Origin of the sequence: Nonomuraea sp. NPDC049152, from assembly GCF_040648355.1 — a bacterium.
In the GTDB taxonomy this organism is placed as follows: domain Bacteria; phylum Actinomycetota; class Actinomycetes; order Streptosporangiales; family Streptosporangiaceae; genus Nonomuraea.
In genome coordinates, this window is the sequence record NZ_JBEZDO010000009.1 from 1 (window position 1) to 56,149 (window position 56,149).

The window sequence follows — 56,149 nt, forward strand, 5'->3', positions numbered from 1 at the left end:
GCGCCGATGGTACTGCACTCGGGAGGGTGTGGGAGAGTAGGTCGCCGCCGCGCAATCTTTGTTGGAAGGCCCTGCCGGGTTTCGCCTGGCGGGGCTTTTCGGCATTTCCGGGGGCTTTTTGGGTATGCGCTTTCCCGGTGTTTTCCGGGGTGTTTTGGGGAGGGCTTCACCGGTAGGTCAGGCCCTCGTCGCGCTCTGTGAGTCCCTGCCGCGGTGTCCGCGGGCAGGGGGCCTAGGCTGACCGTATGAAGATCGGATTCGCTGCCCCCGTGTCAGGGCCGTGGGCCACCCGGGACAATCTGCGCCGGATCGCCACCCGCGCCGAGCAACTCGGCTACGAGGAACTGTGGACGTTCCAGCGTCTGCTCTACCCCGAGGGGCACGGCATGGGTCCGACGTACCGTAGCGTGCACGACCCCGTCGTCACCCTCTCCTATCTTGCCGGCGTCACCGAGTCGATCAGGCTGGGGGTGGCCGTGGTCAACGCGTTCGAGCCGCCCGCTCTGGTGGCCAAGCAGCTCGCCACGCTGCAGGAGGTCTCGGGTGGGCGGGTGTCGTTCGGGCTGGGGCTCGGCTGGCTGCGCGAGGAGTTCGAGACCATGGGGGTCGACTTCGCGAGGCGCGGCCGCAGGGGCGAGGAGTTCGTCGAGGTCCTGCGGAAGTGCTGGACCGACGACGTGATCCGGCACGAGGGCGAGTTCTACCGGATCCCGGCCTCGCACATGGACCCGAAGCCGTCGCCGATCCCGCCGATCCTGCTGGGTGGCGGGGCCGAGACGGCGCTGCGAAGGGCAGGGCGGCTCGCCGACGGGTGGGTGAGTGCCAGCAGGGAGGACCTGGCCGGCATCGCCGACAAAATCTACGTTGTAAAGGCGGCGGCAAGGGAGGCCGGACGCGATCCCGAGGCGCTGCGGTTCATCTGCCGAGGCGTCACCAAGGTGAGCACGGCCGTCGACGGGCCCCCGCTGAGCGGGCCGTACGAGAAGATCAGGCGGGATGTGGCCGACCTGGAGGCGCGAGGGGTGACGGAGGTGTTCCACGACCTGAACTTCGACCCGGAGATCGTGACCGCCTCGCCAGGGGAGGCCATGCGTAGAGCGGAAGAGGCGTTGGAGGCGCTGGCACCATGATGGACGGCGGCACCACCGGGAGAACCTGGTGCGCGGGGAGCGCATCCCCGGCACCAGGTCAGGTTCTAGGCGCTCAGGTGGCGCTCCCACCAGTCGAGGATGGCCTCGAAGCGGGCGATCCGGTGCGACGGCAGCCCCGAGCGTGACATCTCGTGTCCCTCGCCGGGGAACAGCAGCATCTCCGTCTCCACCCCGCGCAGCTTCAGCGCGACGAACAGCCGCTGCGCCTGCTCGACGGGACACCGCCAGTCCTGCTCGGAGTGGATGATCAGAAACGGCATGTCGATCCTGGACGCGTGGGTCAGCGGGCTGAGCTCCGCCCACCCTGCGGGATCGTTCCCGTAGAGATCGCGGGCGAACGACCAGCCGATGTCGCTGGAGCCGTGGAAGCTGTCGATCGCGTTGACCGCCCGCTCGCTGATCGCCGCCTTGAACCGTTCGCCGTGGTGGGCGGCCAGCCAGGTGGTCATGTACCCGCCGTGGGAGCCGCCGAGCACGCCGACGCGGCCGTTGTCGAGGCCGCCGCCTGCGAGGGCGGCGTCGAGGAGGGCGAGTAGGTCCATGGCCGAGACGTTGCCGACGTCGCCGATGACGGCGGCGCCGTGGGCCTGGCCGTAGCCGGAGGAGCCGCGCGGGTTGCCCATGACGACCGCGTATCCGGCGGCGGCGTAGACCTGGGCCTCGTCGAAGACGTGCCAGCCGTACTGCGTGAAGGGGCCGCCGTGGATCATCAGCAGCACCGGGTGCGGGCCGTCGCCGGTGGGGCGGACGAGCCAGCCGTGGACGGGGTAGCCGTCGGCCGCGGTGGTGGTGATCTCTTCGAGGGGCAGCGGGGTGAGGGCGGCGAAGGCGGTGAGCGTGTTCTCCTTGCCGTCGCGGAGGGCGACGAGCTCGCCTGAGCTGGCCTGGTCGGCGACGGTGGCGACGATGGTGCCCGCGGCGTGCGCGGACGTGTAGACCTCGCGCGGGCCGGAGACGAGGACCTCGGGCGCTGATCCGTCGTACGGCACGAGCAGGAGGTCGGAGGCGCCGCGGTTCTCGAACGGGAACAGCACGCCGTCGTCGGTGGTGACGATGACGCCGTTGTTGGCCAGGTGGTACGGCTCGGCGTCGGTGAGGCGGCGCGGCGGGGTGGAGCCGTCGGCCGACACGGACCAGACGCCGTAGTGCTCGGCGACGAGCGTGCGGCCGGTCGGGCCGGGGGCGGCGGCGACGAAGCAGACGGTGGCGCCGTCGGGGGTGAAGTGCGGCTGGCCGACGGAGAGGGTGGTGTCGGTGATCTGCCGGAGGCCGGTGCCGTCGGGCGCGGCGAGCCAGAGGTCGGAGTAGTGGGTGGCGCCACGGGTGTCGTGGCGGGCCGCGGTGAAGGCCAGCAGGGTGCCGTCGGGGCTCCAGCTGGGGTCGCCGTGGTCGAAGTCGCCTTCGGTCACCTGGACGGCGGGCGGCACGGAGGTGCGGGAGGCGAAGGGGTCGGCGACGAAGATGTGGGATCGGCGGTCGCCGTAGAAGCCGACATTGTCCAAACGGTACTTCAAGGTGGTGATGCGGCGGGGCCGTTCCTTGTCGGGCGAGGCGTCGCCGTACCTGCCCTCCTCGGGGACGCGGGAGACGAACGCCAGCCGACGCGAGTCGGGGCTCCACGCGGGTTTGCCCGCGCCGAGCGGCTGGTCGGTGATCTTCCATGGTTCGCCGCACGTGGTGGGCATGACGTGCAGTTGGGGGCGGCCGCCGGACTCCGCGCGGGTGAAGGCGAGCCAGCGTCCGTCGGGGGAGTAGACAGGTTCGCCGTCCTTGCGCCCGGCGGTCAGCTGCCGTGGTTCGGCGGTGCCGTCGGTGGGGACCAGCCAGAGTTCGCCGCGGTACTCGTCGGCGTCGAGGTCGGGCCGGGTCACGGCGACGACCGCGTGGGCGCCGTCTGGGGACACGGTCGGGGTGCCGAGCGTGTGCAAAAGGGAGATATCTGCGGGTTTCATGGTCGAGACACTATCCGTAGTGCCTCGGCGGAGACCGCATTGCGGAGTTCTCTGATGCCGGGGCGGCCGCGGACGGGGTGGACGGCGTTGGTGAGCAGGACGACGGTCAGCTTGTGGGCCTGGTCGACGATCAGGGAGGTGCCGGTGAAGCCGGAGTGCCCGTAGGCATCGGTGAGGGGGCCGACGACGGCGGGGTCGCCGATGCGCACGCCGAGGCCGTGGCGGAAGGCGGCGCCCTGGACGGGGTGCTCGCGGGTCATCTCGTCGGTGAGGGGGAGCCTGCCGAGGCGCAGGGCCTCGCCGAAGCGGACCAGGTCGTGGGCGGTGGAGAAGACGCCTGCGTGGCCCGCGACGCCGCCGAGGGAGTGGGCGGTCTCGTCGTGCACCTCGCCGATGGCGCGGTGGCATTCGGTCTTGGCGATGCGGGCGAGGTCGTGCCGCGTGGCGCCGATGGGGCGGTAGCCGGTGTCGGAGAGGCCGAGCGGGGTGGTGACGAGGTCGCGGACGAGAGTGTCGAGCGGGGCGCCGCCCGCGACCTCGGCGATCCGGCCGACGGTGATCATGCCGACGTCGGTGTAGAGGTAGGGGCCGCCGACCGGTGAGGTGATGGGCGTGGCGAGGATGGCGCCGAGGCGGTCGGCGGGCGGCACGTCGTCGACGCGGTGGGTCGGCTGGAGTCCCGCGGTGTGCGTGAGCAGGTGGCGCAGGGTGACGTGGGCGCGGTCGCCGTAGTGGTCGGGCAGCCAGGTGGCGACGGGAGTGTCCAGGTCGAGGCGGCCCTGGGACACCAGGGAGAGGATCACCGCGGTGGTGAACAGCTTGCTGACGGAGGCGAGGTCGAAAATGGAGTCCCTGCGGGCGGGCGGTCTGCCGGGGGCGAGCGTTCCGTCGGGGTCGGTGTAGCGGACGAGTTCGCCCGCGGCCGCCGCGTCGGCGATCTCGCCGTCCACGGCGATCACCGCGACGGCGGCGGGGACGGTGGAGGGCGTGACCGTGGCCAGGAGGTCAGCGAGCATGCCGTACCTCCCCGAGACGGGAGCCGTGCGACTCCAGCAGCGCTCGCGCCTCGTCGGCGTCGACGCCGCGCTCGATCATCACCACGGCGATCTTGGCCTGGCCGCCCGCGGCCTCCAGTGTTTCCCTGGCGGTCTCGAGGCTGGTGCCGGCGATGTCGCTGACCATGCGGGCGGCGCGGTCGGCGAGCTTGGCGTTCATCGCGGACATCTCGATCATGTTGTTTCCGTAGGTGCGGCCAAGCTTGATCATCGAGATGGTGGAGATCATGTTGAGCACCAGCTTCTGCGCGGTGCCCGCTTTGAGCCTGGTGGAGCCGGTCACCACCTCGGGTCCCACGACGACCTCGATGGCGTGCTCGGCGGCGGCCGACAGCGGCGTCCCGTGGTTGCACGACAACGCCACGGTCAGAGCTTCGCGCCGTCCGGCCTCGGACAGCGCGCCGAGCACGAACGGCGCGGTGCCGCTGGCCGAGATGCCCACGACGGAATCCAGCTCGCCGACCTCGAGTTCGGCGAGGGCCTGCTCGCCGGCAGGGAAGTCGTCCTCCGCGCCTTCCACCGACCTGGTCAGCGCGGGCCGGCCGCCCGCGATGACGCCCTGGACGAGGGAGGGGTCGGTGCCGAAGGTGGGCGGGCACTCCGAGGCGTCGAGGACGGCAAGACGGCCGGAGGTGCCCGCGCCGACGTACAGCAGCCTGCCTCCGGCCTGCATGCGGGTGGCGATCGCGTCGATGGCGGTGCTGATGGCGGGCAGGGCGGCGCCGACCGCGGCGGGCACGGTGGTGTCCGCCTGGTTCATCAGCTGGGCGATCTCCGAGGTCGGCAGCCGGTCGATCTGGCTGTAGCGCGGATCGCTCTGCTCCGTGGACAGCTCGGGGAGTGGATCAATCATGACGCTAATTTCCACCTTTGGCATCTCGTATGCAAATAAGCTTCAGATATGTCTTACGTACGCACCGGAGCCGAACGGCTGGCCGCCGATCCAGGCCTCGTGACCGGCGACCGGCTTGGCCTGATCACCAACCAGACCGGAGTGCTCCGCGATCTGACTCCCACACCCACGGTTCTGCGGAACCTGACCGCGTTGTTCAGCCCCGAGCACGGCATCAGGGGCACGGCCCAGGCCGGGTTCAGCGAGGGTTCCGGGGAGGAGTACGGCCTGCCCGTCTTCGACACCTACGCCAAGACGGGGGCCGACCTGGACGAGCTGGTGGCGGGCTCCGGCGTGGACACCCTGGTGTTCGACCTGTTCGACGTGGGCACCCGCTTCTACACCTACGTCTGGACGATGAAGGACCTGATGGAGTCGGCCAGGCGGCTGGGCGTCGGCTTCGTGGTGCTGGACCGGCCCAACCCGATCGGCGGGACCGTGGCGGAGGGCCCGCCGCTGGACCTCGCCTTCGCCAGCCCCGTGGGCGGCGCGCCGATCCCCGCCAGGCACGGGCTGACGGTGGGAGAGCTGGCGCTCCTCCTCGACCCTGAGGTGCGGGTGATCACGATGGAGGGCTGGCACAGGGACCTGCCGTTCGCCGGGACGGGACTGCCGTGGGTGATGCCTTCGGTGAACATGCCCACCCTGGACACCGCGCTGGTCTATCCGGGCACCGGGCTCATCGAGGGCACGAACCTCTCCGAGGGGCGCGGCACCACCAGGCCCTTCGAGCTGATCGGCGCGCCGTACCTGGACGACAGGTTCGCGCCCGCGCTCAACGGGCTCGGCCTGCCGGGGGTGCGCTTCCGTGACCTGTGGTTCACCCCGACGTTCAGCAAGCACGCGGGCACCGCCGTACGCGGGGTGCAGCTGCACGTCACCGACCCGCACGCGTTCCGGCCCGTTTTCACCGCGGTGTCGATGATCCATGTGGCCCGCTCGCAGCACCCCGAGGAGTTCGCGACCAACCAGTTCGCCGACCACCTGTGGGGGTCGGACACGCTGGCCCGCTGCCTGGAGGCGGGGGAGGACCCGCGCGGGCTGTGCCCGGAGCCCACCCGCCCTCGGGGTGAGCTGCTCTACCGGTGACCTCAACGCAGATCGCGCTGGTAGAGCCAGAAGACCCGCTCGGCTCGCGCGCCCACGGCGCGCGAGTAGAAGCGGAGCGGGCCCACCCAGCCGATCTGCGCCTCGGTCAGCCCCGCGGCGTGCTGGTCGGCCAGGCAGCGGCGCAGCAGCACGCCGCCCAGGCCGAGACCGCGCGCCGCGGGCGCCGTGCCCATCGGGCCGAACCATGTGGGCCTGGCGCCCCATGCGGCGAAGGCGACGACCTCGCCGTCCAGCGTGGCGTAGTGCAGACCGGTGGCGTTGGCCACCTCCCACGCCCAGTTCTTGTTCCACTCCCGCTCGACGAACGCGACGACGTGCGAGCGGTCCTCATCGGGGCCGCAGGCGTGGAGTCGCACGCCTGGCCGTCGCGGCGCCTCCTCGGCGGAGGGGACGGGGAGCGTGGCGGTCATGTTCCACGCGATGCTGTAGCGCTCGTAGCCCGCGCTCTCGGCCAGGCACGCGGCGGCGGTGTACCGCACGTCGATGCCGGGCCAGGCGTAGGCCGGCGGGTTGCCGGCGAAGCGGGCCTGCGTCGCCCCCTCGGCACGCAGCCACTCCTCCGCGGCGGCGACCAGCTCGCGCCCGCGCCCCTTGCCCTGGGCGTCAGGGTGTACGGCGAGCAGGTCGAGGTGCCCGATCGTCGGGTCGCGCTCCGACAGCGAGGCCACGGCGAAGCCGCCGTCGGTGGCCAGCGTCGTCCACCTGCGGGTGGCGGGCGGCGACATGAGCCTGTCGACCAGCGCGGGAGCCTCGGCGGCGTCGAAGGTGAGCGCCGCGCGAGCGATCTCGTGCGGGCCCATCAGCCGCGCTCCACGTGGGTGGCGACGACGCTGCGGCGCTGCGGGTGGAAGCAGGCGTGCCGCTGCGGCGCACCGTCGGTGACGCCGAGGACGGGACGGCTCGTCTCGCACTCGTCGGTCCTGAACGGGCAGCGCCTGGCGAACAGGCAGCCCCCGTCCTGGTGGCTCTCGTCCAGCGACTCCGTCGGCACGACCGGCTCGGCGCCGGGCCGCTCCAGGCCGTGCAGCACGGGGATGGCCGACAGCAGCGACTGGGTGTAGGGGTGCACGGGGTCGGCGATGATCGTGTCTACCGAGCCGCGCTCGATGACCTGGCCGCGGTAGATGACGTAAAGCTCGCCGTCGTCGCCGATGTAGCGGGCGGTTGCCACGTCGTGGGTGATGAACAGCACGCTCACGCCGAGGCTCTCGCGCAGGTCCTTCAGCAGCGCCAGGATGCCGAGCCTGAGCGACACGTCGATCATGGAGGTGGCCTCGTCGGCGACGAGCATCTCGGGGTCGACGGTGAGCGCGCGGGCGATGACCACGCGCTGGCGCATGCCGCCCGACAGCTGGTGCGGATAGCGGCCGAGGACGGAGGCGGGGTCGAGGCCGACCATGGCCAGGACCTCTTCGGCCCGCGACTCGATCCATGACTTCGGTCTGCCGGTCTGCTTGGCGCGCAGCTCGAGCGGGGCCTGGAGCGTCTGGTGGATGGTCCTGGTCGGGTTCAGCGCCGAATAGGGGTCCTGGTGGATCATCTGGATCTTGCGGAAGTGTGGCTGCCTGGCCTTCGGCTTGAGCGTCGACAGCTCGACGCCGCCGACGCTGATCTCGCCGTCGTCGTAGCTCTCCAGGCCCGCGATGATCCTGCCGAGCGTCGTCTTGCCGCAGCCGGACTCGCCGATGAAGGAGGCGGCGCCGCCCTTGGGGATCTCGAAGTCGACTCCGCGCAGGGCCTGCACGGTCCGCCCCGCCAGGACGCTTCCCCGCTGTTTGAAGGTCTTGGTGATGCCCTTGCCGCTGATCATGCGTGCTCCTTGACCTTGACCGCGTGGCAGGCGATGATCCGGTCCCCGTGCGCCAGGGCCTCGGGGTCGACGGTGTCGCAGACGTCCATGCGCAGCGGGCAGCGCTCCCTGAACACGCACCCCTCCTTCGGCACGGTGGCCAGCGTGGGCGGCCTGCCCGGCAGGGCCTGCGCCTCGTTGATGTCGCCGGTCAGGCGCGGGATGGCTCTGATCAGGCCGCGCGTGTAGGGGTGCTGGGGGTCGGCGAGCAGCTTGCGGGTGGGGCCCTGCTCGACGATCCGCCCGCCGTACATGACCGCGAGCCGGTCGGCGACCTCGGCGACCACGCCGATGTCGTGGGTGATGACCATGGTGGTCAGCCCGCGCTCGGCGTGGACCTCGCGGATGATCCGCAGGATCGTCGACTGGGTGATCATGTCGAGCGCCGTGGTGGGCTCGTCGAGCACGACCAGGTGGGCGTTGAGCACCAGCGCCAGCATGATGCCGACGCGCTGGCGCATGCCGCCCGACAGCTCGTGCTGGTGGGAGTCGAGCACGCGCGCGCCGTCCAGGCCCATCCGGCCGAGCAGCTCCTTTGCGTCCTTCACCAGGCCGCGCAGGTCCTCGACGCCGTGGGAGCGGCCGAGGTCGAGCAGCTGCTTGCCGACGGTCTTGAGCGGGTTGAGCGAGTTCTGCGCGGCCTGGAAGACGTAGCCGATGTGGGCGCCGCGCGCCTTGCGCAGCTGCTCGCCCTCGAAGGCCACCACGTTGCCCAGGTCGTCGATCTCGACGCTGCCCGCGCTGATCCGCCCTGGCGGCTGTACGGCGTTCAGCAGCGAGAAGGCCAGTGTGGACTTGCCGGAGCCGGACTCGCCGACGATGCCGGTGATCGTCCCCGCGGGCAGCTCCATGCTGACGTTCCTGACGGCGGGCAGCTCGCCCGCCGGGGTCTTGTAGACGACCGTGAGGCCGTCGATGCGCACGCCCGGCGCCTGTTTCGCCACTTCCTACTACTCCTCGCGCAGCCGGGGGTTGAAGATCTCGTCCATCGCGTCCACCACGAGCACGATCCCGAGCGTGAGCAGCAGGATCGCCAGCAGCGGAGCCAGCAGGTAGCCGAGCGCGGTCGGTGTGATCATGGCGCCGGCCTGGAAGACGGCGAGGTTGAGCATCACGCCCCAGTTGTCCGACTCGTACGGCAGGACGCCGAGGAAGAACAGGCCGACCTGCGCGTAGACGGCGCCGGTGACCGCGATGAGCATGTTCATCGCGATGTAAGGGGCCATGCTCGGGAGCAGTTCCTTCCCGATGATGTGCCTCGTGGACAGGCCGAGCCCACGCGCCGCCTCGATGAAGCCGCGCTCACGCAGGGAAAGGGTCTGCGCGCGTACGGCGCGGGCCACCCCGCCCCAGCCGAGCAGACCGAGCACCAGCCCCATCTGGAGGGGGTTGCCGAACTTCCACACCGTCGCCAGCACCAGCAACAGCGGCAGTCCGGGGATCGTGAGCTTCATGTCGGTGATCCGCATGAGCACCGTGTCCCAGCGGCCCCGCTTGAAGCCGGAGTACAGGCCGAGCGAGGTGCCGACGACCACCGTGATGAGGGCGGTCATCACGGCGCTGAGCAGCACGTAACGCGAGCCGGTGATGACCAGCGCGAGCACGTCCCTGCCCTGCGGGTCGGTGCCGAACCAGTGCTCCCAGCTCGGCGGCTGGGTGATGGCGTTGGGGTTGTCCGGGAGCTGGCCGGGGAAGAACATCGGCCCGAAGACGCCCATGAACGCGAAGCCGAGGATGATGATCACTCCGACCATGCGGCTGGGCTTGCGCTTCATCACGCGCCAGACGCCGTACCAGAAGTTGCGGCGCATGGTCGCCGAGGTGCTCTCCAGCACGATGCTCATGAGACCTCCTTCGCCGGCCTGACGAGCGAGCTGCTGTGTCTGATGGTCGGTTCGCTTCGCTCTCTCATCGGGTCTCCTCCCCGCTGCGCACCCGTGGGTCGATCACGGTGTAGAACAGGTCGGCCACGATGTTGGCCACGATGACCGACACGGTGATCAGCAGGAACGCCCCGCCCATGAGGGCGTAGTCGCGCAAGGTGATGCTGTCGATGAGCAGCCACCCGAGACCCGGATAGTTGAAGATCTTCTCGATGAACACCGCGCCGCCGAGCAGTAGTCCGAGCGAGAGCGCCAGGATCGTGAACAGCGGCAGGATCGCGTTGCGCGCGATGTAGCGGAAGATGATCGACCGCTTCATGCCGCGCAGTTCGGCGGCCAGGATGAAGTCGTCGCCGAGCACCGTCACCACGCTGGACTTCATGGCCAGGACCCAGCCGCCGTAGGCCGACAGCGCGTAGGTCGCGACCGGCAGGACGGCGTGTTCGGCCAGCGAGCCGATGTATCCGGCGTTGAAGCCCGGATCGAACAGGATGTCCACCGGCCCGTCGGCCGGCAGGATCGGGATCAGCGTGGCGAAGATGACGACCAGCAGCATCGCCAGCACGTACTGCGGGATGCCGTGCAGCAGCGAGCCGGAGATGGCCAGGGCGTCACCCAGCTTGCCGGTGCGCTTGATCGCCGCGTACACGCCCAGGATGACCCCGACCAGGAAGCTGAGCAGGGTGCCGAGCAGCACCGGTAGAACGGTCCACTTCGCCGCGTCGGTGAGGACGTCGAGGACGGGGGTGCCCGGCCTGGTGACCGAGACGCCGAGGTCGAAGCGGAGCAGGCCGCTCATGTAGTCGACGTACTGCTCCCACATCGTGCCCGACGGCAGGAAGCCGTACAGCACCTTGGTGGCCTGCATCGCCGCCTCAGGCGACATGCCCTGCTCGACGAGCTTCTCGTAACGGGCGGCGACCGGGTCGCCGGGGATGTTGTTGACGATGAAGAAGCTGATCGTGGCGACCACGAGGATCATGACGAGCCCGCGGGCCAGGTGGCCCGCGAGTCGCCGTGCGATAACCGTCATGGGTCTGTTACTGCTTCTTCTTGACCAGACCCTGCTGGATCCAGACACCAGAGGGAAGGACGCCGGTTCCGAGACGCAGGACCTCGTCGTCGTGCGGCCAGCCGGTGAAGCGGCTGTTGTTGACGAACTGGTTGTTGATGTAGTCCCACAGCTGGATGACCGGAAGATCCTGGTTGGCGGCCATGGCGAGCTGGCTCATGATCGGCTTGGCCTCGTCGGGGCCCACCGAGTTCAGCTTGCCGGTGAGCTCGCCCGGGTTGATCTTGGCGCCGTCGACCTCGATCTGCTCGGGGCTGCCCATCCAGTTGCCGGCCTCGCCCGCGGGCGAGTGCTTGACCTTGCCGCTGACGTTGGCCCAGCCGTTGGAGGCGCCGTAGAGGCGCTGGAAGATGTCGTACGGCGCGGGGCCGAGCGCGATCAGCCAGAAGCCGACGTCGTACTTACCGGCCGCCAGTTCCTCGAGGTAGACCGGGTAGTCGGCGGTGGTCACCACTTCCGCCTCGATGCCGGCCTTGATGAGCTGGCTCTTGATGTTCTCCTGGGCGGACAGCCAGTCGGAGAAGCCGGCCGGCGCGTGCATGGAGACCTTCCACGGCGTGCCGTCGGCCAGCGTCCACTTGCCGTCCTTCTTGGTCAGGCCGGCGGTCTTGAACTCCTCCTCGGCCTTGGCCGGGTCGACCTTGTACGGCTCCAGCTTGGGCAGCGTCTCGCTGATCCAGGCGTCGGCGGCCTTCTGGTGGATGCCGGTGGTGGTGGTCGCCGCGGTGCCGCCCTCGGGAGAGGCGACCTTGGTGACCTGCTCGCGGTCGATGAGGAAGGCCAGACCCCGGCGCACGTGCACGTTGTCGTAGGGCTTCTTGCTCTGGTTGAAGGCCATGCTCACGGCCACAGGGGAGTAGCCCTTGATGACCTCGCTGCCCGGCGCGGCCTTGATCCGGTTCATGACGTCGGTCGGAGCGGCGACGAAGCCCGAGTGGTCGAGCTTGCCCTGGGTGAGGTAGTTCCAGATCTGCTCGTTGCCGGTGTAGTTGAGGAACTTCACCTGGTCGGGGGCGACGTTGGCGGCGTTGAAGAAGTACTTGTTCTTGACCAGCAGCGCCTCGCCAGGGTTGACCCGCTCCAGCACGAAGGGGCCGCCCGCGACATCCTTCGGCGGGGCGAAGGCGATCACCTTCTCGCCCAGCGCGGTGATCTCCTCGCGAGCCTTCTCGGCGTCGGGGCCGTCACCGCGAGCGGTCTTGATCGTGTCCCAGATGGTGGCGGGCACCGCGTTGCTCCACACGTGAGCGGGCAGCACCGTCGTGTCGAGCACGCCGCGCGCGAACTTGGGGCTGGGGTTGGCGGGATCCTGGGTGATCTTGATGGTCTTGTCGTCGACGACCGTGACCTCGGCTGCCGCGCCCGCCGCGCCGGGTGTGACGGCGAAGGCCGTGCTGCCCTGGGTGTAGGCGAGGGCGATGGAGAGCTTCACGTCCTCGGCGGTGACCGGCTTGCCGTCGGACCACTTGGCGTTCGGCTGCAGCTTGAGCGTGATGGCGGAGTTGTCGGGGGCGATCTCCCAGCTGGCCGCCATACCCGGCAGGGCCTTGTTGGGATCCGTCAGGTGGTTCACGACCCACCCGATCTTCATCGTGGTGTAACCCGGGAAGGCGTTGCCCTTGGGGTTGTACGGATTGGCCGGGGCGCTCGCGTCGATGCCCGGCCTGTTCACGTCGATCGTGGTGAAGAGCCCGCCACCGGTGCTCCCACCACCGCCCGCGGACTTGTTGTCGGTGCTGCTGCACGCCGTCATCGTGGCGAGACCGAGCAGCGCCACTACGGCTGCTAGTCGCTTCATGTACCGCTCCGTGGGGGGCTTATCGATGGTCCGGATAGATCGGGGATTGTCCGGACCCTATGGTCAGCCCGCGGATGCGTCAATAATCTCCAGAGGTTGTGAGGTGAATGTAACTTTCCTTCATCGCACGCCGCACTGGAAAAAGGCCGTCACAGGGGGGTGGGGTCGCTCGGCGCGTGGGGACGCGCCGGGACCTCCGTAGTGTATCCGCTGGTCAGCGGGTTCCAAAGAGTTCGTTGACCTGCGTGTTGGCGGCGGTGAGCGCGGTGGTGGCGGCCTTTTGTCCCAGCCAAACCTCCTCCAGCGCCGTCTGCACGATCTGCCCGATCTCGTCGCCGTGGTCGCTGACCGGCAGCAGGAAGGTGCCGTCCTTGGCCTCGGCGATGGAGGTGAAGGCCGACACATCACGCCCCGCCTTCTCGTGCGCCTTCATCGCCCGCTCGGCCGAGGAGTTGATGGCGGGGAAGACCACGGCGCTGTCGCCCACGATGTCCTGGCAGCCGGTCGAGCCGAGGAACTTCACCCACTTCCACGCCGCCTCCTTGTGCTGGGTGCCGGAGTAGACGACGTCGGCCAGGCCGTTGAAGGCGGACTTGCGCCCCTGCGGGCCCTCGGGCAGCGGCGCGAAGGCGAACTTGTCCGTCGCCAGATAGGTGTTGATCATCCAGGAGCCGGTGATGCCCAGGGCGGCCTTGCCCGAGTCGAGCACCGAGTCCACGCCCAGCGAGCTCGCCTTGTCGTAGGTGGCGGTGTAGCCCTTGTCGCTGAGGCGCTTGAACCACTCGACGGTCTCGGCGAGCTTCGGGCTGTCGTAGAAGTACTTGGTGCCGAACGGGTTCTTGTCGATGAAGCTGAAGCCGTTGGAGACGGCCAGGTCGCCCCAGCCGTTCTGGCCGAGCGCGCCGTCGCGCAACTCGGGGATGTAGCCGTGGACGGCCACCTTGCCCTTGTCGAAGCCCGGTTCGTCGCCGCGCTTGCCCGCCGAGTCGACGGTGAGCCTGGCGATCGCCTTCTCGAACGTGCCGCCGTCGGCGGGGTTCCAGGTGAGGTTCTTGAGGTCGACGCCCGCCTTCTTGGCCTGCTCGACGTTGTAGACGACGGCCATGGTGTCCCAGTCCTTGGGCAGGCCGTACCGCTTGCCGTCCTTGACCCACGGCTCGGCCAGGCCCGCGCGGTACTGCGTCAGGTCCACCTTGTCGGCCTTGACCATCGGCTCGATGTCGAGCAGCTGGCCGTTCTTGACGAACTGCGGGTAGTAGGAGGCCTGCATGGTGATCACGTCGGGGGCCTCGCCCGAGACCATCTGGGTGGTGAGGTTCTGCCAGTACTGTTCCCACCCGCTCTGCTGGATCTTGATCGTGATGCCCGGATTGGCCTTCTGGAAGGCGTCCGCGCACTTCTGGTAGACGCCCTGCTGGACGTCGTCCCACAGACCGTAGGTGAGTGTGACCTTCCCGCCGTCCTCCTGCGCGGAGGCGCCGCAGGCGGCCGTCAGCAGCAGTACGGCGAGCGCCGCCGCTCTTCTCATGGGTAGAACCCTCCTATTTGAGCCCACTGAACTGGATGGAGTCCACGAGGCGGCGGCCGAAGAAGACCAGCAGCAACAGGACGGGGATCACCGACAGCGCCGAGCCGGCCATCAGGCCTGTCCAGTCGGGCGCGTTGTTCGGTGACTGCTTGAGGAAGATGCCGAGCGCGGCGGTCAGCACGCGCGTCTCCTCGCCCGGCGCGATCAGCAGCGGCCACAGGTAGTCGTTCCACGCCCAGACCGCCGTGGTCAGGGCGAGGGTGAGCAGCGGGCCCCTGGTCATGGGCAGCACGACCCGCCAGAACAACGTCCACTTGCCCGCGCCGTCGATCGTCGCGGCCTGCTCGACCTCGCGGGGGAAGCCCAGGAAGAACTGCCGCAGGAAGAAGATCGCGAAAGGCGTCATCAGCATGCTGGGCGCGACCAGGCCCTGGAAGGTGTTGAGCCAGCCGAGCTGCTTGACCACCGCGAAGCTGGGTAGCAGCGTGAAGATCGGCGGCACCATCAGCGCGGCGACGAACAGCCCGAACAACGCGTCCCTGAAGGGGAAGCGGAGCCTGGCGAAGGCGTAGCCGGCCATCGCGCAGAACAACGTCTGCGCCACCGTGATCAGGCCGGTGTAGATGAAGGAGTTGCGCAGGTAGAGGAAGAAGTCGAGGTTGGCGCCCGAGCCTCCGGCGGCCCTGGTCTCCTCGCGGGTGGTGAGGCCGAGCACGCGCTCGAAGTTGATCAGCGTGGGGTGCTCGGGCAGCAGCGCGAAGTTGTCGGTGGCCAGCTCCCTGCCGGGCGTGATGGCGGTGCGCAGCATCCAGTAGAAGGGGAAGAGCGTGATCAGGATGGCCAGGGCGAGGCAGGCCCACGCGAGGATTCGTCTCATGCCAGGTCCGAGGTCGAGGCGCGGAGAATGCGCATCTGGACGAAGGTCAGCACGCCGAGGATGAGCACCAGCGTGAGGGCCATCGCCGAGGCGTAGCCCATCTTGAAGTGGGTGAAGGCCTGCTCGTAGATGTAGTAGTAGATGACCCTGGTGGCGTTGACGGGACCGCCCTTGGTGGTCACGGCGACGGTGTCGAACAGCTGGAACGACCCGATCAGCGACACGACCAGCACGAACGCCAGGATCGGCCGCATCAGCGGCAGGGTGACCCTGAAGAAGGTGCGCAGCTCGCCGGCGCCGTCGAGGGCGGCGGCCTCGTAGACCTGCTTGGGCACCAGGCACATCCCCGCGTACAGCAGCAGCGCCGTGTAGCCGGTCGAGGTCCATGCGTTGATCATGGAGACGCTCGGCATGGCCAGGTCGGGCGCGGTCAGGAAGCCCTGGTTGTCCAGGCCCATGCCGGTCAGCAGGTGGTTGAAGAAGCCGAGGTCGGCGTCCAGCAGCCACATCCAGAGCAGGCCGACCGTCACGTTCGGCACCAGCCACGGCACCACCAGCAGCGAGCGCAGCACGAGCGAGCGGGTCAGCCGGTGCATGAGCGCGGCCAGGAACAGGCCGCCGACCATCTGGACGGTGATCGTCAGCACCACGTAGTAGCCGGTGACCGCGAGGGAGTTCCAGAACAGCGAGTCGTGAAGGAGCGTCACGAAGTTGTCGGCGCCCACGAAGGCGGGCTCCGACAGCAGGTTCCAGTCCGTCATCGAGTACCAGGTGCCGAGCAGGGCCGGATACACGTAGAAGACGCCGAAGCCGACCAGCGCGGGAGCGAGGAAGACCAGGGCTACTCGTCTGTCGTCGCGCCCTCGCTTCGGCAGCGAGAGTGTGGACACGGGGCCCACTCTTGGGGAACTTGCGAAAACTTGTCAATACCTTCGCTCAGAATCCATTTTTGAAAGACTTGACAAGTAAGTGAAGGCGCTGAGAACGTTCCTGCCCATGGCCACAACAGACTTCGACCTGCTCGTCGTGGGGGACGCCAACCCCGATGTGATCGTGTCGGGGACGCCCTCCACGCTTGCCTTCGGGCAGCGCGAGCAGCTGGTCGAGACGGGGGAGCTGGTGCTCGGCGGATCGGCCGCGATCACCGCCTGCGGGGCCGCCAGGCTCGGCCTGCGCACCGCCTTCATCGGCAGGGTCGGCGCCGACGCGGCGGGCGAGTTCGTCCTGTACACGCTCGCCGGGCGCGGAGTGGACACCTCCGCCTGCGTCGTCGACCCCGCCAGACCCACCGCGCTGACCGTGGTGCTCGTGCGCGGAGCCGACAGGGCGATCCTGACCTCGCCGGGATGTCTGCCCGACCCGTGGGAGGTCCCGCCCTCGCTGGTCGCCAGGACCGCCCACGTGCACGTCTCCTCCTTCTTCCTGCAGCCGGGGCTGGACGTCGCAGGACTGTTCCGTACGGCACGCGAACTCGGCGTCGGCACCTCGCTCGACACCAACGACGACCCGGCGGGGGAGTGGAAGGGGCTGGAACAGGTCATCGGCCTGACCGACGTCCTGCTCCCCAACGACGCCGAGGCCCTCGCGATCGCCGGGCTCGCCGGTCACGACGTGACGGCCGCGGCACGCGCGCTGGCCGCCAGGGGAACGCTGCCCGTCGTGAAAAGGGGCGCGTCCGGCGCCCTGGCCTGGCCGCCGGAGGGCCCCGTGCACGCCCCCTCGGACCCGAACCCCGCGTTCGTGGACGCCGTGGGCGCGGGCGACAGCTTCAACGCCGGATTCCTCGCCGCCAGGCTCAACGGGCTGCCGCTGGAGGCATGCCTGCGGCTCGCTGTCAGGGCGGGCACTCTTTCCACCCGAGCCGCGGGGGGCACAGCGGCGCAACCGACCTGGGAGGAAGCAACCTCATGAGAAACCCCAAGATCGTGTTCGTGGGCGCGGGAAGCGTCGTCTTCACGCAGGGGCTGCTCGCCGACCTTCTGCGCTATCCCGAGCTGTCCTCACTCCATCTCTCACTGCACGACATCGACCCCGAGCGGCTCCAGGTCGCCGAGGCAGTCGCCCACCGCATCGCCGAGGCCAGGGGCGCCAAGCCGCGCATCACCGCCAGCCTCGACCGGCGCGCCGCCCTCGACGGCGCCGACTTCGTGATCAACATGATCCAGGTCGGCGGGCACGCCTCCACCGTCACCGACTTCGAGATCCCCGCCCGTTACGGCCTGCGGCAGACCATCGCCGACACCATCGGCGCCGGCGGCGTGTTCCGGGCGCTGCGCACCTTCCCCGTGCTCGACGCCCTGGCCGCCGACATGGCCGCCGCGTGCCCCGACGCGCTGCTGATGAACTACACCAACCCGATGGCCATGAACGTCTGGTACCTGTCCGGCAAGGTGCGCAACGTCGTCGGCCTGTGCCACTCGGTCTACTGGACGACGCGCGGGCTCGCCGAACTGGTCGGCGTGCCGTACGAGGAGGTCACCTACCAGGCGGCCGGCGTCAACCACCAGGCCTGGCTGCTGCGCTTCGAGCGCGAGGGAGAGAACCTCTACGACAGGCTCGACGCCCGCATCGACACCGACGCCGAGCTGCGGCGCAGGGTCCGCGTGGAGATGTACCGGCGCCTGGGCCACTACCCGACCGAGACCAGCGAGCACTCGGCCGAGTACGTGCCATGGCTGCTGCGCCACGCCGGCGAGATCGACAGGCTGCGCATCCCCGTCGGGGAGTACCTGCGGGTCAGCGAGGAGAACGTGCGCGAGTACAAGCGCACCCGCGAAGCCGTACGGCACGGCGCCGAGCTGGAGATCGCCGGCACCGACGAGTACGCGCCGCAGATCATCCACAGCATGGTCACCGGCACGCCGCGCGTCGTCTACGGCAACGTGGTCAACGACGGGCTGATCTCCAACCTGCCCGACGGCTGCGTGGTCGAGGTGCCGTGCGCGGTCGACGCCGCCGGCGTGCGGCCCACCCGCGCCGGCGCGCTGCCGCCGCAGTGCGCGGCGCTCAACCGCGCCTACGTCAACGTCAACGAGCTCACCGTCCGCGCGGCGGAGGAGGGCAGGCCCGAGCACGTACGGCACGCCGTCATGGTCGACCCGAACGCCTCGGCCACCCTGTCGCTGGACGACATCTGGCGCATGTGCGACGACCTGACCGTGGCCCACGGCGACCTGCTGCCGGAGTCGCTGCGGGTCACGCTGGCGAGCTAGCCGGCCAGTTCCACCTTCAGGCCCCGCTCCCGCAGCCTGGCCACCGCGTCGGGATCGGCCGACTCGCCGGTGATCAGCAGGTCGACGCCGGACAGCGGGCAGATCGGGGCCAGCTCGACCCTGCCGAGCTTGGTCGAGTCGGCCACCATGATCCGCCTGCCGGCCGCCCGCAGCATCCGCTGCTTCATCTCGGCGTCCGGCAGGTTGACGTTGGTGAAGCCGCTGTCGAGGCCGACGCCGCCACAGCCGAGGAACACCGTGCTCGCCCTGATCCCGTCGAGCAGCCTGCCTCCCATGGGGTCGACCAGCGAATGTTGCTGGCGGCGCAGGCTGCCGCCGGTGACCACGACGGAGAAGCGGGGGATGGCGGGCTCCAGCTCCAGCGCGGTGCGAAGGCCGTTGGTGAAGACCGTCACCTCGGTCAGGTCGGCGCGGGCCACCAACTCTCTGGCCACGTAGGCGGTGGTGGTGCCCGCGCCCATCAGCACGCTCTCGCCCGAACTGATCAGGCGGGCGGCGGCCTTGGCGATCAGGCCCTTCTCCACCGCGGCGGCGCCGAGCGACATCTCGAACGACGCCTCGGTGAGCGCGGGCCCCGCGGCGACCGCGCCGCCGCGGACCCTGCGCACCTTGCCCTGCTCCTCCAGCGCGTCGAGATCGGCGCGGACGGTCACGCCGGAGACGCCGAACGCCTCGGCCAGCTCGTTGACCCTGGCGAAGTCCTGCTCTCTCAGCAGGCCGAGCATGCGCTCGCGGCGCACCTCCGTCGGCATCGACTCCTTCACCGGCGCACCGCCTCCGGCAGCAGGTCGCCGTGGGCGGCCAGCAGTTCCTCGCAGAGCGCCTCGATGGCGGGCAGAGGGAGCGTCGCGGCGGTGTTCGGGTCGAGCATCGCCGCGTGCAGGACGTGCCTGCGGTCGCCGTCGAGCACCGCCCGCACGGTCAGCTCGACGACGTTGAGGAAGGTCCGGTTGAGCGCGGCGAGCTGGATCGGCAGCTCGCCGACCCGTTGCGGGCGGATGCCCTTCGCGTCGACGACCGCGGGCACCTCCACGCACGCCTCCTCCGGCAGGTTGCCGATCAGGCCGCCATTGCGGACGTTCACGTGGACGAGCTTCTCCTGCCCCGTCAGCATGGCCAGCAGCGCCGCCGCCGCGGGCTCCTGGTGCTGCCACCTGATGAGCAGCGGCCTGCCGGCCGCCAGCGACCGCCGGGTCTCCTCGTAGATGTGCAGGGACATGCCCGCCCTGCGCAGGTACTCCTCCACCGGCACGCCCAGCCTGGAGGTCTCCGCCGCGTGGCGCATGATCCACGGGACGTACTCGGCGGCGTGCTCGCTCGACTCGGTGGGGAAGAAGCCGAAGCGGCGGTACATCTCCACCCTGACGTGGCTCTTCAGCTCGGCGTCCGCCGACAGCGCCGCGTCGAGGTCGGGATAGAGGGAACGGCCTTCGGCGTCGGCGAAGACGAGCACGAACGACTGGTGGTTGACGCCCGCGCTGCGCAGGGTCAGCTCGTCGAGGTCGCGGCCCACGAGGTCGGCCAGGTAGGCGTGGGTGTCGCAGACGGCGTGACATACCCCGGCGAACCTGGTGAAACCCGTCGCCTCGTGCATCGCCCACCCGGTCATCGCCATCGGGTCGGTGTGGCTGAGCAGCCACGCGTCAGGACACAGCTCGATCAGCTCGCGGCCCAGCTCGACCGCGGCGGGGATGGTGCGCAGGCCTCTGAAGATGCCGCCGATGCCGATCGTGTCGCCGATGGTCTGACGCAGGCCGTACCGGTGGGGGATCTGGAAGTCGCGCAGCGTCGCCTCGAAGCCGCCGACCTCGATCGTGGCGACCACATGGTCGGCGCCGTCGAGCGCGCGCCGCCTGTCGGTGTGGCCGATGACGCGCGCCCCCGCGCCGGCCTCCGCGTTCAGCGTCCTGGCGAGGGCCTCGGCGGTGGCGAGCCTGGCCGGGTCGTCGTCGTGCAGGACGATGTCGAGGCGGCCGTGCAGCTGCTCGGACAGGAAGAGGTCCGACAGGATCCTGCGCGTCGGCTCGACGTTTCCCGCCCCGACGAAGACGATCCGCGACATCCGCACCTCCAACCTGGGCGACCAGTATTCCACGACCGCGTCTTGCTCGAAGCTGTTGAAATATCAGGTCGACTGCGCAACTCTAGACGCGTGCTGGCGTGGGCACCCCGATCTCCCTGGGCCACGCCACCGCTCGCGAGCCACGGGCCTGGCCGCGAGGCGGAGTGCGGAACAGCATGCCTGGCGCCCTTGCCGATCATCAAGCGAGGAGAAGCATGCGAGCCTTACAGATCCTTGCCGCCACCCTGCTCACCTGGGTGGCCTTCATCGTCGTCCCCGCATCTGCCCAGGCGGCCGCACCGCCGCCGCCGACCCCCTGCCCCGGCTGCTGGAAACCGGCGCTGAACACCAGCTGGCAGTGGCAGCTGTCGTCGGTGCCAGGCGAGCCGTTCCTCAACGTCACCATGTACGACATCGACGGCTTCAACGCCACCGCGGCCACCGTCAGGCGTCTGCACGAGACCAAGGCGGGCCGCAAGGTCGTCTGCTACATCAGCGCGGGCTCCTACGAGGACTGGCGGCCCGACGCCGCCCAGTTCCCCGCCTCCGTCCTCGGCGCCAACCTCGACGAGTGGCCCGGTGAACGCTGGCTGGACATCAGACAGTACGGCGGGCCGCTCGGGCAGGTCATGCGGGCGCGCATGGACATGTGCAAGTCCAAGGGCTTCGACGCGATCGAGTTCGACAACGTCGACGGCTACACCAACGAGACGGGTTTCCCGCTGACGGCGGCCCACCAGATCGCCTACAACGCGTGGCTGGCAAACGAGGCCCACGCCCGCGGGCTCTCGGTGGGACTGAAGAACGACATCGCGCAGATCCCGCAGCTGCTGCCGTACTTCGACTGGGCGCTGAACGAGCAGTGCTGGCAGTACGGCGAGTGCACGACAGGGCAGAACGGCGACCACGGCTACGACCAGTTCGTGGGCGCGGGCAAGGCGGTGTTCACCGTGGAGTACGAGCTGGGCACCTCGAAGTTCTGCGCCAAGTCCAACGCGCAGAACTTCAACTCCTTGCGCAAGAACTACGAGCTGGACGCCTACCGGGTGGCCTGCCGCTAGAACCACCTGGGCCGACGATCGAAGTCGGCCCGCTCGGGCCGGGCTCTCGGGGGCGCCCGGCCCTCACCGAATGCGGGGCACCCGCCGGACGGCCACGGGTGCCTCCCGGTCAGATGGGCGCGGGCGTCTCCGGCTGGGCGCCGGAGACCAGCCGCTGCGTGCGCCGCGTAATCGCGCCGCTCCAGGTGTCCGGCGCCACGGTGAACCTTCCCGCCCCCACGGCCGCGAGAGCGTCGTCGGCGATGGCCGCGGGATCCTCGCCCACGGTCGACATGCCGGTCCGGACCAGGGCGGGGCACAGCAACGTCACGCCGATCGGCGTGTCCGCGAGCGCCAGCGCGGCCTGCTCGGCGACGGCGACGACGGCGTGCTTGGAAGCCGGGTAGGCGCCGCCGGTGGGAAAGGTCACCAGCCCCGCAAGAGAGGCCGTGATCAGGATGTGCCCGGGCCGGCCTGCCACGAGCATCGGCGGGACGAACGAACGTAGCCCGTTGGTCACACCGCCCACGTTCACCGCGAACACGTTGTCCCAGTCCTCGGCGCTCACTTCCCACGGCGCGCCCAGGTCCTTGCCGACGATGCCCGCGTTCAGGCACACCAGTTGAACGCCCGGCGCGGCGGCGGCGAGAGCGTCCATCGCCCCGGGGTCGGAGACGTCGGTCGGGACCGCTTCGGCTCCCAGCTCAGCGGCGACCTCGGCGAGCGCCGCCGCGTCGCTGTCGGCGAGCACGACGTGCGCCCCTGCCGAGCGAAGACGCGTGGCGAGGGCTCTCCCGATTCCGCTCGCGGCGCCAGTGACGACGGCACTGGTGATGTCCATGGCCTACCTCTCGATCAGCGTCGCTCTCGACAGTCCGCACGCGATCATCCCGCACCGTGATCGACAGCGCACGCGTATATCCATGTGGCGGCGGACGCGGGGGATGGCATGCTGGCAAGGTGGTCGTACGCCTTCGCATCGCCGCAGAGCTGAGACTGTTCCTGCCGGTGGCCCGTCGCCAGGAGTGGCACGAGGTGCCGCTCGACGCCACCGCCACGGTCGGGCACCTGGTCGAGTCGCTCGGCATCCCGCTGACCGAGGTCGGGCCGATGAGAGCCGGCGACCTCGGGGTCGAGCCCTCGTACCAGCCCGCCGAGGGCGACGTGGTCGAGGTGCCGCCGGTGCCGCGCCCGCAGCGGCTGCCGGAGGGGCCGCGGTTCCTGCTGGACGTGCACCTGGGCACACTGGCCAGGCGGCTTCGGCTGCTGGGCATCGACACCGCCTACCACAACGACATGGACGACCCCTCGCTCGTCGCCCAGGCCAACGAGGAGCGGCGGGTGCTGCTGACGCAGGATCGCGGGCTGCTGCGCCGCCGCGCGCTGTGGCTGGGCGCGTACGTGCGGGGTTCGCGCGCGGAGGAGCAGCTCAACGACCTGCTCGGGCGGTTCGCGCCGCCGTTGCGGCCGTGGACGCGGTGCACGGCGTGCAACGGCGAGCTGGTCCCGGTCGGCAAGGACGAGGTCGCGCCGCTGCTCGAGATGGGCACCCGGCGCAACTACGACGCCTACGGCCAGTGCACCGAGTGCGGGCAGGTCTACTGGCACGGCGCGCACAGCGACCACCTGGAGGAGATCGTGCGCACGGCGTACGCGCACCCGGCGACGCGCACCACCTCGGGCCGGTAGCGCCGCCGCGGCGGGAGGTCCCCCGAACCCGTGAGTGTCGCGGTTCTAGATCGTGTCCCAGGGCACGGCGTCGTAGAGGCCGAGCAGGCGGGTCGCGAACGCGTCGTCCAGCTTCAGCGTGCCTTCCTCCAGCCTGCCGACCATGACGACGCCGTGGGAGTTGGTGAGGAAGACCGCCTCGTGGGAGCGCAGGTCGGAGACCCTGATGGGCCGCCGTTCCTGGGGGATGCCCGCCGATCGCAGCGCCCGTTCCATCAGCTGCATGGTGATGCCGCGCAGCATCGGCGCGTCGGGCCAGACGACGGCGGTCCCGTCGAAGCAGCCGAGGTTCGTGATCAAACCTTCGGAGATCAGTCCGTCGGGGGTGGTGAGCAGCCCCTCGTCGTACCCTTCCGCGTCGACCCGCCGGCCGTGGTAGGCCTGGGGGAAGCCGCCCATGTGCTTGATGTGCGGCAGGAAGCGCTGGTACACGACCGGTTTGACGCTCCGCGGCTCGGTGGCCACGTCGATGGGCGGGCGCGCGCTGACGAACACGTGCGGGCCGTCGTCGGCCGCCAGCACGTAGACGCGGACGCTCGCGTCGGTGCGGTCGCCGCCGAGCGCGGTCCTGATCGACCCGACGACGAGCTCGGTGTCGAGGTCGAGGTCGAAGAGCTCGCGGGTGGCCGCGGTCAGGCGGGTCAGGTGCAGGTCGAGGCCGCGGGTGCGCCGGTCGCGTACCTGCATGGCGGTGAAGTGGCCGTAGCGGGCGAGGAGCGGCAGGCCGGCGTCCGGCCCCGCGACCCGGCCGTCGATGACGGTGATCACGTGACCAGCCTACGCCGGACGCCCGCCCGCCCCCGTGGTGCTTGTAGCAAGCGTTTGGTTTGATCCAGGCATGGACGAACGTGAGGTCGCCGACCGGCTGGAGATCGCCGATGTGCTCGCCCGCTACACCAGGGCCGTCGACACGGGGGAGTGGGACAGGCTCTCGGAGGTGTTCACCGCCGACGCCGTGATCGACTACCGGGCGGCGGGCGGGATCGCCGGGGGACTGGAGGAGGTCAGGGAATGGCTGGCCGAGGTGCTCGCGCACTGGCCCGGGCGGCTGCACCTGATCGGCGCGCCGGTCGTCGACTTCACCGGCGACGGGACCGCCCGGGAGGCCGTGGTCCTCGCGCCGTTCACCGACACGCTGGCGCCCTCGAGGGAGATGACGGACGCCGGGGCCAAGGGGTTCTGCCGGGGTGGCGGCTGGTACCGGCACCGCATGATCCGCACCCCCGAGGGGTGGAGGAGCAGGGAACTGGTCGAGGAGCAGTCCTGGCGCACGATCGGCTGACGACGTGACGGCGGCCCGCCCCGCACGCCGGAACGGCGTGATGGACGGGCCCCGGCCCCGTGATCGCGGTGGGCTATCGGGTGCCTGCCGTACCAGATGGCGAGAGCCTGCTCAACGCCAGCGACGCGTACAGCGCCGCGCCGTCCGGCAGGACGGCGTCGTCGAACAGGGCCTCGGGGGAGTGGTTGTACGGCGCGTCGGCCGGGTCGCGGTCGGGCGGGCACGCGCCGAGGAAGACGAACGCGCCCGGCACGTCCTCCAGCACGTAGGAGAAGTCCTCTGACCCGGTGACCGGCTGCGGGGCCACGAAGAAGCGGCCGGGACCGAAGAGCCCGTCGATGGTCTCCCCCGCGAACGACGCCTCGTCCGGGGTGTTGACCGTGACCGGGTAGCCCATGCCGAACGAGGCCTCGACCCGCAGGCCGTGCGCCGCGCCGATGCCCTCGACGAGCTGGACGGCGCGCTGCTTGATGCGGGCCCTGCTGCCCTTGCTGAAGGTCCTGATCGTGGCGGAGAAGCGGGCGTCGTCGGGGATGACGTTGTCGACGGTGCCGGCGTGGAAGCTGCCGACGGTCACCACGACGGGGTCGAACACGTCGAAGGCCCTGGTCACCAGCGTCTGCAGGGCGGTGACCATCTCGCACGCGGCGGGGATGGGGTCCTGGGCGCGCTGAGGCGTGGAGCCGTGGCCGCCCCTGCCGATCACGTGGACGTTCAGCGTGTCCGCCGCGGCCATGATGGGCCCGCCGCGCGAGGAGAAGACGCCGGGCGGCAGCATCGCCGAGACCACGTGCATGCCGTACGCGGCCACGACCCTCGAGCCCGCGGCGTCGAGCACGCCCTCGTCGATCATGAACCTGGCGCCCTCGTAGCCTTCCTCGCCCGGCTGGAACATGAACACCACGTCGCCCGCCAGCTCCTCCCGCCTGGCGGCGAGCAGGTGCGCGGCCCCCGCCAGCATCGAGGTGTGCAGGTCGTGGCCGCAGGCGTGCATCCTGCCCTCGTGGGAGGAGATGTACGGCAGGCCGTTGCGCTCGGCGACGGGCAGCGCGTCCATGTCGCCCCTGAGCAGGACCGAGGGCCCCGGCCTGCCGCCGCGCAGCACCGCGGTGACCGAGCTGAGCGACTCGCCCGTGCTGATCTCCAGCGGCAGGCCGTCGAGCGCGGCGAGCACCTTCTCCTGCGTGATGGGGAGATGGAGACCGACCTCAGGAGTGGTGTGCAGAGAGTGACGGAGCTGGACTAGCTCGTCCCGCAGGTCCTGGGCTGATTCAAGAAGCGACATGAAGCACATTCTTCATGTGTCTGCCATAGGGCGGACAAGTGGTCGTTTGTAGGATGGCCAGGTGACTGAGCGTAAGCCCATCCAGAGCTGGTTGTCCGACATGGACGGTGTTCTCGTGCACGAGGGCCATCCCGTCCCCGGTGCCGACGTGTTCATCAAGCGCCTGCGCGATTCGGGCAAGAGTTTCAGGGTGCTCACCAACAACTCCATCTACACCCCCAGGGATCTCGCGGTACGGCTGCGCGTGGCGGGCCTGGAGGTGCCGGAGGAGGCCATCTTCACCTCGGCGATGGCGACCGCGCGCTTCCTCGACGACCAGCGTCCCGGGGGGTCGGCCTACGTGATCGGCGAGGCGGGGCTGACGACGGCGCTGCACGAGACCGGCTACGTGCTGACCGACATCAACCCCGAGTACGTGGTGCTCGGCGAGACGCGCACCTACAGCTTCACGCAGATCACGAAGGCGATCCGGCTGATCGAGGGCGGCGCCCGCTTCATCGCGACGAATCCGGATCCGGTGGGGCCGTCGAACGAGGGCTCGCTGCCCGCGTGCGGCGCGGTGGCCGCGATGATCACCAAGGCCACGGGCGTCGATCCGTACTTCATCGGCAAGCCCAACCCCATGATGATGCGTCACGCGCTGAACGCCATCGGGGGCCACAGCGAGACCACCGCGATGATCGGCGACCGGATGGACACCGACATCGTCTGCGGCATGGAGGCGGGCCTCTACACCATCCTCGTGCTGAGCGGTGTGATGCAGCGCGAGCAGATCGAGCGCTTCCCGTTCCGCCCTTCGCTGGTGGTGGAGTCCGTGGCCGACCTCGTCGAAAGGGTCTGATTCCTGCCGCGTTCTGTCAGGTACGGCTGGCAGGCTGGCCTCATGCACCGCATCTACCTGGAGCTCGGTCCCAAGAAGGTGTTCGCCTGCTCGCTCGACTGGCCGGGCTGGTGCCGCGTCGACAAGACCGAGGAGCTGGCCATCGGCCGGCTGGCCGACTACGCCCCGCGCTACCGGGTGATCGCCGAGCGCGCCGGCCTGGACTTCGTGCCCGGTGAGCCCGTCGTGGTCGAGTGGGTCAAGGGCACCAGCACCACCGACTTCGGCGCGCCGGACGCCCAGCCCGCCGCCGACTCCGAGCCCGTCGACCCCGCGACGGCCGCCCGCGACGTGGCACTGCTGAGGGCGGCATGGGCGCTGTTCGACGAGACCGCCGCCGTCACCCCCGAGGAGCTGCGCAAGGGGCCGCGCGGCGGTGGGCGCGACCGCTCCAAGATGGTCGACCACGTGACCGAGGCCGAACGCGCCTACGCCCGCAAACTCGGCGTGAGGCGCCCGCCGTTCACGTCCGTCGCCGACCGTGACGCCATGCGCGAGGAGCTGGCGGCGGTCCTGCTGGAGGGCCGCTCGGTGGCCTGGTCCAGCCGCTACGCCTGCCGCCGCGTCGCCTGGCACGTCATCGATCACCTCTGGGAGATGGAGGACCGCAGGTCGTTCTCGTAGGCGAGGATGACCAGCTGGACCCTGTCCCTGACGCCCAGCTTGGTGATCGCGCGCGAGATGTGCGTCTTGACGGTCAGCGGGCTGATCACCAGCCGGCGACCGATCTCCTCGTTCGACAGCCCGGCGGCGATCAGGTCCACGACCTCCAGCTCGCGTGCCGTCAGCGCGTCCAGGGTGCCCGAGGGCGCGGGGCGGCTCGCGAAGCGCTCGACGACCCTGCGGGTGACGCCAGGCGACAGCAGCGAGTCGCCCGCGTGCACGACCGCGACGGCGCGGCGCAGCTCGGCCGGCTCGACGTCTTTGGTCAGGAAGCCGCTGGCGCCGGCGCGAAGGGCCGCGAAGACGTTCTCGTCGGTGTCGAACGTGGTCAGGATGATGATCCGGCAGCCGGGCAGCTCGGCGAGGATGCGCCTGGTGGCGGCGATGCCGTCCGAGCCGGGCATGCGGATGTCCATCAGCACCACGTCGGGCTTCAGTCGGAGCGCCTGCCGTACCGCCTCCTCGCCGGTGCCGGCCTCGCCGACCACGGCGATCTCCTCGTCCTTGGCCAGCAGGGCGCGGAAGCCCGCGCGCACCAGCGCCTGGTCGTCGGCGAGCAGCACGTCGATCGTCATACCGGCAATCCTGCCCTGACGGCGAAGCCGTCGTCGGCCTCGATCTCCAGCCAGCCGCCGAGGGCGGTGACCCGCTCACGCATGCCGGTCAGGCCGTGGCCCTCGGCGTAGGTGACGGGACCCGCGCCGTCGTCGACCACCTCGACCCGCACCTGGCGGGAGGAGTAGTCCAGGTGGACGAGCAGGCGGCGCGCGTCGGAGTGCTTCAGCGCGTTGGTCATCGCCTCCTGCGCGATGCGGAAGGCGGCCATGGCCTGCGCGGCGGGCACCTCGGTGGGGTCGCCGCGCTCGTCGAGGGTCACGTCGAGCCCCGCCTCCCTCGCCCTGGCGACCAGGTCGGCGATCGAGGAGAGCTCGGGCTGGGGTTCGCCCGACACGTCGCGCAGCACGCCGATCAGCGACTTGAGGTCGGCCATCGCCTTCTTGCGGACGCCGGAGGCGACTCTGATGGCGTCCTTGGCCTCCGGCAGCGAATCGGCCTCGCCGGCGACGTTCAGGTGGAGGCCGACGACGGTGAGGGTGTGCGCGACGACGTCGTGCAGCTCCCTGGCGATCTGCAGCCGCTGCTCGGCCAGCCTGGTGGTGGCGGCCTCGCGCAGCCTGGCCTCGTGCTCGGCCCGCCAGCGCAGGTGCTGGCGGTAGCCGTGGGCCAGGGCCAGCACCAGGGCTAGCCACAGCAGCTCCGCGCCGCCCCTGGTCAGCTCCATGGCGGGAGCGACCGCGGCGGTCAGGGTGAGCACGCAGATCCCGGCCGTCCACGTCAGGTTCGCCAGCCCGGCGGTGAAGACCGCGATCGTCATCGGCCAGATGACACCGCCCTCGAACAGCCCGCCGTACTGGGCGCCCAGCAGCGCAGCCGCCGACAGCGCCAGCACGGTCACGGGAGCGCGCCTTCTGGCCAGCAGCAACAGGCCGAGCGCGATCGCGACGGGAATCGTGCCGTTCCAGGTCAGCGGGGCGCCGACGGAGGCGAGCGAGGTCAGGGCGCAGATCGTGGTGAGGAGGGCGAGCACGGCGTCGAGAAGCAGGAGGGGCATGCCGCGAACGCTAACGAGCGCGGTGCCCTCGGGTCGTCCTCCTTCGCGAGTCATCCGACTACATCGATCGATGTATGAGGCGGGGCAGCGAGGTGATGTGCGCGGCGAGGTAGTCGCCGAGGGCCTCGGGGACCAGCCGCCGCGAGGTGATCTCGGCGGGGTCGAGGGGGAGCCGCTCGACGTCGTAGACGCCGCTCGCGGGATCCTCAGACTCGGGACCGTGGCGCAGCGCGGGATCCATGCAGACCAGGCGGCAGCCGTACACGTGCTGGGTCTTGACCGCGCCCTGGTAGGGGTAGGTGAGCGTGGTCAGCGGGGTGACGGCGGAGACGACCGCGCCCAGCTCCTCCAGCAGCTCTCTGCGCAGCGTGTGCTCCAGGCTCGCGTCCTCCGGTTCGACGTGGCCGCCGGGGACCGACCAGTACAGCTCCTTGCCGGGCACCGTACGCCGGAAGATGACCAGCCGCTCGTCATCATCGAGCAGGACACCTCGGACACTAGGTCGCATAATGACCCTCCAGTTTCTTGGGGTAGCCTAACTTACGGTTGCGTAGCTTGAAGGAGATGAGCTTTATGGTGATGAGTCAGACAGAGCTCCTGCACGAGCTTGAGCCGGTCGTGGCGGGCGAGCTCGACCGCCACCTCAAGGTCGCCAAGGAGTGGTTCCCCCACGAGTACGTTCCGTGGAGCGAGGGCCGCAACTTCGACGGCATCTTCGGCGGCGACGCCTGGCAGGAGAGCGACTCGACCATTCCCGAGGCGGCCCGCGTCTCGCTGATCGTCAACCTCCTCACGGAGGACAACCTGCCCAGCTACCACCACGAGATCGCCACCACCTTCGGCCGCGACGGCGCGTGGGGCACCTGGGTCGGGCGCTGGACCGCGGAGGAGGGCAGGCACGCCGTCGCCATCCGCGACTACCTCACCATCTCGCGCGCCGTCGACCCCGTCGCGCTGGAGCGCGCCCGCATGGTCCACATGGAGGGCGGCTTCCAGACCGAGTACGGCACCATGCTGGAGCAGCTGGCCTACGTCTCCTTCCAGGAGCTGGCCACCCGCATCTCGCACCGCAACACGGGCAGGGCGTCGGGCGACCCCAACTGCGAGCGCCTGCTCGCCAAGATCGCCGCCGACGAGAACCTCCACATGCTCTTCTACCGCAACCTGCTCAAGGCGGCCTTCGAGCTCGACCCCAACCAGACGATGCGCGCCATCACCGATGTCGTGACGACGTTCCAGATGCCGGGCACCACCATCGAGGGTTTCACCCGCAAGGCGATGATCATCGCTCACGAGGGGATCTACGACCTGCGTCTGCACCTCGACGACGTGCTCATGCCGGTGCTGCGCCAGTGGGCGGTCTTCGACAAGACCAACCTGGACGGCGACGGCGCCAAGGCCCGCGACGAGCTGGCCGCCTACCTGGCCAAGACCGAGACGACCGCCGCCAGGTTCGTCGAGCGCAGGGAGGCGCGCAGGGCACGCGAAGAGGCCATGCGATGATCTGCGGGTGCCCCTGCTCCTAGCCATCTCCCTGGCCGTCGTGCTGCTGCTGCTCGCGACGGCGGCGCAGCGTCTCCTCGACGTCAGGTTCGGCCCCGTTCGTATGACGCTGGCCGTGCTGCTGGCGCTGATGCTCACCCCGGCGTTCCTGGCGCCGGTGTTCCAGTCGTTCGAGAAGTATGACGCCACGCGCGATAACGGCCTCGGCCCCCTGTGGATCGTGATCCTGGTGTCGATGTGCGTCGTGCTGATCCCCATGGTCATCCTGGTGCTCGGCGAGGCGCTCGTGCCGCCCGGATCCATTCCGGGGCCGATCGAGCTGGTGAAGTCGGTGCGCGGGCGGCTCGCCCGCGCACGCCGCTACTCACAGATCACCAGGATCGCCATCAGGCACGGCCTGGGCCCCTACCTCAGGGGCAGGGGCGACGACCCCGAGGACCGCGGCGGCAGGGTACGGCTGGCCCGCTCGCTGCGAGAGGCGCTCGACGACGGCGGCGTCACGTTCGTCAAGCTCGGGCAGGTGCTGTCCACCCGTCGCGACCTGCTGCCGCCCGAGTTCATCGACGAGCTCGGCCGACTGCAGGACCACGTCAAGCCCGCGTCGTGGGAGGAGATCGCCCAGGTCGTCGACCTGGACGCGTTCGCCTCCTTCGACCGCACGCCGCTGGCCGCCGCCTCGATCGCCCAGGTCCACGCCGCCCGCCTGCACAGCGGCGAGGAGGTCGTCGTCAAGGTCCAGCGCCCCGGGATCGCGCCGGTCGTCGCCAAGGACCTCGACATCGTCGCCAGGCTGGCGGTGACGCTCGAGGCCAGGACGAAGTGGGGGCGGACGCTCGGCCTCAGGGAGCTGGCCGCGGGCTTCGCCGCCGCGCTGCGCGAGGAGCTCGACTTCCGCGTCGAAGCGGGCAACATGGCGGCCGTCGCCGCCTCGGCCACAGGACCCGTGACCTATCCGACCCCCTACACACCGCTCTGCACCGACCGGGTGCTGGTAATGCAGCGGCTGTCGGGCAAGCCGCTGGCGACGGCCCTGGCCGCCGAAGGGCCCGCGCTGGCCCGCACGCTGCTCGACTGCCTGCTGCGGCAGATCCTGCTCGACGGCGTCTTCCACGCCGACCCGCACCCCGGCAACATCATGCTGCTGACCGACGGCTCGGTCGGCCTGCTCGACTTCGGCTCCGTCGGCCGGCTCGACGCCTCCCTGCGCTCCGCGCTGCAGCGCTTCCTCCTGGCCATGGACAGGCAGGACCCGCTCGGCGTCACCGACGCGCTCCTCGAGGTCGTCCCCAGGCCCGAGGACATCGACGAGGCGGGTCTCGAACGCGCGCTCGGCCAGTTCATGGCCAGGCACCTCGGCCCAGGCATGGACAGCGTCGCGCTGTTCACCGACCTGTTCAGGATCGTCTCCGAGTACGGCCTGTCGATCCCGCCGGAGGTCGCGGCCGTCTTCCGCGCGCTCGCGACGCTGGAGGGCACGCTCGTACGGCTCTCGCCCGGCTTCAACCTCATCGGCGAGGCGAGGGCGTTCGCCGGACGCTACCTGGCCGAGCAGGTCAACCCCGCCACCGTGAAGGAGGCCGTGGCGCAGGAGGTCACCGCGCTGCTGCCGATGCTGCGGAGGCTGCCCAGGCGGGTGGAGCGGATCGCCAGCGCGGCCGAGCACGGCAGGTTCTCGATGAACGTGCGGCTGCTGGGCGACGAGCGTGACCGCGCGTTCGTCACGAACCTGCTGCACCAGGCGCTGCTCACGGTGCTGGGGGCGACGGCGGGGCTGATGGCGGTGCTGCTGCTCGGCACCGAGGGCGGCCCCGTGGTCATCAAGGGGCAGATGTCGCTGTTCCAGCTGATCGGCTACAACCTACTGGTGGTCAGCTCGGTGCTGGTGTTGCGCGTGCTCATCGTCGTCTTCCGCCGGAGACCGCCCTCGTAGGCCTCACGCCTGCCCGGGCGGGAAGGCGCCGAGCCGGGTGGAGCTCAGATCTCGCGGCGAAGTCGTTTGAGGTCGGAGCGGTGTTTCTTGCCGGCCAGGCGGCGCTCGACGGAGCCCTTGCTCGGCTTGGTCGGCCTGCGCCGCTTGGCCGGCGGCGCGATGGCCTCGCGGACGCGCTGGGCGAGCCGGTGCGCCGCGGCCTCGCGGTTGCGCAGCTGGGAGCGGTACTCCGACGCCGCCACCGTGATCACCGGCGACGGCAGCCGCTCCAGCGCGCGCTCTTTCAGCGCGGGCGGGATCGCCGCGCTCGCCGAGACGTCGAAGAGCAGCTCGACCCTGCTGTCGGTGGTGTTCACCCCCTGACCGCCCGGTCCTGAAGAACGCGAGAAGCGCCACACGAGCTCGTCGGCTGGAATGGCGATCGAGTCGTTGACGATCAACGGGCCGGTCATCGGAACACCTCCTTCACCTGGAAACCGTACCTGGGTGACATATGCCCAAGGCAACAAGATTTTCCTCGCAATCCATCCGCAAGCCTGGCGTGGCACCATGTCCCGGGAAACGTGGGGAGTGATCATGGCGGAGATCGTCGGCGTGCACGGCATCGGCAAGTACAACTACTACCTGCAGGCGGGGCGGTCGGTGGGCGGCGCGGCCGAGGCGATGCGGGTGAAGTGGGACCGCTACCTCAGTGCGGGGTTGGGCGGCCCGCAGGGCACCTACTTCACCGAGGTGGCCTACTACGCCCACCACCTCAACGACCAGGGCAAGGCCAAGCGGATCGAGTCGATGGGCGCCATGGAGCAGCAGGTGTTCGTCGCCTGGGCCAAGCAGCTCGGCGTGGGCGAGACGTTCACGGGAGCGCTCAAGGCGTTCACCGGCTGGCTGCTGACCAGGCTGGACACCAGGGCGGCGGCCTTCGCCGCGCTGTTCTGCCCCGAGGTCGCCGCCTACCTCACCGACGCGGCCAGGCGCGAGCGGTGCAGGCAGGACGTGGCCGAGGTGCTCAGGCGGCGCGCGCCCAAGGTCGTGGTTGCCCACTCGCTCGGCAGCGTCGTCGCCTACGAGACGCTGCACGCCAATCCGGACATCGAGGTGGACCTGCTGATCACCCTGGGCAGCCCTCTGGGCATGCGCAACGTGGTGTTCGAGCACCTGCTGCCCGCCCCCGTCAACGGCCTCGGCGAGCGGCCGAAGGGCGTGCGGCGGTGGGTCAACATCGCCGACAAGGACGACATCGCGGCCATCCCGCCCGCGCTGCGCGCGTGCTTCACCGGCGTCGACTTCGAGGCGCTGGTCAACCTGGACTGGCTCGACTTCCACACCGTGGAGAAGTATCTGGGCTGTGGCGCGATCAACCAGCATCTCCACCCATACCTGGCATAGTGTCGGGCGTGGAAAACGCCTTTCAAGTGGACCTGCGTGGTGTCGTCGATCTGCTGAGCCGTCACCTGTACTCCAGTCCCCGCGTCTATGTGCGCGAACTGCTGCAGAACGCGGCCGACGCCATCACCGCCCGCGCGGAAGGCGAGGGCCGCGTCGCGATCGAGGTCGCCGAAGGACAGGTGCGCGTTCACGACAACGGGATCGGCCTCACCGAGGACGAGGTGCACACGCTGCTGGCCACCATCGGCCGCTCGTCCAAGCGCGACGAGCTCGGGTTCGCCAGGCACGAGTTCCTCGGGCAGTTCGGCATCGGGCTGCTGTCGGGGTTCCTGGTCGCCGACGAGATCCACGTCGAGACCAGGTCGGTCACCGGCACCCCCACAGTGAGCTGGACCGGCAGGTCGGACGGCACCTACCAGGTGGCGCCCGCGCCCGCCGAGCGGCCCGAGCCGGGCACGACGGTCACACTGAAGGCCCGCAGGGACGCCGCCGAGTGGGTCGACCCGCGCACCGTCACCGAGCTGGCCACCCTGTACGGCTCGCTGCTGCCGATCACGGTCACCGTCAACGGCGTCGCGACGACGGCAGGCCCGCCGTGGCTGTCCCCGCACGACTCTCCCGACGCGCGCAGGACCGCGCTGCTGGAGTACGGAAGGCAGCTGTTCGGCTTCACCCCCTTCGACGTCATCGACCTCGACGTCCCCGAGGCGGCCCTGACCGGCGTCGCGTTCGTGCTGCCCAGTCCCGCCAACCCGACCGCGCGCGCCACCCACCGCGTCTATCTCAAGCGCATGCTGCTCACCGAACGCGCCGAGGGTGTGCTGCCGGACTGGGCGTTCTTCGCCCGCTGCGTCCTCGACGCAGGCGAGCTGCGCCCCACCGCCAGCCGCGAGGCCCTCTATGAGGACGAGCTCCTGGAGCACACCCGCGACCGGCTCGGCGGCCAGCTGCGCGAATGGCTCGTCAGGCTGGCCGAGACCGACCCCGCCCGCCTGCGCGCCTTCCTGCGCCTGCACCACCTCGGCGTCAAGGCCCTCGCCCTGCACGACGACGACATGCTGCGCCTGGTCGACAGGTGGCTGGAGTTCGAGACCAGCGACGGCCCGATGACGCTCGCCCAGTTCAGGACCCGCCACCCGCAGGGCCGCTTCACCGCCAGCGTCGACGAGTTCCGCCAGCTGTCGGCCGTGTCGGGCGCGCAGGGTGTCGGCCTGGTCAACGGCGGCTACGTCTACGACAGCGACATCCTGGGGCGCCTCCAGCGGATCGACCCCGACATCCGCCTCGACCGCCTGGACCCGGGCGAGCTGGCCACCCAGCTCGGCCCCGTCGACCCTGGCGCGGACCTGGCCGCCAGGCCCTTCATCTCCGCGGCCGCCCGCGTCCTCGACCCCCTCGGCTGCGAGCTGGTGCTGCGCGACTTCGACCCGGCCTCGCTGCCCGCCCTCTACCTGACCAGCAGGGCCGCCGAACACCAGGCCGAGCTGCGCGAGGCCAAGGAGGCAGCCGACGACCTGTGGGCCGACGTGCTCGGCGCGATGGAGCGGACCGTCGCCGCCGACCGTCCCCGCCTGGTGCTCAACCACCGCAACCCCCTCGTGCGCCGCGTCGTGCTGCTCAAGGACCTGTCGCTGGCCGCCACCGCCGTGGAGGCGCTGTACGGCATGGCGCTGCTGCACGGCCACCACCCCCTGCGCGCCGCCGACACCGCGGCGTTGAACCGTTCGTTCCTCGGCCTGCTCGACTGGGCCGTCCTCGGCAAGGAGTGACCCCGATGGCCGATGTTGAGGAGATGCTGGACCAGGCCAGGCAGATGCCGTACGGCGAGGCCAGGTCCGTGCTGCTCGAACAGGCGCTCAAGGCCGCGGGCCACGACCCCGAGCTGGCCTTCGAGGTGCGGCTGCAGCTGACCGAGGCCTACCAGTACGGCGCCGAGCCCGCCAAGTCGTTCGCCACGTTCTCCCGCAGCGTCGCCGAGTACGACGCCGACCCCGGGCGCCGGTCGAACTGGCAGACCTACAGCCTGCTGTGGCAGTTCAAGTGGATCGCCGGCGACATGCGCCGCTTCCCCGAGATCCCGCTCCGGCGGGCCTACGACGCGCTGGCGGAGATGGAGCGCCGCTACGTCGAGGCGGGCTACGGCCTGCACGCCGTCCACACCCAGCGCACCTACGTCGCCGAGCACATCGGCGACAGGGCCGCCGCCGACGAATGGTTCCACCAGTGGCAGACCACCCCGCGTGACGACATGTCCGACTGCGAGGGCTGTGACCCCAGCGGCAAGGTGTGGCACCTGTCGTGGATGGGCCGCGACGAGGAGGCCATCGAGCTGGCCGCGCCTGTCGTCGCGGGCCACCTGACCTGCCACGTCCAGCCGCAGGGCATCCTCAGCAACCTGCTGCTGCCGTACGCGCGGACGGGGCGGCTCGACGAGGCAGCCGCCGCGCACCTGCGCGCCTACCGGCTCGTCCAGGGGGACGCCAACTACGTCGACGACTTCGGCGACCACATGGAGTTCTGCGCCCTCACCGGCAACGAGACCCGTGGCCTGGAGATCCTCCAGCGCGAGCTGCCGCTGCTCGGGCGCTCGCCCACACCGAGCGACCACATGCACTTCGCCGGGTGCGCGGCGCTGCTGCTGCGCCGCCTGGAGGACCTCGGCCAGGGCGGGCTGACCGTGCGCAGGAACGGCACGGACGTGCCCGTCGGCGGCCTGCGCGAGGAGCTGGAGGCCGAGGCCCGCGCCCTGGCCGCCCGCTTCGACGCGCGCAACGGCACCGGCGAGCAGAGCCGCAGACTGGAGGAGCGGCTGGCGGCCGAGCCGCTGGTCGAACACCTGCCGCTGACCCCGCACGCGCGCAGGGTCACGATCCCCTCCGCCCCGCCCGCCCCTCCGCCCGCCACCGCGGGCCCCGCCGAGCTGCTCGACCTGGCCGAGGACGCGTGGCGGCGCAGCGACTACGACGCGGCCTTCGCCGCGTGGGAGCGCTACGACGACGTCGGCGGCGAGGCAGGCGGACGCAGGACCGACGGGCTCGGCTTCGCCGCGATCGTCCGGGGCGACGTGGAGCGGGCCAGGGAGCTGTGGACCCACGCCGCCGAACTCCACGCCCAGGCGGGCGACGAGGCCAGGCGGCAGGTCGCGCTCGGCAGGCTCGGTCTGGTCACGCCGGACGGGCTGCCGCTGGTGGAGGAGTCGCACCGGTGGCTGTCGGTCAACGGCGACGAGCGGCAGCGGACGGCCGCGCTGTCGCGGCTCGCCCAGGCCTACGCGAGCGCCGACCGCGTCGGCGAGGCGATCGCGCTGCTCGAAGGGTCGGCGGACGGCGACCACCTGTCGCTGCTGGCGAGCTTCCTCGCCGACCGCGACCCCGAGCGCGCGCTGGAGGCCGCGCGGGGAGCACGGCAGGCGCTGCGCGCCGAAGGCGACGTGGTCATCCTCGCCAAGACCGCGCTGTTCCACGGCCAGCTCCTCCAGCGGCACGGCGTCCGGCACGGCGGCGACCTGGAGGAGTTGCTCGGCGCCTTGGGCGAGGTGCTGGCCGTGGCGCCGCGCACGGAGGCCGGTCTTCGCGCGATCGCGCACGCCTCCAGGGGCGAGGTGCTGGTCATGGTGGAGCGCGCGGTGGAGGCGGCCGAGGACCTGATCGAGGCCGTCGCCCTGTTCACCGCGCTCGGCCAGGCCCGCAACGCCGCCCTCGCCAGGGTCGACCTGGCCGCCGCCTACCTGGCGGGCGAGCGGCCCATGGATGCGGCCATCGCGGCGGAAGAGGCGCTGGCCGTGCTCGACCCCGGCGACCTGGACAACACCACGAGCCTCATGTGGACGCGCGCCAACGCGCTACGCATGATGGACGACAAGGAGGCGGCGCTCGCCGACTTCACCGCCCTCGTCTCCCTGTACGGTCACCCGCTGCAGTCGGGCAGGGCCGCGGAGTCGGCGGCGAGCGTTCTCGACGAGCTGGACCGCGACCAGGAGGCCGCGGACACCTTCGCCGCCGCGGCCGCCTACTACCGGGCCGCCGGCAGCGCCGACGACCAGGCCAGGACGACCCGCCGCCACGCCATGTCGCTGCACTGGGCGGGCAGGAGCGCCGAGGCCGCCGAGGCCATGACCGAGGCGAGGGCCCTGTCCCAGGACCCGTTCCAGCTCGCCGTCCTCGCCTACGACGAGGCCCGAGTCCTCAGCGGCCTCGACAGGAAGGACGAGGCGCTCCAGCGCGCCCGCGAGGCCGTCGAACGCTTCACGGAGCTCGGCGACGAGCGGGCGGTCGACTCGGCGAAGGACCTGCTCACCTGGCTGGAGGAGTGATGTTCACCTCCGCTTGACTCGGCTGTCATGACCGGGTCAGCGGAGCAGGACATACCTTGGGCGTGGAACGCAGAACCTTCCTCGCCGCGACGGCCGCCTCCTTCCTCCTTCCCCCCTCCCGATCCCTCGCCGGTGATCCGTTCACGCTCGGCGTCGCCTCGGGAGACCCCACCACCGACGGTGTCGTGCTGTGGACCAGGCTCGCGCTCGACCCCCTCAGCGGGGACGGGCGCGGCGGCATGCCCTCCCGCTCCCTCGACGTCGACTGGCAGATCTCGACCGACGAGCGCTTCTCCACGATCGTCCAGTCCGGTACGGCGACCGCCACGGCCGCCGGCGCGCACAGCGTCCACGTCGAGGCGCGTGGCCTCGAACCTGGGCGCGAGTACTTCTACCGCTTCAGGACCGAGGGCAAGCTGTCGCGCGCCGGCCGTACGAGGACCACCCCGACCGGCGCGCAGCCGCTCAACTTCGTCGTGGCCGCCTGCGCCCACTACGAGCACGGCTACTACACCGCCTACCGCCGCCTGGCCGAGCAGGAGCCCGACCTGGTCGTCCACCTGGGCGACTACATGTACGAGTACGGCCCGAGCGGCTACACCGCGCTCGCCGGCAGGGTCCGCACCCACACGCCGGGCAAGTGCGAGTCGCTGGCCGCCTACCGGCTGCGGCACGCGCAGTACAAGAGCGACCGCGACCTGCAGAAGGCGCACGCCGTCGCGCCGTGGCTGGTCGCCTTCGACGACCACGAGATCGAGAACAACTGGGCGGGGCCCGTCTCCAGCACCGGCGCCCCGGACTTCGCCAAGCGCAGGGCCATGGCCTTCCGCGCCTACTACGAGAACATGCCGCTGCGCCGCGCCAGCCTCCAGGGCGCCGTCCTGCGCGTCAACCGGCGCGTCTCGTGGGGCACGCTGGCCCGCTTCCACCTGCTCGACACCCGCCAGTTCAGGGACGACCAGGCCTGCCTCGACGGGGTGCGCGCCTCCTGCGACGAGCGGCTGTCGGCCCGGCGTACGCTCCTGGGCGACGAGCAGCGGCGCTGGCTGTCGGAGGGGCTGCGCTCGTCCACGACGCAGTGGAACCTGCTCGGCCAGCAGATCATCATGGCGCAGCGCGACTACAAGGTGGGACCGGGCCGCGAGGTCAACCTGGACTCGTGGGACGGCTACGCGCCCGAGCGCGACCGCCTGCTCGGCTGGATGAGGGAGACCTCCAACCCCGTCGTGCTGACCGGCGACGCGCACATGCACCACTCGGCCGAGCTCAAGCTCGACTTCGACGATCCCTCCTCGCCGGTCGTCGCCCGCGAGCTGGTCACCTCCTCCATCGCCAGCGACGGCGACGGCTACCGCGACAAGGCCTGGATCGCCGAGGCGCTGGAGGAGAACCCGCACATCTCCTACATCGACCAGCGGCGGGGCTACATCGCGGCCAGGCTCACCTCGTCGGAGCTGTCGGTCGACTTCCGGACGCTCGACTACATCTCCCGCAAGGGCGCCCCCGCCAAGACCACCAAGTCCCTCACCATCCCCGCCACCCCCCTGTAGGCGGCTGTAGCGTCTGTTGTCATGACCTGGGTGCTCTTCGACTACGGAAACGTCCTGTCCCTCCCGCAGCCGAAGGCGGATGTCGAGGCCATGGCGGCCGCCGCCGGAGCGGACCTGGACACCTTCCTGCGCGGCTACTGGGAGCACCGCCTGGAGTTCGACAAGGGAACGCTCACCCCGCGCGAATTCTGGTCGCTGGCGCTCGACCGCGACGTCGGCGACGAGGAGGTCGACAGGCTCGTCGAGCTGGACATGGCCAGCTGGTCACATCCCAACCGCGACACGGTGGCCCTCATGGAACGGCTGCCGCGCGTCGCGCTGCTGTCCAACGCGCCCGGCTGCATCGCCGAGGGCATCGACGGGCTGCCGTGGATGGCCAGGGTCGAACCCCGCTTCTACAGCGCCAGGATGGGCATGGCGAAGCCCGATCCCGAGATCTACCACGCCGTCCTGGACGGGCTGGGCGCCGCGCCCGGCGAGGTGACCTTCGTCGACGACAGGCTGGAGAACATCGAGGCCGCCGAGCGGGTCGGCATCGTGGGCGTGCACTTCCGCGAGCCCGGCGACCTGGCGCCGCTGCTGGGCTGACCCGCTCTCCCCGAGACCGGCTCAGCCGAACGCGTAGCCGTACAGGCCGGGGCCGCTGCCGAGTTTGTGGGCCTTGCCGGGTCGCAGCCCGGTGAACGGCCCCGGGCGGCGGGAGCCGGGCACGAAGGTGATCATGCCCACGCCGGGCGCCGCCACGACCAGCCCGTCGACGGGGCGGGCCGTCGACAGCGTCCGGTAGCGGCCGACGGCAGGCAGCGCGGTCATGGAGGCGCCGAAGTCGCGGCCCCTGCCTTTGATCAGCAGGTCGCCGTGCCTGGTCAGGCCGCCCTTCCTGGCGCTCGCCAGCACCTGCACGGAGTTTTCCCCCGGCACGCCGATCGCCAGCTCGGCGTCGCCGTCGCCGTTGAAGTCGCCGGCCGCCAGCGCCGCGCCGAACCTGTCGTAGTAGCGCGGCGTCCCCTTCAGCAGGCGCTGCGTCCACGCCTCCCACCGCCCCGTGCCGTAGCGGATGTGGACCATGCCGTCGCCGTAGTCCATGGCCCGCTGGTTGGCGCTCAGGCCCTCGCCCGGCACGCCGATCGCCAGGTCGTCGCGCCCGTCGGCGTCGAAGTCGGCGGCGGCGAGCGAGCCGCCGAAGGCGTCCCACTTCTCCGAGGCGCCCTTCACCCCTGGCGAGGACTGGGTGTACTGCACGGCCCTGCGGCTGCGCGGGTTCACGACGGTCACCGAGCCCTGGCCGTCCAGGCGGACGGTGTCGGCGGGGGCGCCGATCGCGATCTCGTCCTTGCCGTCGCCGTCGAAGTCGCCGGTGGTCAGCGCCGAGCCGAACTGGTCGGTGACCAGGCTGCGCTGGCGCAGGCTCCGCTGGGTGATCTGATAGCGCCCGCGGCCCTTGAAGCCGTCGACGACGACCGCGCCGCCGGTGCCCATCGCGGGCGCGCCGATGACCAGCTCGTCGGCCTTGTCACCGTCGAGGTCGCCCGCCGCCAGCGCCGCGCCGTACCGGTCGGAGCCGCGCCTGGTGGACGACAGCTGCCGGCCGGGGGTGAGCCCGCGCGGCGAGCCGTGGAAGAGCTGGACGGCGCCGTTGCCGTCGGCGCCGGGGACGGGCGTGCCGAAGAACTCCTCCGAGACGCCGACGGCGAGGTCGTCGCAGCCGTCGCCGTCGAAGTCGCCGACCGCGAGGGCCGAGCCGAAGGAGTCGCCGATCTCCGGGTCTCCTGGCACGCCGGGCGTCGCCTGGGAGAGCCTGGCCTTCTGGCCGGAGCCGTACATGACCGTGACCGCGCCCGCGCGCGAGTGGCCGTCCACCGTCTCGTACGGCGCCGCGATGGCCAGATCGGGCAGGCCATCGCCGTCGAAGTCCGAGGGGTGGGCGCCGCAGGAGGCCACCGAGGCGCCGGCGATTGTCGTGGGGAGGAAGGGGAGTGTGAGGCAGGCGGCGGCGAGCAGGGCGGTGCGCGAGACGTTCATGCCCGGATGGTCCCCAGGCCCGCCGAACCTGGCCTTAACACCCCGGGAACATGCCAGGATAGGCGGGTGGACATCGACCTCGCGGACCTGGACTTCTGGCGTAAACCGCTGAAGGAGCGGCAGGAGGCGTTCGCCAGGCTCCGCGGGCTGGAGCGCCCGGTCTTCTTCCCCGAGAAGAAGGTGCCGCTGCTGCGTTCGGGCACCGGGTTCTACGCCCTCGTCAGGCACGCCGACGTCGTCGAGGCCAGCCGTAACGCCAAGGTCTTCTCCAGCGAGCCCGCCGTCACCAACCCCGAGCCGCCCGGCTGGGTCAAGCACGTGTTCGGCGAGTCGATGGTCAACATGGACGACCCTCGCCACGCCAGGCTCAGGCGCATCGTCTCGCGCGCCTTCAGTCCCAAGATGCTGCAGAACCTGCAGGCCGACATCGAGAAGGCGTGCGAGCGGATCGTCGACGACCTGATCGCCGCGGGTCCCGGCGACTTTGTCACGCAGGTCGCCGCCCGGCTGCCCATCCACGTCATCTGCGACATGATGGGCATCCCCGAGGAGTTCAGGGCGAAGGTCCACGAGCACGTCGACGCCTCGACCGCCTACAGCGGCGTACGGCCGAGCGTGCTGCAGAGCGCCCGCCTGGCGGGCAAGAACGTGGTGGCGCTGCTGGCCCTGCAGCGCATGGTCATCAAGCTCGGCCACCAGCGCGTCGCCGACCCTGGCAAGGACCTGGTGTCGGCGTTGGTCACGGCCAACCCCGACGGGGAGAGGCTGACCGACAAGGAGCTTGGCTCGTTCTTCGCGCTGCTGCTGGTGGCGGGCAACGAGACGGCGCGCAACACGATGGCCCACGGCATCAAGCTGCTCACCGACCACCCCGACCAGCGCGAGCTGCTGATGGGCGACTTCGACCGGCACGTCAACGGCGCGATCGAGGAGATGGTCAGGCACGTCTCGCCGATCATCCAGTTCCGCAGGACCGTCACCGAGGACTACTCGCTGCGCGGCCTCGAGCTGAAGAAGGGCGACAGGGTCGTCCTGTTCTACGGCTCGGCCAACCGCGACGAGGAGGTCTTCCCCGACGCCGACGCCTTCGACATCACCCGCGACACCAAGCCGCACGTCGGCTTCGGCGGCCCTGGACCGCACTTCTGCCTCGGGGCCAACCTGGCCAGGCAGGAGATGCGGACGATGTTCCGCGAGCTGCTGACCAGGTTGCCCGGCATCAGGTCCGTGGGCGAACCCGAGCTGCTGGTGTCCAACTTCGACAACAGCGTGCGCAGTCAGTCCTTCACGTTCTGAGGGCGCTGCGGGCTCGGCGGGGCCAGCACGTTCGTCCTGATCGTGAGGAAGGTGATCAGCGCGGCGACGGCCATCATGCCCGCGCTGATCAGCATCGCCCTGGTGAACCCCGCCGCGTACCGCTCGGGGTCGCTGAGCGCGTCGCCCGTCAGGCCGACGAACGGCGGGATCGCCGCCACCGCCAGCAGGCTGCCGGTCCTGGCCAGGGCGTTGTTGATGCCGCTGGCCGTGCCGGCGTAGCGGTCGTCGGCGGTGGCCAGCACGGTCGCGGTCAGCGGCGCGACCGCCGCCGACAGGCCCAGGCCGAAGACCGAGACGGCGGGCAGCACGTGCAGCCAGTAGCTGGAGTCCTTGCCGATCGTGCTCATCAGCAGGAAACCGGCTCCCGCCACGAGAATGCCGATCGACATCGGCAGTCGCGGGCCGTACCTCTTGGCCACCTCTCCCGCCTGGGCCGACAGCAGCAGCATGAAGATGGTCACCGGCAGCAGCGCCGAGCCCGCGGCGATCGCCGTGAAGCCCGCGACCGTCATCAGCTGCAGGGTGAGCAGGAAGAAGACCACGCCCATCGCCGCGTACATGATCAGCGTGACCACGTTCACGGCGCTGAACACGGCGTTCTTGAACAGGCCCATCGGCACCAGCGCGTCAGGCGACCTGCGGATCTCCCACGCCACGAACACCACACCGAGTACCAGGCCCGCGACCAGTGGCACCAGCTGGCCACTCTCGGTCAGCCCGTAGGTGATGCCCGCCAGGGCCAGCGCCGCCAGCACCGAGCCGGCGATGTCGAACCTGCCGACGGCCTGCTCGTCCTTCGTCTCGGGGACGTGCTTGAGCGTGATGAGGACGACGAGCGCGGCGAACGGCAGGTTGACCAGGAACGCCCAGCGCCAGCCCGCGTGCTCCACCAGCCAGCCGCCCAGCAGCGGGCCGATCGCGGCGGCCACGCCGCCCAGCCCCGACCACGCTCCGACCGCCCTCGGCCGGTCCTCGCGGGCGAAGCTCGCCTGGATGATCGCCAGCGAGCCCGGCGTGAGCAGCGCGCCGCCGATGCCCTGCAGGGCGCGGGACAGGACCAGCATCTCGATGTTGAGGGCGAGCCCGCACAGCGCGGAGGCCAGCGCGAACCACACGGTGCCGATGAGGAAGATCTTGCGGCGGCCGTAGCGGTCGCCGAGCGAGCCGCCGAGCAGGATCAGGCCCGCGAGCGTGAGGGTGTAGGCGTTGATCGTCCACTGGAGGCCGGCCATGTCCGCCTTCAGCTCGGCCCGCAGCGCTGGTAGCGCGACGTTGACGATCGTGCTGTCGAGCATGGCCAGGCCTGAGCCGAGTACGGTCGCTGTCAGGATCCATTTGCCCCGGGCGGATTTGAGCTGGACGTCCATGACGACAATCTTGTCGTAGGTCGCAGACCAGCCTGGACCGCCCCCTCCACGGGGGCCTCGGGTCTGGCTTCCGCTCATACGCCGACGTGGATGCGGCCGGCCCACAGGCTGGAGTTTTCCGGGAGGTCGGCGGCCAGGGCCAGCGCGGCGCTCCTGAGCGCCTCCGGGACCACGGACAGGTCGGGATCGGACGGCAGGAGACTCCGGTAGACCTTGGTGGCGACATCGAAGGCGGTGTGGTCGGCGACGGGCCCTCGTGCGCGGCCCCGCGCTGTCCGGGCGGTCCCGTGCTGTCCGGGTGGGACCGGGGCGGTCAGGAGGTGGCGTTCAAGGCGCGGAGGACGAAGCCCGACACGAGCTCCTCGGCCGACTCCACGCTCACCCGTCCGCTGATCAAGGGTTCCCGCTCGGCGCCGATCACCGCGAGGATCATGCGGGCCGTCGCCGCCACGTCCTGCACCTGGAAGCCGCCCGACGCCGCCCCGCTGTCCAGGATCTCCACCAGGATCCGGTGCATCGGCGCCACGTGGTCGGCCAGCTGCTGGTAGGCGTCGGGCCCGAGGGTTGCGCTCAACCCCGCCGCTCCCGGATGAGGGTGTGCGAGCAGCCCCGCCAGTTGCAACCGCACGAACGCCCGCAGCCGCTCGGCCGGGGTGGCCGAGGGAGGCAGCTCCGTGGTGTAGGCCTCGATGAAGTAGTGCGTCACCCGCTCGGTGAACGCCAGCAGCAGCGCCGCCTTGTCCGGATAGTAGTTGTAGAGCACGGTGCGGGTGATGCCCGCCTCGTGCGCCACGTCCGTCATCGAGATCGCGTCGATGCCCTGGACGCGCGACAGCCGCGAGACCGCCTGCAGGATCCGGTCCTGCGTCTGGGCGCGGTGCTCGCCGATCGTGGCGGCGGAGATCCTGGGCATGAGCACATGTTAGGCCGCGGACCTGACCGCGTGCAGCAGCTCCGCCAGCACCTCGGTGTTGAGCTGGTACGCCAGGCGCACCTCGCGGATGATCCGCTGCTGCTCGGCCTCGTCGACGGGAAGGGCGTCGAGCCTGGCGCGGTAGTCGTTCTTGAAGCGGGGCAGCGAGCCGACCTCGTCGAAGACGTAGAAGTCGACGCCGCCGCCCTTGCCGTACCCGTAGATCTTCTGCAGCTCCATCCTGATGAACTGGCCGCCGGACAGGTCGCCCATGTAGCGCGTGTAGTGGTGGGCGATGTAGCCGCCCGGCCAGTCGGAGACCTGCTCGATGCGGGCCACCAGCGTCCTGGTCGCCTTGGATGGCTCGATGCGCTCGCGCCAGGCGGGGCCGTAGATGGTGGCCAGGTCGCGTTCGAGCGCCGCTTCGCGGTAAAGAGAGGGGAAGACGAACGGCCCTGCCACCGGGTGGTCGGCCAGGCGTTTGGAGACGCCGTCGAGGGCAAGGTACGCGTAGTAGTGCTGGACGACCATCTCGCCGTACTCCTCGGCGCTGAGCCGCCCCGCCATCAGTTCCTTGAGGTAGCTCTCGTCCTCGGCCGACTCGTGGTCGCCCCAGGTGGCCTCGCGCAGCGTCTCGGAGAAGGTCATGACACAGTGTCACCAAAATCGGCGGCCCGCGTCAAGCTGATGACGACACCATGTCATAAAAACTAGGACAAGGGCGACGACGGGCAGCCACGCCAGCCGTTCGAGCACCCACGAGGGCGCGTCCGGCCTGCCGTACAGGCCGAAGGTGACCACGGTCAGCACCAGCGCCGTCTGATGCCACAGGAAGATCGGCATGGCCCCCACGTTGGCCATGGCGACCGGCGCCCACAGCCGTGGCCTGCGCATCAGCCGGCCGAGCGGCTCATGCAGGAGCAGCGCGAGGCCTGACTGTGCGAGGCCGAAGCAGACCGCGGCCAGCGTCGGCGGGCTGAGGTTGGAGACCGTCTGCCCCGTGATGCCGATCATGGCCGCCGGGTACCCGCCCCACGCCACCAGCGCGAGGGCCGCCGCACCGCCGCCTGCCAGCAGCCACGGCCCGGTCCTGCGCGGGCTCAGGCCGCCGCGCGCCCACAGGACGCCCAGCAGGTACGGCACCAGCCACGCCGCCGCGAGGTTCACCCAGCCCACCACGCCGGGAACGCCGAACCCGAACCGCAGCAGGTCCACGACCGCCACGACCGCGACCGCCGCTCCGACCGCCACCGGCCCCGCCTTGACCAGCCACGGCGTGAGCGCCGTCAGCACCGCGAACACCCCGAGGAACCACAGCGGGCCGAGCGCGGGCTTGGCCAGCGCGTACACCGACTCGATCGGCTGGCCGTTCAGCACCGACACCAGCACGCCGAGGACCGCCCACGCCAGCAGCAGCGGCACCACGGGCATCGCCAGGCGGCCCAGTCGCTTCACGACCCACGACCGGTACGGCTCCCGCACGCCCCGCGCTGCCGCGTAGCCGCCGACGAGGAAGAACACGGCCAGCGTCTGGAGCACCCACGAGACGGGCGACAGTTGCGGCATGTACGCCAGCGGAGAGGAGATGACCACGCGCGGGCTCCGCTCCCACGCGGTGACCAGCCAATGTCCGAGCACGACGCCCACGATCGCCGCCGCCCGCAGCGCGTCGACGCCCCTGTCGCGCCCAACGGGAGTGGCGGCCTCGATCCTCCGCACGTCAAGCACGGCCGACCTCCGCGCCCCGGCCCGTCGGGGTGGTGACTTGGATCCTTCGCAGGTCAAGCACGGGCGACCTCCCCGCCCCGGCCGAGCGCGATGAGGGCGAGGTTGCGCAGGGAGGCGGTGCCGGAGTCGAAGTAGTCGCTGTGCCCGCCGGGCCCTGTCGCGAAGATCCGGGCACCGAAAGCGTGGTCCATCGGGTCCCTTCCGAACCCGACGGGGCCGATCTTCAGGTGCGGCACGTTCGCGATCAAGTCGCTCGCGCCTCGTCCGGCCCAGACGCGCGGTCCGACGGCCGAGGCCGTACGGGCGCCGCCCATCCCGGGGCTGCCGAAGACGGCGAGGTCGGCGACGGGCAGTCCCGGCACGGCACGGGCGCACACGACCGAGCCATAGCTGTGGCACAGCAGCGAGACCGGCACCTTCGGCATGCTCAGCACCTGCGCGCGCAACGCCCGCGCCCCGCCCTCCGCCGCCACGTCCGTCAGGGCGGAGAGGCTCCACATGGGCGGGCTGTCGTAGCCTAGCCACGCGACGACCGCAAGCCTCGTGCCCGGTTCGATCCTGCGCGCCTCCGCCAGCAGCGCCCTGGCCGCTCCGCCCGGCCGGTGGGTCCCGCTCTCGAAGGTGGCGGCGGTTGTGTCGGAGCCCGGCACGATCACCGCGATCCGGTCGGCGGTGGCGAGATCGCCGTACACCTTGACGAGCCGTTCGCCGGGGGAGACGGGCATGGCGAACGCGGCGACGCCGAGCAGCAGCGCCCCACCTGCGAGAAATTTCCTGACCATGGGGCCGAAGGTAGGAATCACGGCCCTTAGCGGTCGTCGCCCCTCGGCATGATCTTCGCAGGTCCCTCTCAGGTACTAACGCGCGCAGCGGGCCGACGCTCTACCTCAGCAGCCTGAGGGTCGGTACAACCTCCAAGACGCTGTAGCTGTGTGTGATCTTGTATTGGCCTAGTCTCAATCTAGACGGACTAGACAGGAGGCTCCTGTGGGTGGATGGCAGGTTCAGGAGGCGAAGCAACGCTTCAGCGAGGTCGTGCGGCGGGCGGTCAGTGAAGGTCCTCAAGTGGTCACGCGGCACGGCGAGGAAGTGGCCGTAGTGATCGACATCGCTGAGTATCGCCGTCTCAAAGGTGACGCTCCGGATTTCGGGCGGTTCCTTCTCGCTGACCCCGACTGGGACGACGATATCGAGTTCCCGCGGAACCGGGACCTCCCCCGAGAGGTGGATTTCGACTGATGGGCGTTGGCTACCTGCTCGATACGAACGTGGTCTCCGAGGTTCGGAAACGAAACGGAAGCTCTTACGTCAGGGACTGGATAGGTGAGGCTCACGGGCCCACGCTCTACCTCAGCAGCCTGACGGTCGGTGAGATCCGCAGCGGAGTCGAACTCCGCCGACGCAGGGATCCAGCGCAGGCGACGGTTCTGGAACGCTGGCTTCACGGGCTTCACCGGCAGTTCGGTGACCGCATCATTCCCATCACCTCGGAGATCGCGGAAGAGTGGGGACGCCTCAACGCCATCCGCCCGCTACCGACGATGGACGGTCTGATCGCCGCGACGGCCAGGGTGAACGGGTGGACGCTGGTGAGCAGGAACGTCAAAGACTTCGAGGGGACAGGCGTGTCCGTGGTCAATCCCTTCGAGCCGCCGCACTGACGGCGGCAGCGTGGCTGGCCGGGAGATCAAGCTCGCGTGTAGCGGTGCTTGGCGCCCGGCGGAAAGTAGTCGGGATCGCCCGTCTCGCGCAGGCGGATGACCGGCGGCCGCCTCTCCGCGGGAACGTAGGCGGCGAACTCGCTGTTGAGGCGGAGCAACTGGCTGAGGATCGCCTCCCCGACGGCCCGCGCCGTCTCCTCGGAGGGACGCAACCCCTGGGCCAGCTCGACCGCCACGGTCAGCCGCCGGTCGCGCTGGTCGTCCTCGACCACCTCCGGCACGAACTTGCCCGTGACCATCCTGCTCACCACCGAGCGGCGTGTGCAGCCTCTACTGGCAGTTCTCGCGATCCTGGGCCTCGTGCAGGAACTCTTGCAAAGGAACCACCGCATCAACAGTGACTTGCCTGCTCTCGTCATACCTCTGAACGAGTACCTCCCCGGGCTTGAGTTCGCTTGCATCGTCGGCCTGGAAGCTCACGTGGCTGGTGGAGCTGGTGCTGTCGCTCGTCGCGCCGTAAACCGTGTACGTGATCGCCGGATCCGGCATCAATGGTTTGGGGGTTGCCGCCCATTCGCCCGAGGGCGCATCGATCCGAAACGATGCACTCTGACCGGGCAGCGCATCGGTGCTGTATCTGGCATCCCTGATGTTTGGGTCATCTGCCGTTCCAGCAGCGGAGTTCGTGTCAGAAGCGAGAGGGTCGTGATAAATGATCACCGTGTCCGGACCTCGACCGCACCAGGCAAGGACCACAGTGAGGTGCCCCGCCTCATCGACGCTGATGCCAGTAGCACCGTTGCTGGGCACGACACAGCCCGCGAGTCCAGTTAAGAGCACGCCCACAATTGGTACCCACATCCATCTACGCACGTCCTGACACTACGGCGGCCGACGATCTTTTGAGGATCACGATCAGAACTCGTAATGTCACCGACTGAAGGTCGTTAGGCACGGCACGCGAGCTGGGACTGGCGATCTCAGGGCCTTGATTCCCCGACCAACTCGCGGGGAGCGACCGCCGTCAGCGCCACGGCGGTAGCCAGCATGGCGAGAGAGGGGTGTCCGTCCGGATATCAGGCGGACCAAGTACCACCGTGCCCGGTGGCAGCCAGGTGGCGCAGGCAGGCGAGGGTGAACAGGCCGCCGACCCAGCCAGGTGCCGAGCGCGAAGCACACGACGGCGAGCGTGCGCTTGCCGCGCGCGTCGAAGGCGTCCCTGAAGATCTCCTCGAACCTGGCGGAGACGGCCCGCTCGTCCTCGGCCGACCTGGGCCAGAAGGACGGGGTGCCGGTGGATCCGGAGGAGACGGCGATCATGTCGCCGATGGTCCCGTCACGGCAGAGGTCGGGCAGCGGATGGCGGCGGGTGTAGGTGTCCTTGGTGGTCATCGGCAACCGCGAGAAGCCCCGCAAGTTCGTGACCTGGGCCGGGTCGATCGCGTGCGCGGCCAGGAACGCGCGGTAGGCGGGAACCGTCGCCGCCGTCCGCCGGAAGAGCTCCACCGGGTCCATCAGCCGATGGTACGGCCCAGCGGCAGCCTCGCCCGCACCTCGAAGCCGCCCTCTTCCCGCGGCCCCGCCTCCAGTGATCCGCCCAGCAGCTCGGCCCGCTCGCGCATGCCGGTGATGCCGTGCCCTCCCCCGCTCACAGGGACGGCCCGTCGCGGGGGCCGGTTGCTGACCAGGATCAGCAGATCGGCGTCGTCCTGGCGGAGATCGACGATGACCGCGGCGCCTGGCGCGTGCCGCATCGCGTTGCTCAGCGACTCCTGCAGGATGCGGTAGGCCGTCTCGCCGACCGCCATGGGGACCGCGCCGAGCTCGCGGGTCACGATCACCGCGTGGCCGGCCGCGCGGACCGTCTCGGCCAGTTCGTCGACGCGATCGAGGCCCGGCGCGGGAGACTGGCGCAGGGTGCCGACGATCTGCCGCATCTCGGACATCGCCTCCAGCGAGATCGCCCGTACCTCGGCCAGGCCGGTGTCGAGGGCGACGGGGTCGCCGCCGGAGCGCAGCCGGACCGCCTCCGACTGGATGGCGATGGCCGACATGTGGTGGGCGACGACGTCGTGCAGCTCGCGCGCGATCCGCAGCCGCTCCTCCGCCACCGCCTGCACGGCGAGCGTCTGCTCGGCCTGCGCCGTCAGCTTGGACTGGGTGCGGCGGCGCGCCCTGACCACCTGCCCGAGCACCAGCACGACCGGCAGGAGCAGCACCTCGATGCCGAAAGGCTGCGGCTTGAAGCCGATCTCGACCAGCGTGGGGACGAGCCACACTGCGACGGCGCCCACGACGTTGACGCGCGTAGCGACCGTGTAGGCGCACAGCACGACCGCGAGCCCGCCGATCGCGAGCCCGCCGATCGAGGTCAGGTGGTAGACGGGGTAGGGGTTCCACACCATCACGACGGTCGCCAGCACCAGCGACATGAGCGGCGCGGGTCTGCGCAGCGCGACCGGCGCCGATGTGACGGCCGCCACCAGCGTGAGCATCCCGTCGTCCGTCGGCAGCTCGAGGTCACCTGGCGCGAACCGGACGTGCGCCGTGCTGGAGGCCAGGCCGTCGGAGGTCAGCCAGAACAGCGCCAGCGCGACCGCCACGTCGATGAGCAGCAGCGCCCTTGGCGACATGGACCACCGGGAGTCACTCACGAGGGCGGACCAGCCCGGTCTCGTAGGCGTAGACGATCGCCTGGGCCCTGTCGCGCAGGTCGAGCTTGGTCAGCACCCTGCCCACGTGCGTCTTCACCGTCTGCTCGGCCACCACGAGCCGGTCGGCGATCTCCTGGTTGGACAGGCCCTGCGCGATCAGCGTCAGCACCTCGGTCTCGCGCTCGGTCAGCTCCGCCAGCCGCTTCACCGACGGCGCCCGAGGACCGCCGAGCCTGGCGAACTCGTGGATCAGCCGTTTGGTGACCGTCGGCGCGATCAGCGCCTCGCCCGCCGCGACCACCCGCACCGCCTCGGCCAGCTGCGCGGCGGAGGCGTCCTTCAGCAGGAATCCGCTGGCCCCGGCCCGCAACGCCTCGTAGACGTAGTCGTCGAGGTCGAAGGTCGTCAGGATCAGCACCTTGGTCTCACCGGCGGCCATGAGCCGCCGCGTGGCCTCCAGTCCGTCCATCACCGGCATTCTCACGTCCATGAGCACGACGTCGGGCTTCAGCTCCGCCGCCCGCTCGATCGCCTCCAGGCCGTTGGCGGCCTCGCCCACCACCTCGATGTCGGGCTGGCTGCTGAGGAACACCGTGAAGCCCGTGCGGACCATGCCCTGGTCGTCGGCGATCAGCACCCGGATCACGACGGCTGCTCCAGCGGCAGCGTGGCCTTCACCTCGAACCCGCCCCCTTCCATGGGACCCGCCTCCAGAGATCCGCCCAGCAGGGTCGCCCGCTCCCGCATGCCCATCAGCCCGTGGCCCGCGCCTGGCGCCTCTCCCGGCCTGCGCGATGCGCCGTTGACGACGCGGACGCGCAGGTCTCCGGCCCAGATGAGCTCCACCGCGACGGCCGATCCAGGCGCGTGCCGCATGGCGTTGCTGAGCGATTCTTGCACGATCCGATAGGCCGAGACAGCCACGGCCGTGGGCACCTTCTCCAGCTCGCCCGAGCGTTTGACCAGCACCGTGAGGCCCGCCGACCGGGCGTTGCCGACCAGCTCGTCCAGCCGGTCGAGGCCCGGCGGCGGCGTGGTGTCCGCGCGCCCCTCGTGGTCGCGCAGCACGCCGAGAACCTGCCGCAACTCCTTGATCGCCTCCAGCGACAGCCCGCGGATCTGCGCGAGCCCCTCCTCCAGACGCGCGGCGTCCCCCTTGGCCGTCATCGGTACGGCTTCCGCCTGGATCGCGATGACCGACAGGTGATGGGCCACCACGTCGTGCAGCTCCCTGGCGATCCGCGCCCTCTCGGCCATGACGGACCGTTCACTCACCGCCGCGTCCCTGCTCGCGGTGGCCCTGCGCCGTACCCGGACGTTGTAGCCGAACAGCACGATCACGGTCATGGCGACCGAGGACAGCGCCATCGTGTTCGGGTCGATGATCCAGACGGTCAGCACCGAGGCCAGCCACACCACGACCGTGATGCGCCTGTCGCACCTGGCGGCGACGGAATACAGCATCAGCAGGTACATCACGATGGCCGGACCCAGGTAGGGCGGCTGCATGTCGGTGACCTGCTGGACGACTCTGAGCGAGAGCGGTAGGAGCACCAGAGCGAGCCGCCACGCCGCCAGCGGCCAGCGGTCGCGCAGGGCCACCGGCAGTGAGAAGGCGACGCCGGCCAGGTAGACCATCCAGATCGGCTGCCGCGAGGTGGGGGTCAGCTCCATGAGCGTGGTGTGGAACAGGGCCGCCGCCACAAGGAGGTCGGCCACCTGCACCACGTCGTAGTGGTCGAGGGGCGCCAGCAGCCGCAGTGGCCGGGGGACGCTGCGGTGCAGGCGAGGCGAGCGGGGCGGCGGCGGATCGGCCTCGCCACGGAAGAACGCGAGCCAGAACGGCTGGACGACGGCCGAGATCACGTCACCAGCCTAAGGGGCCCTGACCAGGCACGCGTCACCCCTAGGGGTGATCCCTCCCAGGTACTACTTACACAATTACGATCGCTGTGAGCGAACATCGGCAAGGAAGGGAACAACGTCTGGCTCCGATGAATTGAGTGTGTATAACTCAACCCCCATTGGAGTTCAGATGAGTGAGAGCTTGATCCTCCCGGTCCTGCCGCTCGACGACGAGGTGGTCCTGCCGGGCATGGTGGTCCCTCTGGACCTGTCCGACTCGGAGGTCCGGGCTGCGATCGACGCGGCTCAGGCTTCTGGTCTCAACAAGCCGCGTGTCCTCCTCGTTCCCAGGATCGACGGCCGCTACGGAGCTGTCGGTGTGCAGGCCGTGGTCGAGCAGGTCGGCAGGCTCCCCGGAGGCGAGCCCGCCGCGGTCGTGCGCGGCGTCAACAGGGCCCGCGTGGGCAAGGGGACGACCGGCCCCGGCGCGGCTCTCTGGGTGGAGGTCCACACCGTCGACCCCGTGCACATCGGGGAGCGGGCGCAGGAGCTGGCCAAGGAGTACAAGGCGCTGGCCACCACGATCCTGCAGAAGCGTGGCGCGTGGCAGGTGGTCGACCAGGTCAACCAGATCGACGACCCCTCCGTCCTGGCCGACAGCTCCGGCTACACGCCGTGGCTGAGCACCGCGCAGAAGGTCGAGCTGCTGGAGGCCCCCGACCCCGCCGACCGGCTGGCCAAGCTGGTGGAGTGGTCGCGCGAGCACCTGGCCGAGCTCGACGTCGCCGAGACGATCCGCAAGGACGTCCAGGAGGGCATGGAGAAGCAGCAACGCGAGTTCCTGCTCCGCCAGCAGCTGGCGGCCGTGCGCAAGGAGCTGAAGGAGCTCAACGGCGACACCGCCGAGACGGAGGAGGAGGACTACCGCGCCCGCGTGGAAGCGGCCGACCTCCCCGAGAAGGTGCGCGAGGCGGCGCTCAAGGAGGTCGACAAGCTGGAGCGGACCTCCGACCAGTCGCCCGAGACCGGCTGGATCCGCACCTGGCTCGACACCGTCCTCGACATCCCGTGGAACGAGACGAGCGACGACAACTACGACATCACTGGCGCCCGTGAGGTGCTCGACGCCGACCACACCGGTCTCGAGGACGTCAAGGACCGCATCATCGAGTACCTGGCCGTGCGTAAGCGGCGCCAGGACAAGGGCCTCGGCGTGGTGGGCGGCCGCCGCAGCGGCGCCGTCCTCGCCCTCGCCGGTCCTCCCGGAGTGGGCAAGACGTCGCTGGGCGAGTCCGTCGCCCGCGCCATGGGCAGGAAGTTCGTCCGCGTCGCCCTCGGCGGCGTGCGCGACGAGGCCGAGATCCGCGGCCACCGGCGCACCTACGTCGGCGCGCTGCCCGGCCGTATCGTCCGCGCCATCCGCGAGGCCGGCTCGATGAACCCCGTCGTCCTGCTCGACGAGATCGACAAGGTCGGCGCCGACTACCGGGGCGACCCGACGGCCGCCCTGCTGGAGGTGCTCGACCCGGCGCAGAACCACACCTTCCGTGACCACTACCTGGAGGTCGAGCTCGACCTGTCGGACGTGCTCTTCCTCGCGACGGCCAACGTCCTCGAGGCCATTCCCGGGCCGCTGCTCGACCGCATGGAGGTCGTCACGCTCGACGGCTACACCGAGGACGAGAAGGTGGCCATCGCCCGCGACCACCTGCTGCCCAAGCAGCTGGAGCTGGCGGGGCTGACGGCCGAGGAGGTCACGGTGGAGGAGGCGGCGCTGCGCAAGCTGGCCGCCGAGTACACCCGCGAGGCCGGCGTGCGCTCCCTGGAGCGCTCGATCGCCAGGATCCTGCGCAAGGTCACGGCCAAGGACGAGCTCCCCACCACCGTGGGCGAGGACACTCTGGTCGACTACCTCGGCAGGCCGCGCTTCGTTCCGGAGGCCTCGCTTCCCGAGTCCAAGCAGCGCACCTCGGTGCCCGGCGTGGCCACGGGCCTGGCCGTCACCGGCGCGGGCGGCGACGTCCTCTACGTCGAGGCGTCGCTGGCCGACCCCGAGACCGGCGAGACCGGGCTGACCCTGACCGGACAGCTGGGCGAGGTGATGAAGGAGTCGGCGCGGATCGCGCTGTCCTACCTGCGCTCGCACGGCGCGGAGCTGGAGCTGCCGGTCACCGCGCTGAAGGACCGGTCGGTGCACGTGCACTTCCCCGCCGGCGCCGTCCCCAAGGACGGGCCCTCGGCGGGCGTCACGCTCACCACGGCGCTGGCCTCGCTGCTGTCGGGACGACTCGTCCGCAACGACGTGGCGATGACCGGTGAGATCTCCCTCACCGGACGGGTGCTGCCCATCGGCGGCGTCAAGCAGAAGCTGCTGGCGGCGCACAGGGCGGGCATCACCACCGTCCTCATCCCCGCCCGCAACGAGCCCGACCTGGACGACCTGCCCAAGGAGGTCCGCGACGAGCTGACCATCCACGCCGTCAGCGACGTGCGTGAGGTGCTCGACATCGCCCTCACCCCGGCCAAGGTGGCCCAGACCACCGCGGCCTGACTCCGACCCGAAGCCGCCCCGCCGTCTCGTACCGGGGCGGCTTCGCCATGTCCGCCGGACAATAATGGACGAATCATCTATTCGCTTGAATGAATGATTTGCTCATGCTGTCATGGGGTCATGCTCTACGAACTTCCCGCGTTGGCTGCGCAGGACGAGAAGGTCCTGGCCGAGATCGAGGACATGCGGCGCGACCTGAAGTACCGCCTCGCCGTCACTCATCGGTGGGACGGGCAACTGCGCAGGCAACTGCAGGCGCGGGCCATCCAGGGGTCCAACTCGATCGAGGGGTACCGGGCCAGCGTCGAGGACATCGAGTCCATCATGGCGGGGGAGGAGCCGCTGGAGACGTCGGGCTCGGTGGCCCGTGAGATCGCCGGATATCAGCAGGCGCTCACCTACATCCAGCTGCTGTCGAAGGCGCCCGCGTTCCGTTTCGACGCCGGGGTTCTCAACGC

General features: G+C 70.3%; 53 protein-coding genes and 1 pseudogene (1 of these 54 cut by a window edge). 21 read left to right on the plus strand and 33 right to left on the minus strand.

The features are described 5' to 3' along the window. Positions 1-245 precede the first annotated feature (245 nt). A complete protein-coding gene (locus AB0B45_RS17985; protein WP_358131718.1) occupies positions 246-1,130 on the plus strand; it encodes a TIGR03619 family F420-dependent LLM class oxidoreductase in 885 nt (294 codons plus the stop codon). 65 nt (positions 1,131-1,195) lie between these two features. On the opposite strand, the gene AB0B45_RS17990 is transcribed toward AB0B45_RS17985, so the two are convergent. The 3 genes from AB0B45_RS17990 to murQ are packed head-to-tail and all read right to left on the minus strand — an operon-like array spanning position 1,196 to position 5,011. Continuing rightward, entirely contained in the window at positions 1,196-3,103 is a 1,908-nt protein-coding gene (locus AB0B45_RS17990) for a S9 family peptidase (RefSeq protein WP_358131720.1), read from the minus strand. Beyond that, a complete protein-coding gene (locus AB0B45_RS17995; RefSeq protein WP_358131722.1) occupies positions 3,100-4,119 on the minus strand; it encodes a serine hydrolase domain-containing protein in 1,020 nt (339 codons plus the stop codon). Before AB0B45_RS17995 ends, AB0B45_RS17990 begins: the two co-directional genes overlap by 4 nt. Then, positions 4,109-5,011 (minus strand): N-acetylmuramic acid 6-phosphate etherase, encoded by a 903-nt coding sequence (murQ, locus tag AB0B45_RS18000; protein WP_358131724.1) that lies wholly within the window; start codon positions 5,009-5,011, stop codon positions 4,109-4,111. Before murQ ends, AB0B45_RS17995 begins: the two co-directional genes overlap by 11 nt. 48 nt (positions 5,012-5,059) lie before the next feature. Between murQ and AB0B45_RS18005 the strand changes: the two genes are divergently transcribed. After that, entirely contained in the window at positions 5,060-6,139 is a 1,080-nt protein-coding gene (locus AB0B45_RS18005; RefSeq protein WP_358131726.1) for a DUF1343 domain-containing protein, read from the plus strand. Between the two features lie 2 nt (positions 6,140-6,141). On the opposite strand, the gene AB0B45_RS18010 is transcribed toward AB0B45_RS18005, so the two are convergent. The 9 genes from AB0B45_RS18010 to AB0B45_RS18050 all read right to left on the minus strand — a co-directional run bounded on the left by AB0B45_RS18010 (position 6,142) and on the right by AB0B45_RS18050 (position 16,057). After that, on the minus strand, positions 6,142-6,960 hold the full coding sequence (locus AB0B45_RS18010) for a GNAT family N-acetyltransferase (RefSeq protein WP_358131728.1): 819 nt from the start codon (positions 6,958-6,960) through the stop codon (positions 6,142-6,144). Continuing rightward, positions 6,960-7,970 carry an ABC transporter ATP-binding protein gene (locus tag AB0B45_RS18015; protein WP_358131730.1) on the minus strand — a complete coding sequence of 337 codons (1,011 nt, stop codon included), beginning with the start codon at positions 7,968-7,970 and terminating at the stop codon, positions 6,960-6,962. The genes AB0B45_RS18010 and AB0B45_RS18015 overlap by 1 nt, the downstream gene beginning before the upstream one ends. Further along, positions 7,967-8,953: an ABC transporter ATP-binding protein gene (locus AB0B45_RS18020; RefSeq protein ID WP_358131732.1), complete on the minus strand. Its 987-nt coding sequence runs from the start codon at positions 8,951-8,953 to the stop codon at positions 7,967-7,969. The genes AB0B45_RS18015 and AB0B45_RS18020 overlap by 4 nt, the downstream gene beginning before the upstream one ends. Positions 8,954-8,959: 6 nt before the next feature. Then, positions 8,960-9,853, minus strand: a complete 894-nt coding sequence (locus AB0B45_RS18025; protein ID WP_358131734.1) for an ABC transporter permease — start codon at positions 9,851-9,853, stop codon at positions 8,960-8,962. Positions 9,854-9,917: 64 nt separating this feature from the next. Then, positions 9,918-10,925: an ABC transporter permease gene (locus AB0B45_RS18030; protein WP_358131736.1), complete on the minus strand. Its 1,008-nt coding sequence runs from the start codon at positions 10,923-10,925 to the stop codon at positions 9,918-9,920. Between the two features lie 7 nt (positions 10,926-10,932). Then, the gene (locus AB0B45_RS18035) at positions 10,933-12,762 is read right to left on the minus strand and encodes an ABC transporter substrate-binding protein (RefSeq protein ID WP_358131738.1); all 1,830 of its coding nucleotides are present in this window, start codon (positions 12,760-12,762) and stop codon (positions 10,933-10,935) included. Between the two features lie 214 nt (positions 12,763-12,976). Then, the gene (locus tag AB0B45_RS18040) at positions 12,977-14,290 is read right to left on the minus strand and encodes a sugar ABC transporter substrate-binding protein (RefSeq protein WP_358131739.1); all 1,314 of its coding nucleotides are present in this window, start codon (positions 14,288-14,290) and stop codon (positions 12,977-12,979) included. 13 nt (positions 14,291-14,303) lie between these two features. Further along, entirely contained in the window at positions 14,304-15,167 is an 864-nt protein-coding gene (locus AB0B45_RS18045) for a carbohydrate ABC transporter permease (protein ID WP_358131741.1), read from the minus strand. Continuing rightward, entirely contained in the window at positions 15,164-16,057 is an 894-nt protein-coding gene (locus tag AB0B45_RS18050; protein WP_358131742.1) for a sugar ABC transporter permease, read from the minus strand. Before AB0B45_RS18050 ends, AB0B45_RS18045 begins: the two co-directional genes overlap by 4 nt. 106 nt (positions 16,058-16,163) lie before the next feature. Between AB0B45_RS18050 and AB0B45_RS18055 the strand changes: the two genes are divergently transcribed. Further along, positions 16,164-17,078, plus strand: coding sequence for a carbohydrate kinase family protein (locus tag AB0B45_RS18055; RefSeq protein ID WP_358131744.1), 915 nt, complete (start codon positions 16,164-16,166; stop codon positions 17,076-17,078). Next, positions 17,075-18,379, plus strand: coding sequence for an alpha-glucosidase/alpha-galactosidase (locus AB0B45_RS18060; RefSeq protein ID WP_358131746.1), 1,305 nt, complete (start codon positions 17,075-17,077; stop codon positions 18,377-18,379). The genes AB0B45_RS18055 and AB0B45_RS18060 overlap by 4 nt, the downstream gene beginning before the upstream one ends. On the opposite strand, the gene AB0B45_RS18065 is transcribed toward AB0B45_RS18060, so the two are convergent. Together AB0B45_RS18065 and AB0B45_RS18070 are read right to left on the minus strand one after the other, a co-directional pair. Then, complete coding sequence (locus AB0B45_RS18065) at positions 18,376-19,152, minus strand: DeoR/GlpR family DNA-binding transcription regulator (RefSeq protein WP_358131748.1); 777 nt, start codon at positions 19,150-19,152, stop codon at positions 18,376-18,378. The genes AB0B45_RS18060 and AB0B45_RS18065 overlap by 4 nt on opposite strands. An 8-nt stretch (positions 19,153-19,160) precedes the next feature. After that, positions 19,161-20,462, minus strand: a complete 1,302-nt coding sequence (locus AB0B45_RS18070) for an alpha-glucosidase/alpha-galactosidase (protein WP_358131749.1) — start codon at positions 20,460-20,462, stop codon at positions 19,161-19,163. Between the two features lie 215 nt (positions 20,463-20,677). On the opposite strand from AB0B45_RS18070, the gene AB0B45_RS18075 reads away from it, so the two are divergent. Further along, positions 20,678-21,523 (plus strand): endo alpha-1,4 polygalactosaminidase, encoded by an 846-nt coding sequence (locus AB0B45_RS18075; protein WP_358131751.1) that lies wholly within the window; start codon positions 20,678-20,680, stop codon positions 21,521-21,523. Between the two features lie 109 nt (positions 21,524-21,632). Here the strand turns inward: AB0B45_RS18075 and AB0B45_RS18080 are convergent, their stop codons facing one another. Further along, positions 21,633-22,343 (minus strand): SDR family NAD(P)-dependent oxidoreductase, encoded by a 711-nt coding sequence (locus tag AB0B45_RS18080; RefSeq protein ID WP_358131753.1) that lies wholly within the window; start codon positions 22,341-22,343, stop codon positions 21,633-21,635. A 119-nt stretch (positions 22,344-22,462) separates the two neighbouring features. On the opposite strand from AB0B45_RS18080, the gene AB0B45_RS18085 reads away from it, so the two are divergent. Further along, complete coding sequence (locus AB0B45_RS18085; protein WP_358131754.1) at positions 22,463-23,191, plus strand: Mut7-C RNAse domain-containing protein; 729 nt, start codon at positions 22,463-22,465, stop codon at positions 23,189-23,191. Between the two features lie 45 nt (positions 23,192-23,236). Here the strand turns inward: AB0B45_RS18085 and AB0B45_RS18090 are convergent, their stop codons facing one another. Continuing rightward, positions 23,237-23,998 (minus strand): aminotransferase class IV, encoded by a 762-nt coding sequence (locus AB0B45_RS18090; protein ID WP_358131756.1) that lies wholly within the window; start codon positions 23,996-23,998, stop codon positions 23,237-23,239. A gap of 70 nt (positions 23,999-24,068) precedes the next feature. On the opposite strand from AB0B45_RS18090, the gene AB0B45_RS18095 reads away from it, so the two are divergent. Further along, positions 24,069-24,512, plus strand: a complete 444-nt coding sequence (locus tag AB0B45_RS18095; RefSeq protein WP_358131758.1) for a nuclear transport factor 2 family protein — start codon at positions 24,069-24,071, stop codon at positions 24,510-24,512. 73 nt (positions 24,513-24,585) lie between these two features. Here AB0B45_RS18095 and AB0B45_RS18100 read toward each other — a convergent pair whose 3' ends face one another. Beyond that, a complete protein-coding gene (locus AB0B45_RS18100) occupies positions 24,586-25,797 on the minus strand; it encodes a M20 family metallopeptidase (protein WP_358131760.1) in 1,212 nt (403 codons plus the stop codon). A 61-nt stretch (positions 25,798-25,858) separates the two neighbouring features. Between AB0B45_RS18100 and AB0B45_RS18105 the strand changes: the two genes are divergently transcribed. Beyond that, the gene (locus AB0B45_RS18105) at positions 25,859-26,638 is read left to right on the plus strand and encodes an HAD-IIA family hydrolase (RefSeq protein WP_358131762.1); all 780 of its coding nucleotides are present in this window, start codon (positions 25,859-25,861) and stop codon (positions 26,636-26,638) included. 42 nt (positions 26,639-26,680) lie between these two features. Continuing rightward, entirely contained in the window at positions 26,681-27,301 is a 621-nt protein-coding gene (locus AB0B45_RS18110; protein WP_358131764.1) for a hypothetical protein, read from the plus strand. On the opposite strand, the gene AB0B45_RS18115 is transcribed toward AB0B45_RS18110, so the two are convergent. From AB0B45_RS18115 to AB0B45_RS18125, 3 genes are read right to left on the minus strand one after another with little or no spacing between them, the layout of a single operon-like run. After that, positions 27,262-27,915 (minus strand): response regulator transcription factor, encoded by a 654-nt coding sequence (locus AB0B45_RS18115; protein ID WP_358131766.1) that lies wholly within the window; start codon positions 27,913-27,915, stop codon positions 27,262-27,264. The two genes, AB0B45_RS18110 and AB0B45_RS18115, sit on opposite strands and share 40 nt — an antisense overlap. Next, on the minus strand, positions 27,912-28,952 hold the full coding sequence (locus tag AB0B45_RS18120; RefSeq protein ID WP_358131768.1) for a histidine kinase: 1,041 nt from the start codon (positions 28,950-28,952) through the stop codon (positions 27,912-27,914). Before AB0B45_RS18120 ends, AB0B45_RS18115 begins: the two co-directional genes overlap by 4 nt. 58 nt (positions 28,953-29,010) lie before the next feature. Further along, positions 29,011-29,460: an NUDIX hydrolase gene (locus AB0B45_RS18125; protein WP_358131770.1), complete on the minus strand. Its 450-nt coding sequence runs from the start codon at positions 29,458-29,460 to the stop codon at positions 29,011-29,013. 71 nt (positions 29,461-29,531) lie between these two features. Between AB0B45_RS18125 and AB0B45_RS18130 the strand changes: the two genes are divergently transcribed. Both AB0B45_RS18130 and AB0B45_RS18135 read left to right on the plus strand, forming a co-directional pair. After that, positions 29,532-30,455 carry an acyl-ACP desaturase gene (locus AB0B45_RS18130; RefSeq protein WP_358131772.1) on the plus strand — a complete coding sequence of 308 codons (924 nt, stop codon included), beginning with the start codon at positions 29,532-29,534 and terminating at the stop codon, positions 30,453-30,455. Positions 30,456-30,462: 7 nt separating this feature from the next. Continuing rightward, positions 30,463-32,385, plus strand: coding sequence for an AarF/UbiB family protein (locus AB0B45_RS18135; protein WP_358131773.1), 1,923 nt, complete (start codon positions 30,463-30,465; stop codon positions 32,383-32,385). Between the two features lie 44 nt (positions 32,386-32,429). Here the strand turns inward: AB0B45_RS18135 and arfB are convergent. Beyond that, positions 32,430-32,816, minus strand: a pseudogene (gene arfB / locus AB0B45_RS18140) (alternative ribosome rescue aminoacyl-tRNA hydrolase ArfB); the annotation flags it as partial. Between the two features lie 145 nt (positions 32,817-32,961). Between arfB and AB0B45_RS18145 the strand changes: the two are divergent. The 5 genes from AB0B45_RS18145 (at position 32,962) to AB0B45_RS18165 (ending at position 40,221) form a co-directional block, all read left to right on the plus strand. Continuing rightward, positions 32,962-33,771, plus strand: coding sequence for a hypothetical protein (locus AB0B45_RS18145; RefSeq protein WP_358131775.1), 810 nt, complete (start codon positions 32,962-32,964; stop codon positions 33,769-33,771). 8 nt (positions 33,772-33,779) lie between these two features. Further along, positions 33,780-35,540: an HSP90 family protein gene (locus AB0B45_RS18150; RefSeq protein ID WP_358131777.1), complete on the plus strand. Its 1,761-nt coding sequence runs from the start codon at positions 33,780-33,782 to the stop codon at positions 35,538-35,540. Positions 35,541-35,545: 5 nt separating this feature from the next. Next, positions 35,546-38,083, plus strand: coding sequence for a hypothetical protein (locus tag AB0B45_RS18155; RefSeq protein ID WP_358131778.1), 2,538 nt, complete (start codon positions 35,546-35,548; stop codon positions 38,081-38,083). 62 nt (positions 38,084-38,145) lie between these two features. Next, entirely contained in the window at positions 38,146-39,633 is a 1,488-nt protein-coding gene (locus AB0B45_RS18160) for an alkaline phosphatase D family protein (RefSeq protein ID WP_358131779.1), read from the plus strand. A 21-nt stretch (positions 39,634-39,654) separates the two neighbouring features. Continuing rightward, positions 39,655-40,221 (plus strand): HAD family phosphatase, encoded by a 567-nt coding sequence (locus AB0B45_RS18165; RefSeq protein ID WP_358131781.1) that lies wholly within the window; start codon positions 39,655-39,657, stop codon positions 40,219-40,221. 21 nt (positions 40,222-40,242) lie between these two features. On the opposite strand, the gene AB0B45_RS18170 is transcribed toward AB0B45_RS18165, so the two are convergent. Next, positions 40,243-41,655 (minus strand): FG-GAP-like repeat-containing protein, encoded by a 1,413-nt coding sequence (locus AB0B45_RS18170; RefSeq protein WP_358131783.1) that lies wholly within the window; start codon positions 41,653-41,655, stop codon positions 40,243-40,245. 66 nt (positions 41,656-41,721) lie between these two features. Between AB0B45_RS18170 and AB0B45_RS18175 the strand changes: the two genes are divergently transcribed. Continuing rightward, the gene (locus tag AB0B45_RS18175; protein WP_358131785.1) at positions 41,722-42,951 is read left to right on the plus strand and encodes a cytochrome P450; all 1,230 of its coding nucleotides are present in this window, start codon (positions 41,722-41,724) and stop codon (positions 42,949-42,951) included. Here AB0B45_RS18175 and AB0B45_RS18180 read toward each other — a convergent pair. From AB0B45_RS18180 to AB0B45_RS18200, 5 genes are all read right to left on the minus strand, one after another. After that, a complete protein-coding gene (locus AB0B45_RS18180; protein WP_358131787.1) occupies positions 42,933-44,339 on the minus strand; it encodes an MFS transporter in 1,407 nt (468 codons plus the stop codon). The two genes, AB0B45_RS18175 and AB0B45_RS18180, sit on opposite strands and share 19 nt — an antisense overlap. 313 nt (positions 44,340-44,652) lie before the next feature. After that, complete coding sequence (locus AB0B45_RS18185; RefSeq protein ID WP_358131789.1) at positions 44,653-45,252, minus strand: TetR/AcrR family transcriptional regulator; 600 nt, start codon at positions 45,250-45,252, stop codon at positions 44,653-44,655. Positions 45,253-45,261: 9 nt separating this feature from the next. Continuing rightward, complete coding sequence (locus tag AB0B45_RS18190; protein ID WP_358131791.1) at positions 45,262-45,900, minus strand: biliverdin-producing heme oxygenase; 639 nt, start codon at positions 45,898-45,900, stop codon at positions 45,262-45,264. A 9-nt stretch (positions 45,901-45,909) separates the two neighbouring features. Continuing rightward, positions 45,910-46,980, minus strand: coding sequence for an acyltransferase (locus tag AB0B45_RS18195; protein ID WP_358131793.1), 1,071 nt, complete (start codon positions 46,978-46,980; stop codon positions 45,910-45,912). A 53-nt stretch (positions 46,981-47,033) separates the two neighbouring features. Further along, positions 47,034-47,762 carry an alpha/beta hydrolase gene (locus tag AB0B45_RS18200; RefSeq protein WP_358131795.1) on the minus strand — a complete coding sequence of 243 codons (729 nt, stop codon included), beginning with the start codon at positions 47,760-47,762 and terminating at the stop codon, positions 47,034-47,036. 205 nt (positions 47,763-47,967) lie between these two features. Between AB0B45_RS18200 and AB0B45_RS18205 the strand changes: the two genes are divergently transcribed. Then, positions 47,968-48,219, plus strand: coding sequence for a type II toxin-antitoxin system Phd/YefM family antitoxin (locus tag AB0B45_RS18205; protein WP_138717203.1), 252 nt, complete (start codon positions 47,968-47,970; stop codon positions 48,217-48,219). After that, complete coding sequence (locus tag AB0B45_RS18210; protein WP_358131797.1) at positions 48,219-48,641, plus strand: type II toxin-antitoxin system VapC family toxin; 423 nt, start codon at positions 48,219-48,221, stop codon at positions 48,639-48,641. The genes AB0B45_RS18205 and AB0B45_RS18210 overlap by 1 nt, the downstream gene beginning before the upstream one ends. 26 nt (positions 48,642-48,667) lie before the next feature. Here the strand turns inward: AB0B45_RS18210 and AB0B45_RS18215 are convergent, their stop codons facing one another. From AB0B45_RS18215 to AB0B45_RS18240, 6 genes are all read right to left on the minus strand, one after another. Further along, complete coding sequence (locus AB0B45_RS18215; protein WP_358131799.1) at positions 48,668-48,949, minus strand: hypothetical protein; 282 nt, start codon at positions 48,947-48,949, stop codon at positions 48,668-48,670. Between the two features lie 22 nt (positions 48,950-48,971). Beyond that, a complete protein-coding gene (locus AB0B45_RS18220) occupies positions 48,972-49,361 on the minus strand; it encodes a hypothetical protein (protein ID WP_358131801.1) in 390 nt (129 codons plus the stop codon). 210 nt (positions 49,362-49,571) lie between these two features. Then, on the minus strand, positions 49,572-50,156 hold the full coding sequence (locus AB0B45_RS18225; RefSeq protein ID WP_358131803.1) for a hypothetical protein: 585 nt from the start codon (positions 50,154-50,156) through the stop codon (positions 49,572-49,574). After that, positions 50,156-51,295, minus strand: coding sequence for a sensor histidine kinase (locus tag AB0B45_RS18230; RefSeq protein WP_358131804.1), 1,140 nt, complete (start codon positions 51,293-51,295; stop codon positions 50,156-50,158). The genes AB0B45_RS18225 and AB0B45_RS18230 overlap by 1 nt, the downstream gene beginning before the upstream one ends. Beyond that, positions 51,288-51,941, minus strand: a complete 654-nt coding sequence (locus AB0B45_RS18235; RefSeq protein WP_358131806.1) for a response regulator transcription factor — start codon at positions 51,939-51,941, stop codon at positions 51,288-51,290. Before AB0B45_RS18235 ends, AB0B45_RS18230 begins: the two co-directional genes overlap by 8 nt. Further along, a complete protein-coding gene (locus AB0B45_RS18240) occupies positions 51,938-53,161 on the minus strand; it encodes a sensor histidine kinase (RefSeq protein ID WP_358131808.1) in 1,224 nt (407 codons plus the stop codon). The genes AB0B45_RS18235 and AB0B45_RS18240 overlap by 4 nt, the downstream gene beginning before the upstream one ends. 169 nt (positions 53,162-53,330) lie before the next feature. On the opposite strand from AB0B45_RS18240, the gene lon reads away from it, so the two are divergent. Continuing rightward, positions 53,331-55,691, plus strand: a complete 2,361-nt coding sequence (gene lon / locus AB0B45_RS18245) for an endopeptidase La (protein WP_358131810.1) — start codon at positions 53,331-53,333, stop codon at positions 55,689-55,691. A gap of 120 nt (positions 55,692-55,811) precedes the next feature. Then, positions 55,812-56,149: the 5' portion of a Fic family protein gene (locus AB0B45_RS18250; protein ID WP_358131811.1), read on the plus strand. 805 nt of this gene lie beyond the right edge of the window; only the first 338 of its 1,143 coding nucleotides appear in the window; the start codon lies at positions 55,812-55,814; its stop codon lies off the right edge, out of view.

Bases quoted from the DNA above. Each gene is read 5' to 3' on its own strand.
- AB0B45_RS18165 (WP_358131781.1), top strand. From the start codon at position 39,655: ATGACCTGGGTGCTCTTCGACTACGGAAACGTCCTGTCCCTCCCGCAG.
- AB0B45_RS18045 (WP_358131741.1), bottom strand. From the start codon at position 15,167: ATGAGACGAATCCTCGCGTGGGCCTGCCTCGCCCTGGCCATCCTGATC.
- AB0B45_RS18040 (WP_358131739.1), bottom strand. From the start codon at position 14,290: ATGAGAAGAGCGGCGGCGCTCGCCGTACTGCTGCTGACGGCCGCCTGC.
- AB0B45_RS17985 (WP_358131718.1), top strand. From the start codon at position 246: ATGAAGATCGGATTCGCTGCCCCCGTGTCAGGGCCGTGGGCCACCCGG.
- AB0B45_RS18030 (WP_358131736.1), bottom strand. From the start codon at position 10,925: ATGACGGTTATCGCACGGCGACTCGCGGGCCACCTGGCCCGCGGGCTC.
- AB0B45_RS18130 (WP_358131772.1), top strand. From the start codon at position 29,532: ATGAGTCAGACAGAGCTCCTGCACGAGCTTGAGCCGGTCGTGGCGGGC.
- AB0B45_RS18025 (WP_358131734.1), bottom strand. From the start codon at position 9,853: ATGAGCATCGTGCTGGAGAGCACCTCGGCGACCATGCGCCGCAACTTC.
- AB0B45_RS18070 (WP_358131749.1), bottom strand. From the start codon at position 20,462: ATGTCGCGGATCGTCTTCGTCGGGGCGGGAAACGTCGAGCCGACGCGC.
- AB0B45_RS17995 (WP_358131722.1), bottom strand. From the start codon at position 4,119: ATGCTCGCTGACCTCCTGGCCACGGTCACGCCCTCCACCGTCCCCGCC.
- AB0B45_RS18065 (WP_358131748.1), bottom strand. From the start codon at position 19,152: ATGCCGACGGAGGTGCGCCGCGAGCGCATGCTCGGCCTGCTGAGAGAG.
- AB0B45_RS18005 (WP_358131726.1), top strand. From the start codon at position 5,060: ATGTCTTACGTACGCACCGGAGCCGAACGGCTGGCCGCCGATCCAGGC.
- AB0B45_RS18080 (WP_358131753.1), bottom strand. From the start codon at position 22,343: ATGGACATCACCAGTGCCGTCGTCACTGGCGCCGCGAGCGGAATCGGG.
- AB0B45_RS18145 (WP_358131775.1), top strand. From the start codon at position 32,962: ATGGCGGAGATCGTCGGCGTGCACGGCATCGGCAAGTACAACTACTAC.
- AB0B45_RS17990 (WP_358131720.1), bottom strand. From the start codon at position 3,103: ATGAAACCCGCAGATATCTCCCTTTTGCACACGCTCGGCACCCCGACC.
- AB0B45_RS18120 (WP_358131768.1), bottom strand. From the start codon at position 28,952: ATGCCCCTCCTGCTTCTCGACGCCGTGCTCGCCCTCCTCACCACGATC.
- AB0B45_RS18200 (WP_358131795.1), bottom strand. From the start codon at position 47,762: ATGGTCAGGAAATTTCTCGCAGGTGGGGCGCTGCTGCTCGGCGTCGCC.
- AB0B45_RS18180 (WP_358131787.1), bottom strand. From the start codon at position 44,339: ATGGACGTCCAGCTCAAATCCGCCCGGGGCAAATGGATCCTGACAGCG.
- AB0B45_RS18225 (WP_358131803.1), bottom strand. From the start codon at position 50,156: ATGGACCCGGTGGAGCTCTTCCGGCGGACGGCGGCGACGGTTCCCGCC.
- AB0B45_RS18035 (WP_358131738.1), bottom strand. From the start codon at position 12,762: ATGAAGCGACTAGCAGCCGTAGTGGCGCTGCTCGGTCTCGCCACGATG.
- AB0B45_RS18190 (WP_358131791.1), bottom strand. From the start codon at position 45,900: ATGACCTTCTCCGAGACGCTGCGCGAGGCCACCTGGGGCGACCACGAG.
- murQ (WP_358131724.1), bottom strand. From the start codon at position 5,011: ATGATTGATCCACTCCCCGAGCTGTCCACGGAGCAGAGCGATCCGCGC.
- AB0B45_RS18155 (WP_358131778.1), top strand. From the start codon at position 35,546: ATGGCCGATGTTGAGGAGATGCTGGACCAGGCCAGGCAGATGCCGTAC.
- AB0B45_RS18060 (WP_358131746.1), top strand. From the start codon at position 17,075: ATGAGAAACCCCAAGATCGTGTTCGTGGGCGCGGGAAGCGTCGTCTTC.
- AB0B45_RS18015 (WP_358131730.1), bottom strand. From the start codon at position 7,970: ATGATCAGCGGCAAGGGCATCACCAAGACCTTCAAACAGCGGGGAAGC.
- lon (WP_358131810.1), top strand. From the start codon at position 53,331: ATGAGTGAGAGCTTGATCCTCCCGGTCCTGCCGCTCGACGACGAGGTG.
- AB0B45_RS18185 (WP_358131789.1), bottom strand. From the start codon at position 45,252: ATGCCCAGGATCTCCGCCGCCACGATCGGCGAGCACCGCGCCCAGACG.
- AB0B45_RS18210 (WP_358131797.1), top strand. From the start codon at position 48,219: ATGGGCGTTGGCTACCTGCTCGATACGAACGTGGTCTCCGAGGTTCGG.
- AB0B45_RS18110 (WP_358131764.1), top strand. From the start codon at position 26,681: ATGCACCGCATCTACCTGGAGCTCGGTCCCAAGAAGGTGTTCGCCTGC.
- AB0B45_RS18075 (WP_358131751.1), top strand. From the start codon at position 20,678: ATGCGAGCCTTACAGATCCTTGCCGCCACCCTGCTCACCTGGGTGGCC.
- AB0B45_RS18010 (WP_358131728.1), bottom strand. From the start codon at position 6,960: ATGGGCCCGCACGAGATCGCTCGCGCGGCGCTCACCTTCGACGCCGCC.
- AB0B45_RS18115 (WP_358131766.1), bottom strand. From the start codon at position 27,915: ATGACGATCGACGTGCTGCTCGCCGACGACCAGGCGCTGGTGCGCGCG.
- AB0B45_RS18095 (WP_358131758.1), top strand. From the start codon at position 24,069: ATGGACGAACGTGAGGTCGCCGACCGGCTGGAGATCGCCGATGTGCTC.
- AB0B45_RS18100 (WP_358131760.1), bottom strand. From the start codon at position 25,797: ATGTCGCTTCTTGAATCAGCCCAGGACCTGCGGGACGAGCTAGTCCAG.
- AB0B45_RS18170 (WP_358131783.1), bottom strand. From the start codon at position 41,655: ATGAACGTCTCGCGCACCGCCCTGCTCGCCGCCGCCTGCCTCACACTC.
- AB0B45_RS18125 (WP_358131770.1), bottom strand. From the start codon at position 29,460: ATGCGACCTAGTGTCCGAGGTGTCCTGCTCGATGATGACGAGCGGCTG.
- AB0B45_RS18055 (WP_358131744.1), top strand. From the start codon at position 16,164: ATGGCCACAACAGACTTCGACCTGCTCGTCGTGGGGGACGCCAACCCC.